The 57,671-nt window shown below is 32.9% G+C and carries 51 protein-coding genes, 1 pseudogene and 1 CRISPR repeat array (2 of these 53 cut by a window edge); of the genes and pseudogenes, 10 read left to right on the plus strand and 42 right to left on the minus strand.

Annotated features, from left to right (window positions below):
- From dinB to EHV10_RS01380, 5 genes are all read right to left on the minus strand, one after another.
- Positions 1-568, minus strand: the 5' portion of a protein-coding gene (gene dinB, locus EHV10_RS01360) for a DNA polymerase IV (RefSeq protein ID WP_128673079.1). It extends 677 nt beyond the left edge of the window; 568 of the gene's 1,245 nt are visible here — the first part of the coding sequence; it begins with the start codon at positions 566-568; the stop codon falls past the left edge of the window.
- A gap of 4 nt (positions 569-572) precedes the next feature.
- Positions 573-2,018 carry a hypothetical protein gene (locus EHV10_RS01365; RefSeq protein WP_128673080.1) on the minus strand — a complete coding sequence of 482 codons (1,446 nt, stop codon included), beginning with the start codon at positions 2,016-2,018 and terminating at the stop codon, positions 573-575.
- Positions 2,019-2,123: 105 nt separating this feature from the next.
- The gene (locus EHV10_RS01370; RefSeq protein ID WP_128673081.1) at positions 2,124-2,513 is read right to left on the minus strand and encodes a thioesterase family protein; all 390 of its coding nucleotides are present in this window, start codon (positions 2,511-2,513) and stop codon (positions 2,124-2,126) included.
- A 55-nt stretch (positions 2,514-2,568) separates the two neighbouring features.
- On the minus strand, positions 2,569-3,573 hold the full coding sequence (locus EHV10_RS01375) for a gamma-glutamylcyclotransferase family protein (protein ID WP_128673082.1): 1,005 nt from the start codon (positions 3,571-3,573) through the stop codon (positions 2,569-2,571).
- Between the two features lie 127 nt (positions 3,574-3,700).
- Positions 3,701-4,060: a DUF2493 domain-containing protein gene (locus EHV10_RS01380; RefSeq protein WP_207667111.1), complete on the minus strand. Its 360-nt coding sequence runs from the start codon at positions 4,058-4,060 to the stop codon at positions 3,701-3,703.
- Positions 4,061-4,605: 545 nt separating this feature from the next.
- Here EHV10_RS01380 and tnpA point away from each other — a divergent pair.
- The 3 genes from tnpA to EHV10_RS01395 all read left to right on the plus strand — a co-directional run bounded on the left by tnpA (position 4,606) and on the right by EHV10_RS01395 (position 6,398).
- Entirely contained in the window at positions 4,606-4,908 is a 303-nt protein-coding gene (gene tnpA / locus EHV10_RS01385) for an IS66 family insertion sequence element accessory protein TnpA (RefSeq protein ID WP_128673084.1), read from the plus strand.
- 486 nt (positions 4,909-5,394) lie between these two features.
- On the plus strand, positions 5,395-5,631 hold the full coding sequence (locus EHV10_RS01390) for an IS66 family transposase (protein ID WP_128673085.1): 237 nt from the start codon (positions 5,395-5,397) through the stop codon (positions 5,629-5,631).
- 416 nt (positions 5,632-6,047) lie between these two features.
- Entirely contained in the window at positions 6,048-6,398 is a 351-nt protein-coding gene (locus EHV10_RS01395) for an IS66 family transposase (RefSeq protein WP_128673086.1), read from the plus strand.
- A gap of 204 nt (positions 6,399-6,602) precedes the next feature.
- Here EHV10_RS01395 and EHV10_RS01400 read toward each other — a convergent pair whose 3' ends face one another.
- The 15 genes from EHV10_RS01400 to cas6 form a co-directional block, all read right to left on the minus strand.
- Positions 6,603-7,499 (minus strand): hypothetical protein, encoded by an 897-nt coding sequence (locus tag EHV10_RS01400; protein ID WP_128673087.1) that lies wholly within the window; start codon positions 7,497-7,499, stop codon positions 6,603-6,605.
- A complete protein-coding gene (locus EHV10_RS01405; protein WP_128673088.1) occupies positions 7,499-8,728 on the minus strand; it encodes a coiled-coil domain-containing protein in 1,230 nt (409 codons plus the stop codon). Before EHV10_RS01405 ends, EHV10_RS01400 begins: the two co-directional genes overlap by 1 nt.
- On the minus strand, positions 8,715-9,461 hold the full coding sequence (locus tag EHV10_RS01410) for an RAMP superfamily CRISPR-associated protein (protein ID WP_128673089.1): 747 nt from the start codon (positions 9,459-9,461) through the stop codon (positions 8,715-8,717). Before EHV10_RS01410 ends, EHV10_RS01405 begins: the two co-directional genes overlap by 14 nt.
- A 92-nt stretch (positions 9,462-9,553) precedes the next feature.
- Positions 9,554-11,521, minus strand: coding sequence for a Cas10/Cmr2 second palm domain-containing protein (locus EHV10_RS01415; RefSeq protein WP_128673090.1), 1,968 nt, complete (start codon positions 11,519-11,521; stop codon positions 9,554-9,556).
- Between the two features lie 3 nt (positions 11,522-11,524).
- The gene (locus EHV10_RS01420; protein ID WP_128673091.1) at positions 11,525-12,439 is read right to left on the minus strand and encodes a DUF6602 domain-containing protein; all 915 of its coding nucleotides are present in this window, start codon (positions 12,437-12,439) and stop codon (positions 11,525-11,527) included.
- Between the two features lie 244 nt (positions 12,440-12,683).
- Entirely contained in the window at positions 12,684-14,090 is a 1,407-nt protein-coding gene (locus tag EHV10_RS01425; RefSeq protein WP_128673092.1) for a macrolide family glycosyltransferase, read from the minus strand.
- A 243-nt stretch (positions 14,091-14,333) separates the two neighbouring features.
- Positions 14,334-23,346: a CRISPR direct-repeat array (repeat unit 30 nt; unit sequence CTTTACATTCCATTCTGGTTATATTCCAAT).
- A gap of 208 nt (positions 23,347-23,554) precedes the next feature.
- Positions 23,555-23,830 (minus strand): CRISPR-associated endonuclease Cas2, encoded by a 276-nt coding sequence (cas2, locus tag EHV10_RS01430; protein WP_009220017.1) that lies wholly within the window; start codon positions 23,828-23,830, stop codon positions 23,555-23,557.
- A 2-nt stretch (positions 23,831-23,832) separates the two neighbouring features.
- Positions 23,833-24,825, minus strand: a complete 993-nt coding sequence (gene cas1b / locus EHV10_RS01435) for a type I-B CRISPR-associated endonuclease Cas1b (protein WP_128673093.1) — start codon at positions 24,823-24,825, stop codon at positions 23,833-23,835.
- 14 nt (positions 24,826-24,839) lie between these two features.
- Entirely contained in the window at positions 24,840-25,337 is a 498-nt protein-coding gene (locus EHV10_RS01440; protein ID WP_128673094.1) for a CRISPR-associated protein Cas4, read from the minus strand.
- Positions 25,334-27,691 (minus strand): CRISPR-associated helicase Cas3', encoded by a 2,358-nt coding sequence (gene cas3, locus EHV10_RS01445; RefSeq protein WP_128673095.1) that lies wholly within the window; start codon positions 27,689-27,691, stop codon positions 25,334-25,336. Before cas3 ends, EHV10_RS01440 begins: the two co-directional genes overlap by 4 nt.
- Positions 27,692-27,786: 95 nt before the next feature.
- Positions 27,787-27,978 carry a hypothetical protein gene (locus tag EHV10_RS01450; RefSeq protein ID WP_128673096.1) on the minus strand — a complete coding sequence of 64 codons (192 nt, stop codon included), beginning with the start codon at positions 27,976-27,978 and terminating at the stop codon, positions 27,787-27,789.
- 30 nt (positions 27,979-28,008) lie between these two features.
- The gene (gene cas5, locus EHV10_RS01455; protein ID WP_128673097.1) at positions 28,009-29,106 is read right to left on the minus strand and encodes a CRISPR-associated protein Cas5; all 1,098 of its coding nucleotides are present in this window, start codon (positions 29,104-29,106) and stop codon (positions 28,009-28,011) included.
- The gene (gene cas7i, locus EHV10_RS01460; protein ID WP_128673098.1) at positions 29,087-29,980 is read right to left on the minus strand and encodes a type I-B CRISPR-associated protein Cas7/Cst2/DevR; all 894 of its coding nucleotides are present in this window, start codon (positions 29,978-29,980) and stop codon (positions 29,087-29,089) included. Before cas7i ends, cas5 begins: the two co-directional genes overlap by 20 nt.
- Positions 29,970-31,430 carry a type I CRISPR-associated protein Cas8a1/Csx8 gene (gene cas8a1 / locus EHV10_RS01465; protein ID WP_128673099.1) on the minus strand — a complete coding sequence of 487 codons (1,461 nt, stop codon included), beginning with the start codon at positions 31,428-31,430 and terminating at the stop codon, positions 29,970-29,972. The genes cas7i and cas8a1 overlap by 11 nt, the downstream gene beginning before the upstream one ends.
- Positions 31,431-31,439: 9 nt before the next feature.
- Positions 31,440-32,156, minus strand: a complete 717-nt coding sequence (gene cas6, locus EHV10_RS01470; protein WP_128673100.1) for a CRISPR-associated endoribonuclease Cas6 — start codon at positions 32,154-32,156, stop codon at positions 31,440-31,442.
- A 258-nt stretch (positions 32,157-32,414) separates the two neighbouring features.
- Between cas6 and EHV10_RS01475 the strand changes: the two genes are divergently transcribed.
- Complete coding sequence (locus tag EHV10_RS01475) at positions 32,415-33,455, plus strand: YeiH family protein (protein WP_128673101.1); 1,041 nt, start codon at positions 32,415-32,417, stop codon at positions 33,453-33,455.
- Positions 33,456-33,489: 34 nt separating this feature from the next.
- Here the strand turns inward: EHV10_RS01475 and EHV10_RS01480 are convergent, their stop codons facing one another.
- The 9 genes from EHV10_RS01480 to pfkB all read right to left on the minus strand — a co-directional run bounded on the left by EHV10_RS01480 (position 33,490) and on the right by pfkB (position 42,464).
- Entirely contained in the window at positions 33,490-35,694 is a 2,205-nt protein-coding gene (locus tag EHV10_RS01480; protein ID WP_128673102.1) for a beta-carotene 15,15'-monooxygenase, read from the minus strand.
- A gap of 107 nt (positions 35,695-35,801) precedes the next feature.
- Positions 35,802-37,316 carry a type IV secretory system conjugative DNA transfer family protein gene (locus EHV10_RS01485; RefSeq protein ID WP_128673103.1) on the minus strand — a complete coding sequence of 505 codons (1,515 nt, stop codon included), beginning with the start codon at positions 37,314-37,316 and terminating at the stop codon, positions 35,802-35,804.
- Positions 37,316-37,921, minus strand: a complete 606-nt coding sequence (locus EHV10_RS01490; RefSeq protein ID WP_128673104.1) for a ClpP family protease — start codon at positions 37,919-37,921, stop codon at positions 37,316-37,318. The genes EHV10_RS01485 and EHV10_RS01490 overlap by 1 nt, the downstream gene beginning before the upstream one ends.
- A 53-nt stretch (positions 37,922-37,974) precedes the next feature.
- The gene (locus tag EHV10_RS01495) at positions 37,975-38,460 is read right to left on the minus strand and encodes a rhodanese-like domain-containing protein (RefSeq protein WP_128673105.1); all 486 of its coding nucleotides are present in this window, start codon (positions 38,458-38,460) and stop codon (positions 37,975-37,977) included.
- Positions 38,461-38,541: 81 nt separating this feature from the next.
- Entirely contained in the window at positions 38,542-39,135 is a 594-nt protein-coding gene (locus tag EHV10_RS01500; RefSeq protein ID WP_128673106.1) for a zeta toxin family protein, read from the minus strand.
- 22 nt (positions 39,136-39,157) lie between these two features.
- The gene (locus tag EHV10_RS01505) at positions 39,158-39,829 is read right to left on the minus strand and encodes a vWA domain-containing protein (RefSeq protein WP_128673107.1); all 672 of its coding nucleotides are present in this window, start codon (positions 39,827-39,829) and stop codon (positions 39,158-39,160) included.
- Positions 39,830-39,915: 86 nt separating this feature from the next.
- The gene (locus tag EHV10_RS01510) at positions 39,916-41,031 is read right to left on the minus strand and encodes a macro domain-containing protein (RefSeq protein ID WP_128673108.1); all 1,116 of its coding nucleotides are present in this window, start codon (positions 41,029-41,031) and stop codon (positions 39,916-39,918) included.
- 12 nt (positions 41,032-41,043) lie between these two features.
- A complete protein-coding gene (locus EHV10_RS01515) occupies positions 41,044-41,523 on the minus strand; it encodes a pyridoxamine 5'-phosphate oxidase family protein (protein WP_128673109.1) in 480 nt (159 codons plus the stop codon).
- Between the two features lie 23 nt (positions 41,524-41,546).
- Positions 41,547-42,464: a 1-phosphofructokinase gene (gene pfkB, locus EHV10_RS01520; protein WP_128673110.1), complete on the minus strand. Its 918-nt coding sequence runs from the start codon at positions 42,462-42,464 to the stop codon at positions 41,547-41,549.
- Positions 42,465-42,656: 192 nt separating this feature from the next.
- Between pfkB and EHV10_RS01525 the strand changes: the two genes are divergently transcribed.
- From EHV10_RS01525 to EHV10_RS15315, 5 genes are all read left to right on the plus strand, one after another.
- The gene (locus tag EHV10_RS01525) at positions 42,657-43,343 is read left to right on the plus strand and encodes a response regulator transcription factor (RefSeq protein ID WP_128673111.1); all 687 of its coding nucleotides are present in this window, start codon (positions 42,657-42,659) and stop codon (positions 43,341-43,343) included.
- A complete protein-coding gene (locus EHV10_RS01530) occupies positions 43,333-44,322 on the plus strand; it encodes a sensor histidine kinase (protein WP_128673112.1) in 990 nt (329 codons plus the stop codon). The genes EHV10_RS01525 and EHV10_RS01530 overlap by 11 nt, the downstream gene beginning before the upstream one ends.
- Before the next feature lie 175 nt (positions 44,323-44,497).
- Complete coding sequence (locus EHV10_RS01535; protein WP_128673113.1) at positions 44,498-45,253, plus strand: ABC transporter ATP-binding protein; 756 nt, start codon at positions 44,498-44,500, stop codon at positions 45,251-45,253.
- Positions 45,234-47,114: an FtsX-like permease family protein gene (locus EHV10_RS01540; protein ID WP_243116036.1), complete on the plus strand. Its 1,881-nt coding sequence runs from the start codon at positions 45,234-45,236 to the stop codon at positions 47,112-47,114. Before EHV10_RS01535 ends, EHV10_RS01540 begins: the two co-directional genes overlap by 20 nt.
- Positions 47,115-47,200: 86 nt before the next feature.
- Positions 47,201-47,314 (plus strand): nitrous oxide-stimulated promoter family protein, encoded by a 114-nt coding sequence (locus EHV10_RS15315; RefSeq protein ID WP_128673114.1) that lies wholly within the window; start codon positions 47,201-47,203, stop codon positions 47,312-47,314.
- Positions 47,315-47,325: 11 nt separating this feature from the next.
- Here EHV10_RS15315 and EHV10_RS01550 read toward each other — a convergent pair whose 3' ends face one another.
- Both EHV10_RS01550 and EHV10_RS01555 read right to left on the minus strand, forming a co-directional pair.
- Positions 47,326-47,700 carry a DUF2500 domain-containing protein gene (locus EHV10_RS01550; protein ID WP_128673115.1) on the minus strand — a complete coding sequence of 125 codons (375 nt, stop codon included), beginning with the start codon at positions 47,698-47,700 and terminating at the stop codon, positions 47,326-47,328.
- Positions 47,701-47,710: 10 nt separating this feature from the next.
- Positions 47,711-48,487 (minus strand): suppressor of fused domain protein, encoded by a 777-nt coding sequence (locus EHV10_RS01555; protein WP_207667112.1) that lies wholly within the window; start codon positions 48,485-48,487, stop codon positions 47,711-47,713.
- A 329-nt stretch (positions 48,488-48,816) separates the two neighbouring features.
- Here EHV10_RS01555 and EHV10_RS15485 point away from each other — a divergent pair.
- A pseudogene (locus tag EHV10_RS15485) lies at positions 48,817-49,005 on the plus strand (ABC transporter ATP-binding protein); the annotation flags it as partial.
- Positions 49,006-49,063: 58 nt separating this feature from the next.
- Here the strand turns inward: EHV10_RS15485 and EHV10_RS01565 are convergent.
- The 11 genes from EHV10_RS01565 to EHV10_RS01615 form a co-directional block, all read right to left on the minus strand.
- Positions 49,064-49,423: a hypothetical protein gene (locus EHV10_RS01565; RefSeq protein ID WP_128673116.1), complete on the minus strand. Its 360-nt coding sequence runs from the start codon at positions 49,421-49,423 to the stop codon at positions 49,064-49,066.
- Between the two features lie 73 nt (positions 49,424-49,496).
- Positions 49,497-51,101 carry a hypothetical protein gene (locus EHV10_RS14830; protein WP_243116037.1) on the minus strand — a complete coding sequence of 535 codons (1,605 nt, stop codon included), beginning with the start codon at positions 51,099-51,101 and terminating at the stop codon, positions 49,497-49,499.
- A 399-nt stretch (positions 51,102-51,500) separates the two neighbouring features.
- Entirely contained in the window at positions 51,501-52,241 is a 741-nt protein-coding gene (locus EHV10_RS01575; RefSeq protein WP_128673117.1) for a DNA alkylation repair protein, read from the minus strand.
- A 48-nt stretch (positions 52,242-52,289) separates the two neighbouring features.
- Positions 52,290-52,808, minus strand: a complete 519-nt coding sequence (locus tag EHV10_RS01580) for a P-loop NTPase family protein (protein WP_128673118.1) — start codon at positions 52,806-52,808, stop codon at positions 52,290-52,292.
- 235 nt (positions 52,809-53,043) lie between these two features.
- The gene (locus EHV10_RS01585; RefSeq protein ID WP_128673119.1) at positions 53,044-53,259 is read right to left on the minus strand and encodes a hypothetical protein; all 216 of its coding nucleotides are present in this window, start codon (positions 53,257-53,259) and stop codon (positions 53,044-53,046) included.
- 2 nt (positions 53,260-53,261) lie between these two features.
- Positions 53,262-53,969, minus strand: coding sequence for an ABC transporter permease (locus EHV10_RS01590; protein WP_128673120.1), 708 nt, complete (start codon positions 53,967-53,969; stop codon positions 53,262-53,264).
- Entirely contained in the window at positions 53,953-54,618 is a 666-nt protein-coding gene (locus EHV10_RS01595; protein WP_330508373.1) for an ABC transporter ATP-binding protein, read from the minus strand. Before EHV10_RS01595 ends, EHV10_RS01590 begins: the two co-directional genes overlap by 17 nt.
- A 194-nt stretch (positions 54,619-54,812) precedes the next feature.
- Positions 54,813-55,229, minus strand: a complete 417-nt coding sequence (locus tag EHV10_RS01600; protein ID WP_128673575.1) for a DUF523 domain-containing protein — start codon at positions 55,227-55,229, stop codon at positions 54,813-54,815.
- Positions 55,230-55,331: 102 nt separating this feature from the next.
- Positions 55,332-55,718 (minus strand): PfkB family carbohydrate kinase, encoded by a 387-nt coding sequence (locus tag EHV10_RS01605; RefSeq protein WP_243116038.1) that lies wholly within the window; start codon positions 55,716-55,718, stop codon positions 55,332-55,334.
- A 29-nt stretch (positions 55,719-55,747) separates the two neighbouring features.
- Entirely contained in the window at positions 55,748-56,986 is a 1,239-nt protein-coding gene (locus EHV10_RS01610; protein WP_128673121.1) for a VWA domain-containing protein, read from the minus strand.
- 14 nt (positions 56,987-57,000) lie between these two features.
- On the minus strand, positions 57,001-57,671 hold the 3' portion of the coding sequence (locus tag EHV10_RS01615; protein ID WP_128673122.1) for a TraX family protein. Its footprint extends 82 nt past the window's final position; only the last 671 of its 753 coding nucleotides appear in the window; its start codon lies off the right edge, out of view; it ends in the stop codon at positions 57,001-57,003.

A 57,671-nucleotide genomic window follows, 5' to 3' on the forward strand; every position in this document is an offset into this window, starting at 1 on the left:
CTCCTACTGTATACAGTGATTTTACATTTCTATCAAGTACCAATGTTACAAAATCTTCTCTACTTGGTATTTCAAAATATCCATCCGGCTTTTTCTCTTCACTTGCAGTCTTTGCCGCAGTCTTTGAATATGCCAAACCGACAGAACAAGTAAGAGAGAGCTCCTCCCTTACCCTCTTTTTGATTTCATGTCCTATTTTTCTTGCTTGCTCCCATGAATTCACCTTTCCGGTCAGGTCAATATAGCCCTCATCTAAAGCTATATATTCTGCTCTATCAGTATAACTTTCCAATATCTCATGTAGCTGATTTGATACCTTGATATATTTATCAAAGTTTGGGTGCATAAATACTCCCTTAGGACAACGCTTAAACGCCTCCTTGATATTCATACCCGAACGTATACCATATTTTCTCGCTTCATAATTACAAGTTGATACAACTCCCCTTTCATTTGGCATAGAACCTATGATAAGCGGCTTATCTATAAGAGTTTTATCATCTCTCATTTCTACAGAAGCATAAAAAGCATCCATATCTACATGAATGATTATTTGACCTCCCAACATATCACTATCCTGCAAAGATTGTACCGTCAAATACATCTTCTACATTCCGGCCCTCTATCATAAAGCCATATTCTTCGGCTCCTCGCATAGGTATGCGAACAATTACTCCGTCCGAAGTGGTATAATCTGTAAAAGTTTTATTATCAGTACCCATGGGAACAAGTAAAGTTCCGGTAGGAATATCATAGTCCCCAAGTTCTTTTCCGTTTATACCGTCCATCTTTTTGCCCTTTATATCAATTTTAGTAGTTAGCCTGATAGGTGTTGTAATATTATAATAATTTTCCAAAAGCTTTGGCATTCCTTTATTATCCAGAGTATATCTTCCCTCTATACCCAAAGTACTTATAGTATAAATTCTGTTTCCAAGATAAAATTCATCCGGATTTAAAAGAGAAGTATCTGCAAAACTCTCCTGTATCTCCATCTTTTCAGATTTATTATTCAAATCAATAATTGATATACTGTTATAATCATTGTCATACTGCAATTCAATGTAAAGATAGGCATTATCTCCTTTTTTCACCACACTTGCCTTAGAAATTCCATAGCTTGCACCTTCCTCATATGTGCTTTTTTCACCGTCAATTGTTACATCTATTTCCTTTAACATAAAATACTCATCAATATCTTGTTCTATTTTCACAGATCTGATTTTACCGTCAAGATTTATCTTTATCTCTTTGTCTGTAGGTATTTCAAAAGCATAGTCCTTTGGCAATCTTAGTATGTCTTCATTGAAAAACTCACCATATATTGCATACTCCAAAGGTATGGAAACTATCCTTTCTCCGTATTCACCCTTTGTGGTCATATAAATCATCATACCACCGCTACTTAGTGTCCACGCCAGATCGGCCTTATCATTCGCTCCCAAATTGAAAGCATCAGGGTTTGTCAAAACAGTCTTTAGCTTATCACTAAGTCCCTCTATGTCTTCTCCATATTCATCTGCAAGGTAATTATCCTTTTCAATCCTATCATATAGCCCGACGGGATCCTTTAATACATCATCTATCTTAAGCTCCTTACCTGTATTTGAGTCTATATTTACCCCTCTAAGCAGTTCTTTTGTATCAGTACTTCCATTCATTACAGTGGTAGCCAGCAATGCACTGAAAACACTTGTATCGGTACGAGTCAGATTTATCCTTGGATAATATCCGCCTACCCAATCATTATTTATTTTATTTACAATATCATTAAACTTTTCATTTCCCTCTACACTAAGTTGAGGTATTGTATTTCCGTCATCTGCTATTTTGTAATAAACATGTGCCTTTAAACTATCCACATCCTTTTGTACTTTTACTTCAGTTTCCTGAATGCTTTCTTTTGCAGAACTCTCAGCCACTGTACTTTCATTTGAATTAATCGTTATTGAAATTTTCTTTCCACATCCTGCCAATAAAAAGATTGCAGGAATCAAATATATAAAACTCTTTTTCATATACTCCTCCTTTTAGCCTATACTACCATAAAACGATTATACCTCCAATAAAGATAGTCTTAAAATGAAAAAAGTGCAGCAGGTTTTGCCCTTCTGCACCTTAACTTATTTATCTGACTTACTGTCAGTCTTTGCCTGAAACTTTTCATTATTTACAATGAATCTTTCATGAATTCCTTCACCTATAAGTCCCTTTTCATCATATGCCTCAACCTTAAATGTAAGAGCTCTTCCATCCACTTTTATAAGCTCAGACTTTATCTCGACCTTCATTCCAAGCGGTGTGGCTGATAAATGCTTTACATTTACCGAAATGCCTACTGTAGTAAACCCCTCATCCAGCTTATCATCAACACTCATAAAGCAGCACTCTTCCATCAAAAGTATCATAATCGGTGTGGAAAACACCTCCAGACTTCCACTTCCTATACCTGCTGCAGTATTTTGCTTTGTTACAATAGTTTCTCTTTGTCCCTTTATTCCTACTTCCAACATAGTGTACTCCTTATTTATAGATATAGGCTATTTTAACATATTTTTATATATAAAGTTATACAGATAAAGTCTGTATAAGAGATTTTAATCTATCGATATAGCAGACCTCGAAGTTATTCGGTATTTCTATTTTTACATTCTCTGATTCATAGATTTTCATATCTTTGTTTTTTGATATATCTGTATTTGCCGCTTTACCAATATCAAACTCTATATTAGCGGCCTTTTCGACTGAGAAAACTTCAAGTCTTTTTGACTCATTAATTTCACCGGATGAAAATATGATAATCTTCGGTTCATCTAATACTTTAATATTATATTTTGAATCTAAATATTCTGCAAAGCCTCTACCCTCTACCTCCAGTTTCTCGGTAGAAGACTTCTCCCAAAGTTTTGTCGGATTACATGTTGAAACCGGCAGCATAACGCTCAATATAGCATTTTTATCGTCACTTATGCAATAAAGCGATACCCTTACATTTATCTGTTTTTCCGCACTTTGATAGGTCAAGTACTCATATCCCAGAAATGAAAACTCTTTATCCTTAATTATGTCTTTAACTTTTTCAGTGAATATATCCTGCTTTTTTTCAATCTTACTGAAATCACATGCTTTAATATCTATCAGATAATTTAGATAAATATCACATACCGGAAACTCCATATCTCTGGCACCCTCAAACTCATCAATAGTACCTTCCAGATCCTCATTATTGCACATATTCTCAACATTATCCTGTAAGTTTATCTTTTCTTCCTTGTCCTTCTTTATATAAATATAGACTCTCTCATAACCAAACTTAGAATGTACCTCTACTTCCGCTTTTATATACATCGGAATAACTTCCCATTGGTCTATATATAACATATCTTTTTTGTCTACAAGTAAAACTCTTCCCTTAACACATCCCCCTGCATTAGGAACCACATTGAAATACTTCTCACCTGTATTTGTAGAATATCCCTCAAGCCTTGCTTCATATGATTCTAAAGTATGCCCTAAGAGTTTATTTTGTAGGTATTCAGATTTCAAAGTTCCGTATACAAATATCTTGTACATAAATATCTCCCATATACCCTGTATTTGAATTTTCATACGAGTATACTTATTCTTTATAAAATTTATTTTCTGATATATTAGCACAATAATAGATGCAAAACAAAGGGGATATGAATGTAAAATAATTTTAAATCTCTACCACATGAACTTTTGCACCGTCTTTTGATGCAATATCTATCATACTTTTTGTACCCTTACTCTCACCATCCCAAAATGCGATAATCATCGGCTCATCTTCTAAGGCGTACTTATACATCTCCTTATTTCTTACCGGTCCTGCACCTCTGCCATATTTCTTCCAATCAGGTTTAAACACAGACACCTTCAGCGAGTTTTTCAAGGCATACTCTTCACCTAATGTGTCTGCTCCTTTTGCATGACCGGATACGATTTCAACATTATCTAATTGTCCAATAATCTCATCAAGCTTTTCAAAGCAAAATTCCCTGTCCTGAAAATTTCTGCCTCCACAAACAATTACTCTCAAAATTATACCTCTTTGATTAATTTATTAAATTTTTAGTTTAGCTTTACCATATATCAGCCAATCACAATGTCTCTCTGATGCCAATGTACATTTTAATAAAATATAACCATATTTGTCTTATCATCTATTATATACATTGAATAATCTGTATTTATACTATTACAAACAGGGCAATTGCCCGGAGTATTTTTGTCAATAATTGATTTCAAGTTTTTTGCCCACTTAAATATTTGCCCTCCTATAATCAAGTCAAATAGTATATTTACTATTCCAAATACTGTGTTAAGTTTTATATTTCAATTCCAAATATATTCAGATTGTATCGAACATTTATTCGATTGTCAATGTGATAGTTTTATATTCTGATCCGGTATATTAAATTATAAACTTTCATGGTCACAAAATGCGACCATGAACACATTATTTTCCAATCTGGTTATATTCAAATATTATTTGAAAAATGTGTAAGCGTCAATTCAAGTACACCTCCCAATAAATACACCTACACTATAAAATAAGCTTATACTAAATATGTGGAGGTGCCTATGGCTAAATATCCTAAAGAAGAAAAAGAGCAATTGATTGAGAAGTTTAAAAATAGTGGATTAAGTATCGCAAGCTGGGCTAGGAAGAATGGATTACCTATTTCAACAGTCACAAGATGGGTGAGTAAACATGATAAGAAATCAAAGTACTCTAAGGATGTTAAATTTATTGAAATCAAGACAACACAAGCTGGCAAGACCCTAAAGATGGAGATAGGTGCTGTCAACATCTTAGTGGATAGATATACTGATCTTGAACTACTTGCAAAGGTGATCAATGTGGTGAATAAAATAAATGTTTAACTATGACAACTATCGTGTAATTCTTTCTTGTGGTGCTACTGATATGAGGAAAAATATAAATGGACTAGCTGAGCGAGAGATAGGATAAAAAAGGACATGTGGTTTGGCCGTCACAAAGTGATACAGAAATCACTATGGATTTATTAATAGATGACTTGAAAAATATAATCATGGCACCGGGAATAAAACAAAAAATAAAGCGTAGTGAAGTCTTCAAAAAGTGTTGATTTTAATGGATTTACCATAGATTTTATAGTATAATCTTTACATAAATATTTGAGATTTGGATGTCCAGTAAAATGAAAACTATAGATGAATTGCAAGCAGAAATTGCCGGACTTAAGGCTATATTACAGGATAAAGACAAAGAGATTAAGACTTTAGAAAAAGTAAAAAGAAAATGACAAAGAGATTGAGACTTTAGAAAAAGTAAAAAAAGAAAAGAGAGAACAGATTGCTAAGTTAAATAAATTAAATAATTGGTATATGGAGCAATTGAAATTAAAAGCAAAAGAGAAATTTGGCAAATCAAGCGAAAAAGCTATTGATGGACAACTTTCTCTTTTTGATATCTTCAATGAGGCTGAAACATTTAGAGAGCTAATTCAAAGTGAGCCACCACAGGAGAGTATTATACCTGAGCGTAAAAGAAGAAAAGCTAAAAAGGGAAGTAAGTTTAATGACATTCCTGCTGAGATAGTTGAATATAAATTAGATAATTGAGCAAGAGTTTAAAAGATTAGGCTTTGAGATATAAAGACAAAATTTATCTAATTGGATCATAAAATGAGCTAATCTTCTAAAGCCTATATATGAGCAAATAAAGCTTAGTCTACTAAATGAGACACTACTCCACGCAGATAAAACCGTCCTGGAGGTATTACATGAACCCGGAAAGTAAGCAGGAAGCAAGTCATATGTATGTGTGTATAGAACAAGCAAATACAATACACATCCTGCAGTATTGTATAAATATACACTTGGCCAAAGGGGAGACTTATCTAAGGAAACTATTCCGCTTGGAAGATAAGGCAGATGAATCCGCTCTTACATTGGAAAAGCGACTGGAAATGAGAAAAATCAAGTCCAAACAAGTACTTGATGAGTTCTATAGTTGAATTTCACAAATATAATCAAAAATCCTTCCTAAGAGTTTAATTGGGAAGGCTATTACTTATGCAATAAATCAAAAAGAGTACTTAGAGAACTTTCTAAAGGATGCAAGAATACAATTAAGTAATAATCTTGCTGAACAAAGTGTGAGGCCATTTGTTATAGGTAGGTCTAATTGTCTATTTGCGAATACACCTAACGGAGCTAATGCATCTACATTGATATATAGTGTAATTCAAAGTGCAATACTTAATAACCTGATACCACAAAAATATCTTACATTTGTTTTTGATACCATACAGTCAGGTGAAGATGCTTCACTCTTATTACCTTGGTCAGATGATATTCCTGAGAGTTGTAAAAATAAAAAGTCGTAGGATTAGAATGATAAGTTCTAGTTCTATGACTTTTTTGCTCTATGCGTACTTATAATGTAAAGCTATAAAAAGCTACTGTCAGTATGCTTTCCATGACTATAATACAAGATTCTTTTGCCAAGTGGTTTTATTTTTTCCACACTTTTTTTACCTCGTTAAAATTATTGTAGATATATGCAATTGTCCATCCTATTTAATCCATCCCTACTTTCTAAATCTTTTTACTTCTACTAAACCGTATGGCAACATAGATTCTTCATCAATGTAAAAGCCGTTTTTAACTTTTTGATTTTCATCCACTTTATTTGTTAGGCTCCCTAAAATCCCTTTATAGCCTCCTAAAAAAAGTATTTTTTTCCCATCTTTAATCAACGAATCAATATTATGCTCTATACACTTAAGCAAATTTATACAGTCTTCTTCTTTTTCCTCAGCTTTTTCCAGTTTTCCATCTTTTATCCACGAATTAATATTTTTTATCCTTTGTTTAATTTCATCAATATAATTATCCAGTTTTCTTTTAGTTATGGAATAGTTTTCCTCCAGCTTATTATCTAATAATTCTTCTGATATATCTGCTTTAAGTAAAATTTCGCCTTCAAATTTTTTCCTTATTCCTATCATTTCTATTGCTACACCCGAGAAAAACGGCTCAAACTTAGGAGTTTTATATGTCAAATTTTGTTTTTCATTAGGCTGAGCTTGTCCCTTATCATTTTCTCCTTCGGCTTCTTGATATAAATATTGAAACTTATATAAATTTTTTAATTCCACATCTTCTTTGCCGATATTTATATCTTTAAATAAGATTTTACTCCTAAATATATCTTCATTTTCGCCTCTTTTGCCGACTAATAATGCTCCTTTTAGTGAAGATGCAGGAATATGGTACTCCTTTGCATAGGAAAAACTTTTTTCTGATAATAAGTCTCTATCTTCATAGCTATAAAGAGGATAGATAATATTAATATTATCCGATTTTTCTACTTTTAGATTCTTGGTGTTCTTATCAATTCCTTTAAAGTCAACACCTTTATACAGAGCCTTTTGCATTCTTGGTGACAAGATTACAGGAGAGATAGTTGTAAATTCAAGTTTCATCAATTCACCTCCAATTTCACAAGATAAGAGTTACCGAAAATAATTGCATTTTTCTTATACATAGGGTTGTATCTACTGTTATCAATACTTTTTCCCACCTCATATAAATCTGTTTTATCTTGTTTTAGTTTGATAACACTTCCTGTGGTTATGAAACTTATTACCTTAGGTATTTCATATTCAATCTCAAAAGGTTTCCTGTCAGATGTATATATATCCAATACAGACATTTGTGCATCAATCTTATCAAAATTCGGTAATAACATTCCTATATTGAGATATCTGTCATCAGCAAATACCTGTCGCAAACCTTCAGCTTCTTTTGACTTTTCAATGCTGTAAATTCTATATTCATTGTAGCCTGAGCTTGCTTTCCCACCCAGAAAACATGGAATTCCATACTCAAATATATCCTTTCCTTTCTTAGCAGAATCAAGTCTTTCGTTCATAGCTTCCAATGCACTTGAGATACAAGTTCCTTCCCTAACTTCTACAAAAAAACTGAACTGTCTTTGAATATCCCCTTTTTGATTCTCAAAGGAAAGAATAGGTAGTGAATACGCCACATTCGGTATTCCCGGAAGTTGCTTAATCTGATTCTCCAATCGAAACTTTTGGATAAAAGTCCGGTTTTTCTTTATATAATTGAACTTTAATAAATCATCAACTCTGATTTTATCTTTGCTTTCTCCAAGTTTTAACAGCGCCTTTAACTGATTTTGTTCAATAAAGTCCATTCTTTTAACAGTTTCATATATGTTTTTCGAAGATAAACTGTTTATAAGTTTAGAGTTACTGCTAAAGTCCGCTTTTATTTTTTCCAATTGTGATTTGCAACTCTGTATTTCTTTATATAATTCATCCTTATGCACTTTATTTAACTTTTTTGCTTTATTTTTTTCTCTTAATTTCTGTACAACCTCTTCACTTTCCCCCCTCAATTTCATTTGCATTTCTTCAAGCTTTTTAATCTCTTCCTGATTTTTGTTCAATCTGCCCTGCATCTTTTGCATAATAAACTCTTTAGGTATGGGATAATATCCGCTTGGAAGCAAATTTGATATCATACATTTTTGCTCTTGCTGTCTTACACCTCGCACAAAGGAACTTATATCCTCTTCACAACAATACTTTTTGGAATTGTTAATTAGGAAACCGAAAAGCCTTTGAGAATCGGGCAAAGTGGTCATCTCACCTATTTTATTAAGTTTTACTTCATACCTTATCATCACATTTCCCCTCTTTTTGGTCATTGTCAAAAGCTACCCTTATCTGTCCATATCCTCTTGACTTGGAGTTACCTATTCCATAAATTCCCTCATTAAACATTCTCAATGCATCTTTAAGCTCTTTTTCTATATGAACTTCTATTTTCTTAATCTCATCTTCATTTGTTATACAAAAGGGATTATAGAATCTGATAATACCTTCAAATTCCACACCCGGTTTTATAACTTTATAAGTCCTTGGATTACTAATTATGTTTCCATTTACCTCTTCTATACAGGTTTTTGTATCTATCAAAAAATAATCATCAATCTTCTTATCTTTAGATTCTATAACACGAAAATCTGAGCAGAATATCCTTGGTAAGCCGTTAACCCCTTCAATTCCGAAGATATACTCTGCCTTTAGCTCATTGCTACCAAGTTTTTTCTCAAGATTTAAAATCATTTTTTTGATTTTCTCCGTCTTAACAATATCTTCGCTCTTATAGTTTTCTAATATTTTCTCTATGAGCCGTTTTACATATTTTTTGGTTTCTTCCATATTTCCTTCTTTTTTTTCCAGTTCTCTTACTATATTTCGTAAGGCACCCTTGAAGGCTGAACCGTGTATAATAGGTCTTCCGTTTTCATCTATAGTAGTAGACTGATCTACTCCACCGACAGAAAAGCTTTCAGTTTGGTTGCCAATTAAACAACAAGATTCAGTAGTTAATTTTATCTTTATTTCTAACATAATTACTCCTCTTATATTAGCTTGCTTTACATAAAACAATACCACAAACTACTTTTTCTGATATTTTAAATATTTTTACCATTTTATTTTCCTTAAATATTTTTCTCTGCTGTTTTTAGAATGATCCTTTGTTCATTGTATTTATATATAAGAATAAGTCTATCAATCCACTTTGTATCTTTTATTTTGCTAAAATATTTCTCGAATTTTTTTTCATTAAATTTAATTCTATGAATGTTTTCAATTTCTTCCTGACTATTCTCATTAAAACTACGATTATAGTTTATAATCATCCTTAATGCTTGGCTGCTTTTTTTAGTCTCCATCAACATTTTTGCCCTATAAAATATTGTCGGTTCAAAATGTGCTGATATATATAGTTGCTTTTTATCTTTAGAAATCTTTTTAATAAATAGTTTTTCTATCGAATCATATTCGCATACTTTATCCAGTAAGTAGTTTATAGGTTTATGGAACATAACAGAACGTATTCTTCTTTTTTGATCAGTGGCAGCACCTTTATCTGATGAAATAATATATTTTTTCACTTTAGTCTTCCCAAATTTATCTGAATATTGTTCTTTTAAAAACAATAATATCAGCTTTAACTTCGGAATTAAAATATCATTAATTTTCTCAGGCACAAAGTATCTTTCTTTTTTATTCTTCTCATCTCTTTTTTCTTCTACCAGATGAGATAATAAATAATATTTAAAATACAGTTCTTTATTTTCTTGAGCGTTCCCGATATCTCCTGTACAAAGATTTGGCTTTAAATAATATAAGGCATAAAGCATCTGCTTGTCCTTATCCTTTTCTGTTTCCAAATTTATCAGTAAATTATGTAATGATGTTCTTGTAAATATTTTTTCTTCCATCATTTCTTTGAGTTCTACAACTTCATTACAAAAACGAAAGAAACCGTCATTTTCACCATGACCTAAACCCTCTTTATAAATATAAAAGAAATTCCCCGCCATACTGATTCCAACTACTGAGTTTAAAGATTTTTGTTCTTTCATATTTTTCTTGGCAACAGATAATTCCTTTTCCACCATCTGACTATAGTATCTAACAGGTTGGTGATTATTAACAAAAACCACTCCTATAGCTATGGACAGTTCTATTTTCCCGGATTCACCCTGTATCTCCTTCAGTTCTTGGTTAATATCTCTAATCATATTATGCAATAATTTTATAGACTCAAATAAAGCATTAATACGCACTGCGTAAAAAATATCATCACCTGCAACAAAAAATGGAAGTATTGACTTTTTCAGTATTTCTCCGGACTCTGCTTTTTCACTCTCTTTCTCTATTGAATACTTTCCGATTTTTTTACTCTTTATAATCATTTTACTAAGGTTATCTATTGAAATTTTCCCCGACAACAACTTACTTACTTGTAAATATTTATTATAATCATCATTGATTTCTTTCATAATACTTCCAAGATTGTTGATATCTGCCTTTACAATAGCAATCTTCCCATCACTACTATCCATCTCATGATTTTCGTCCAGTACAACCAAATCATCCATATTAGTCAAGAATACATTTTCCTCTCTTTTATTTTCAAACAGATGATTTGGGCATTTGCTATCCAACTCTCTAAAGCTAAATAACACTTCGCTATTATCTTTTATAACCTGCGATTTGATTGCACTTTCTTTAAGTAAACGTTCAGCTTTCCTTAAAATTTCCATATTATCCTTTTTATCATCATGAATGGAAAAATCTACATAATTCATAAAAATATTACCTTGAGAATCCGCATAAATCTTTTGATACAGTCTTTTCAACTTAATTTTAATTTCTTCTTTGGGTTGTTTACTTAGAAAAACAACTTTTCCGGAAATCCAAAGAATCTTATTTTTATCTTCCGCTTGTTGATCATTAAGATTAAATTCAATCTCTATTTCTTTTAAAATACTACTTGAAACATCATTTGAAGCCGAAATAATATTTCTAAGCGTTTTTTCATCTGCTTGATTTTTATCAATCATCTGAAAAATATATCTTTGAACTTTTTCAACAACTATCGCTATAGCAGTATCCATAACCTATTCCTCCTGTATATCATTATTAAACATATCTACATAAGCCTTATGTGGGAAAAACATAGGATTATTTATCATCATTAATATTTGGTTGAATTGAAAAATAAATGAAAGTAGCGTATACTTCTTTGTTTTATGACCCACCTTATAATCACCTATTTTTCTTTCTTTTAATTTTTCAAAATTTTTACCATTTGTTTCTAAACTATCGTCCTTATCTGCTTGATTATATTTTTGTAGTACTGTAAATAAATCATTATCTGCAAAAGTGATTTTCAGATTCCCGCCGTATGACGTTTCTTCAGAAGCATCTTTATTTTGTTTTTCATTCGATTTACTATTTTGATGTGCTTCAATAACAATATCAAATTTATTTCGCCCTTTAGAATCATCCGTATTTGTTTCATCAACAGGTATATGACATAATATCTTAATAGGTCTTGTCGCTGTTTGAATAGCATTATTTTTACTACCGTCTTCTTTTAGTTTCCCTATATGAATATATGTAGCCAATCTAACGATTGAATCATTTGAAGTTTTTAGAACATCAATAGAATCTGCCCATTCTTCCAGATCTTCAGGATTTAAATTTCTACTTTTACATTGTACTACTGCTGCCACTGCTTCTACAGGTATGAACTTTATTAGCCCGTAATTAAATATATATGGTGTGTATTGCTCATCATATATAGCTATATCTACTTCCTTCGAAACATTTTGATTTGAATCTATTATGAACACCGAGCGGGCAATATTGAATTTTTTAGGAACTATCCTTCCGAAAAAATTTACCCAAATTTCTTCACGATATGAACCGGCAGTTAATTGATGATTGGTCACATCATAATTTAATTGAGTTACCAACTCTCTTTCCATTTTTAAATAATTTTCCTTAATATCCCTAATAATGTTACTCATATCCTTACACCTCTCTGTAAAAAAATTAAAACTTTGATTCCAAAATTTATCTATTTCTATAGCTCTCTCAATGTTTTATATCTTTCGTTAATAAATATTACATATTAAAAATTTGCAATACATTGCGATTATATATTCTTTTTAAGATTATACAGACAGAACATTTTTAATTTCAGCATTTTACATTCACATATAATCTGTATTTATTTTTAAAAATATATGTACTACCCTACTCATAGTCTTTTTAGCAATAATTTTTCTTTCCATTAATTTTTTTGATAATAGCATCGTACCGTTTTTTCTGTACGCTCCTACCTATCGGTAAAGACAGCATAACACCAACAATACTAACAATCCACATATATTTCCAGCTTATGAACATTCCAAAAAAGGCAATCAGTATTATAATACTTAGCCAATATATAAGTTGAAACTTTCCATTTTCTTTATTTAATTCACTCAATACATCAACACCATCAGATGGATGGGGAGCGTTTTCTATAAATTCCGCAGCTCCTGTTGTTCCAATACAGGAACGAAAATCTGTACTGCAATTTTTTGCCGCTATACTATAACCTCTATTATTCAGCACTTCCTGTACGGCAAAACGAATACCCTGCACAGAATAATTATTAAGCATAACACCTGCTCCTATTTCTGCAGTTCTTCTTGCCACAGCCCTTTGTTCGCTTGTCTGTGGATAAAGAACCAGCGGAGTAGCCATATACAGACTCTCAGAAACACTGTTCATACCGCAGTGAGTGATAAATACATCTGCCTTTGAAAGAATACCGAGCTGGTCAACATATGGGTATACTTTAACATTTTCAGGCAGTATTCCCAATGACTCTCGATCCATAACATTACCACATGATATGACTATGTCTATATCCTGACCTTTTAGAGCCTCAATACATCTACTATAAAAATCCGGTCTGTTATTGATAACTGTTCCCAGAGAAATGTAAACAAGTGGTCTTGGCTTTTCCTTCTCAGGCTCATCTTTTGAAAAAACTGACGGACCAACAAAAGCATAATGCTTGGAGAAGCTCTCTGCATAAGGTTGGAAATGTCTTGAAGTATAAACAATTGAATCTGTATTATTATCACTTTTAACCAAAGATAAAGCACTTTGTACATTATATCCATAAGGCTTGAGTTTACTTAGTTCTTTAGATATTTTAGGCAGTCCAAAAATCATATCCACCAGTTCTTTTAGCGAATTTTTCATATACTGCGAAGACATTTGATTAAAAGCAAATGTACTTGTGGATACAACCATAGGCACACTATACTTCCATGCATTAAGTTTTCCCCAAAAGCAGATAGAGTCCGTATATATAACCTCAGGCTTAAATGACAAAAATTCATTATGCAAAAACTCATCCATTGCAAGCGTAGTACGAATACCCTGTATTGTCATTTCAGTGATAGAGACATTTTTAAGCTCTACCTCTTCTCTTTTTGTAAGCTTTGCAAGATAAGAATCACAGGATATAAACTCGGCTCCTGTTGCCTCTATCTTACTTTTAAATTCATTAAATGAATAAAACCTGACTGTATTTCCTCGATTAACAAGCTTTGCTGCAACAGGAAGCATCGGATTTGTGTGACCATGTGCAGGAATACAGAAAAAAGCTATTCTTTTCAATCAACATCACCTTCCTTTTCATAATAATTTATACATCTATCTTCCACATATAATACATACTTCTACAAGATTCCGGTTCTAAATCAGGAAAATCTTTTACTAAGACTCCCAAGATTACATTCCCTTCTAAAATCACTTATAATCTCCTTTCAAAATATTTTTATAGATATTTAAAACTATTAATAATTTTATATTTCATAGCACCATTAACAGACATCTATAAACTTGCTACATATCATTGTACTTTACATTCCATTCTGGATATATTCCAATGTTTAACAGGGTAAAGGCGATACAGTCCAACTTAACTTTACATTCCATTCTGGATATATTCCAATTTGAATACGCTACAGCAATATCTTACTAACCTTGTCTTTACATTCCATTCTGGATATATTCCAATTTTAAAGCAAGTACTTTTTCATAAAATCCTCCTTTCTTTACATTCCATTCTGGATATATTCCAATGCATTGGCTCAAAATCTTGATAACTATGATAGAATGACTTTACATTCCATTCTGGATATATTCCAATTGTTAAAATCAAATTCAAAATTACTTTTAGAAAGTTCTTTACATTCCATTCTGGATATATTCCAATGAAAGTGCCTCTATGCCACTAACAGCAGAAGACGAATCTTTACATTCCATTCTGGATATATTCCAATGACTTAACCTTTATCGCTCCCAGTTCAAGAAACTCCCTTTACATTCCATTCTGGATATATTCCAATATTAAAGACCAGTATTTTCAATCACTTGGACGCAACTTTACATTCCATTCTGGATATATTCCAATTGTCATCAATGATAATTTCAAAGTCGGACGGGGGTCTTTACATTCCATTCTGGATATATTCCAATTAGCTTAGGCACAATCAATCAAAATGGCAGTACAACTTTACATTCCATTCTGGATATATTCCAATGTTAAGTTCTACATAGCTATCATAGTTAGCGTACTGCTTTACATTCCATTCTGGATATATTCCAATAAGATATCCGTGTTCGCCGGCAAGCATGTTTGGAACCTTTACATTCCATTCTGGATATATTCCAATGTAGGTGCAATAGGAGGATTTGTAGCAATGGCATTCTTTACATTCCATTCTGGATATATTCCAATGCAAAAACTCAAAAGGAAAAAGGGGAAGAAACTTATACTTTACATTCCATTCTGGATATATTCCAATTGATACCAAAACGACAGGTTGGTATTGTCCTACTTGCCTTTACATTCCATTCTGGATATATTCCAATAGAAGTAGCCTTTTTATAAAATTCAATGTTGATATTCTTTACATTCCATTCTGGATATATTCCAATGCGGCTATCTAGTGAGAATTTTTCATAGATTTCTTCCTTTACATTCCATTCTGGATATATTCCAATGGTAATACTTCTGCTGATAACAGCTTTAATCGTAACTTTACATTCCATTCTGGATATATTCCAATCGGCATCCCAATCCGAACAATACAAGACTGGGAATACTTTACATTCCATTCTGGATATATTCCAATAAGTGTTGCCAAGGCTGCAAGTGATATCAACGATACTTTACATTCCATTCTGGATATATTCCAATGCAAAGTTTGCTTCAGAAACTTGATTCGGAGTCATCCTTTACATTCCATTCTGGTTATATTCCAATTCATCTTCATGATAAGCTACTATTTCTTTACTATCTTTACATTCCATTCTGGTTATATTCTAATTTTCCAAATATTCCGGTTATCATATTCCATGCCTCTCTTTACATTCCATTCTGGTTATATTCTAATTATACTTGCAAATGCTTTATTTACAATATTTCTAACTTTACATTCCATTCTGGTTATATTCTAATATGGATAAATACAGATGGCAGATGGTTTGTAGTTGACTTTACATTCCATTCTGGTTATATTCTAATTCAGTGAAACTGAAATAAAGAGATTATGGGAACTACTTTACATTCCATTCTGGTTATATTCTAATGTTTTTAGGCAAGAAGATGTGCTGCATATAAAAAACCTTTACATTCCATTCTGGTTATATTCTAATAGCTCAAGATTAAAGATTGCAGCAGAAAAGGCCAACTTTACATTCCATTCTGGTTATATTCTAATGCGTTTGTCCCGTATATCTGGGATTTGGGTAACAGACTTTACATTCCATTCTGGTTATATTCTAATAATTTCCCGGCTATAAGCTAAAATTGCCGATACAATCTTTACATTCCATTCTGGTTATATTCTAATGCTTTTACAGATGTAAATCTGGGAACAATCAATCAGAACTTTACATTCCATTCTGGTTATATTCTAATTGGTAATAACTTTTTTGCAACAGGTAGATCATCAAGCTTTACATTCCATTCTGGTTATATTCTAATTACAAGTGCCATGGGTGATGATTTAAACATAGATATCTTTACATTCCATTCTGGTTATATTCTAATTACACCTCCGATAGCATTTATAGCATTAACTATTACCTTTACATTCCATTCTGGTTATATTCTAATAATCATGAAGCATATGATAGATAAGGATAAAGTAACTTTACATTCCATTCTGGTTATATTCTAATGAGTAAAAAAAGGAATAATTTACGGAATGATTTTCTTTACATTCCATTCTGGTTATATTCTAATCTTTCATTTTTGTTCCCCTTTGTTTTTTATTTATATCCTTTACATTCCATTCTGGTTATATTCTAATTGCAGCGCAAAATACTATTACGTCTAATAATCTAACCTTTACATTCCATTCTGGTTATATTCTAATTCGGACATGTTCAGTCGGGAATGTTGTCCGATTTATCTTTACATTCCATTCTGGTTATATTCTAATTGGAAAGCCATCAACGATGAAATTATCTTGTTCATCCTTTACATTCCATTCTGGTTATATTCTAATACCAAAGATATACAAGCCAATTACATTATCATGACCTTTACATTCCATTCTGGTTATATTCTAATTATTCCGACTTATTCCAATGTTAGAGCCTCTGTCCACTTTACATTCCATTCTGGTTATATTCTAATTTGAAGACTGGGCTTTTCTTGATGATATAAGAGCATCTTTACATTCCATTCTGGTTATATTCTAATATTCTTAACTTTTAAACTCAACTTAGAAGGCGTGATCTTTACATTCCATTCTGGTTATATTCTAATGATGAAGCAATTAATCATATAAATACTTACGGTTCACCTTTACATTCCATTCTGGTTATATTCTAATGATTGTTCGGTCTCTATTTTTTCTACATAGCCCTTTACTTTACATTCCATTCTGGTTATATTCTAATCCGACCTGGATTTAAAATATATGACCGTTTCTGATCTTTACATTCCATTCTGGTTATATTCTAATGACTGTACAAAGTAGCCTTTTCCGGTTGGCGTGTACCTTTACATTCCATTCTGGTTATATTCTAATTTAAAAGACAGAGTAGATGTGATTGTAAAAATTGTCTTTACATTCCATTCTGGTTATATTCTAATAATTCTAAAGATAATAAAACAATTTCTGTTACAGTCTTTACATTCCATTCTGGTTATATTCTAATTGCATGTGCTTCATCTTTTGACTTGTTCTCTGCCTGACTTTACATTCCATTCTGGTTATATTCTAATAAAAAACAATTTTGTTAAATTCTTTGTAAAAACACCTTTACATTCCATTCTGGTTATATTCTAATCTGTACAGGCCTAATTCAGTTATGACTCCGTCAACTTTTCTTTACATTCCATTCTGGTTATATTCTAATAATATTCGATTTGCCCAATTTGGCAATCTTACATTCTTTACATTCCATTCTGGTTATATTCTAATGCATACTGATTTGAAACTACAGGAACTTGATTTAGCTTTACATTCCATTCTGGTTATATTCTAATGATAATAGAGGTTCACAATTTTTATCCGGGTAACTACTTTACATTCCATTCTGGTTATATTCTAATGATCGTCAAGAAAAAGGATTCTTGCTCAGATACTTTCTTTACATTCCATTCTGGTTATATTCTAATTGAGAGCAAAGGAGGAGATAAATGACAACTTATAATCACTTTACATTCCATTCTGGTTATATTCTAATGGCAGACTGGCAACAAATCACATTTTAAGTATTGATACTTTACATTCCATTCTGGTTATATTCTAATGTAAAGATACAAAAGAGAACTTTGTTGAACCTCTACCCCCTTTACATTCCATTCTGGTTATATTCTAATGATAATTATAACCCGTTTGGAGTATCGCTTAGATTCCTTTACATTCCATTCTGGTTATATTCTAATTTTGAGTACCGTCCTGCTTAGTAATAAGGTTATATCCTTTACATTCCATTCTGGTTATATTCTAATTTTGCATAACCATCATAGGACTTAATCCCATACGGTCTTTACATTCCATTCTGGTTATATTCTAATCTTGATCAGCGCTTCTGAGTTGATTCAGCAACAGCCTTTACATTCCATTCTGGTTATATTCTAATGTAATGAGCATAAACAATTCTTGATTGCTACAAACATCTTTACATTCCATTCTGGTTATATTCTAATCAACACAATAGCAAATAAAGCCGTATCGCTTAAACACTTTACATTCCATTCTGGTTATATTCTAATCGAATTGAATTACATTGCAGAGCAGGGCGAATATCCCTTACATTCCATTCTGGTTATATTCTAATATTACTACAGAAGGATTTAAGCAAAAGACAGATAGCTTTACATTCCATTCTGGTTATATTCTAATGAAGAGGGTTGAAGCTATATTGGCAGCACTGGAAACTTTACATTCCATTCTGGTTATATTCTAATCTGTATAACTCCTGACAGAGTAGAAAAACATCAAAACTTTACATTCCATTCTGGTTATATTCTAATTTATTCTTGCGCACCGTAGCGAACTTTTACAGCAAGCTTTACATTCCATTCTGGTTATATTCTAATTAAGCTCAGGCTCTACAATATTATCTATATCTGAAAACTTTACATTCCATTCTGGTTATATTCTTTACATTCCATTCTGGTTATATTCCAATTGTTCCTGTCACAATGCAGATAAGAAGTGGATGTGACTTTACATTCCATTCTGGTTATATTCCAATGACAGTAACTTTTCTTTTTTTATACGCATATAATTGCTTTACATTCCATTCTGGTTATATTCCAATTAGATTGTAGGAGAGATTAGAGGGAAAGTAAATAGGCTTTACATTCCATTCTGGTTATATTCCAATAAAGACCGGAAAGGGAAATAAGACCACAGGGTGGACTTTACATTCCATTCTGGTTATATTCCAATGATATGGCAAAGTTTAATTATATCAGTATTGACTACTTTACATTCCATTCTGGTTATATTCCAATCATATTCAGATACTGCAGCATTAAATGTATCAGCACTTTACATTCCATTCTGGTTATATTCCAATCTTTACCCCCATCTTTTGCAACTCTGCTGCAATCTCCTTTACATTCCATTCTGGTTATATTCCAATAAAACTTGACAGCTCATCTATAACCACCGTATCAAACTTTACATTCCATTCTGGTTATATTCCAATCGTCCAAATCGGCTCCCTCAAAGCTTGCCTCAGTACTTTACATTCCATTCTGGTTATATTCCAATATAGATGGTACTGAATATAACATTACTAAACTTGACTTTACATTCCATTCTGGTTATATTCCAATTGCTTTATTGTTAAGCCTTTTAGCCGTAATTCCTTCCTTTACATTCCATTCTGGTTATATTCCAATCACAGGTGAGTTGTTAAATCTTCCTACCCCTGATCACTTTACATTCCATTCTGGTTATATTCCAATAATAAGTACCGCTTTTAACGTCTACTGTTTTGCCTTCTTTACATTCCATTCTGGTTATATTCCAATCAGGGGAAGAGCATAGAAGAAGGGTGGATACAGCACTTTACATTCCATTCTGGTTATATTCTAATGACCGCAAAGACATAGCAAAAAGCCTTGACGAAATGAACTTTACATTCCATTCTGGTTATATTCTAATTCTTTCAATCAGTGGCAAAATTTCCTTTGACTTACTTTACATTCCATTCTGGTTATATTCTAATGCTAAGAAGGTAATTTCATCTATCAGGCTATACATACTTTACATTCCATTCTGGTTATATTCTAATTAAACCCCTCAGCCCCTCCTACTCTTTATTAATTGAACTTTACATTCCATTCTGGTTATATTCTAATCGATGTATATGATGTAAATTCTTTGTATCCTTATATAACTTTACATTCCATTCTGGTTATATTCTAATTGACTTAGTAAAATTACTAGATGAATATTTTACGCTCTTTACATTCCATTCTGGTTGTATTCTAATGAATTCAGAATATGGGCCAGTATTTTTTAATAGATCACTTTACATTCCATTCTGGTTATATTCTAATTCGTTCGTCCATTAAAATCTCCTTTCTTTAACCTCCTTTACATTCCATTCTGGTTATATTCTAATAATATTCGATTTGCCCAATTGGGCAATTTTATATTCTTTACATTCCATTCTGGTTATATTCTAATGAAAAGGAAAAACAAACGGATTTGGGCGAAAGTACTTTACATTCCATTCTGGTTATATTCTAATCTATTCATACAAGATTTGAAGAGGGGTATTATCCCCTTTACATTCCATTCTGGTTATATTCTAATAGGAACTTAATTGCGAAAAGTTCGCGGCAAGGGAACTTTACATTCCATTCTGGTTATATTCCAATGATACTTTTATTGATATTTGCTTTATCAAAGTATTCTTTACATTCCATTCTGGTTATATTCCAATGTCGTCATCATAACATTTCAGTTTAATGCTTTCCGGCTTTACATTCCATTCTGGTTATATTCCAATTGTGTTAAGCGTTGTCATAAACTCAATGTTATTTAAACTTTACATTCCATTCTGGTTATATTCCAATAAGTACTTGCAAAGACTTTAAACTGGTTTACACGACTTTACATTCCATTCTGGTTATATTCCAATAATGCAGCGCAAAATACAATCACCTCCAACAATTTGACTTTACATTCCATTCTGGTTATATTCCAATACGGGGTATAAAATTTTTATCATTGTTCACTTTTTCCTTTACATTCCATTCTGGTTATATTCCAATTTATTAAAAAATGCTACGGGATTATAGGCGATTATCTTTACATTCCATTCTGGTTATATTCCAATGTATTTGGTGCAGTAGGTCCGATAATGACAACACTCTTTACATTCCATTCTGGTTATATTCCAATTATATGGAAAAATCGAGGAAGAGATGAGGGTATCAAACTTTACATTCCATTCTGGTTATATTCCAATGCGAATATAGTATAATTATTTTTGCCGTTACTCTTAACTTTACATTCCATTCTGGTTATATTCCAATACATAGCCATATAGCAGGCAGATGGGCATTTATCGACTTTACATTCCATTCTGGTTATATTCCAATATTCTTGAATGCGTAAAAAGGAGGGTGCATGGTAGCTTTACATTCCATTCTGGTTATATTCCAATTACAATTGGATATTATGCAATGTTTGAGTACACGAACTTTACATTCCATTCTGGTTATATTCCAATGTCCAAGGGTTAGTAGGTAATGTCTCTCCGGTATCCTTTACATTCCATTCTGGTTATATTCCAATGCTTACAAAGGCCGAGCAGGACACAGCTGTAGGCGACTTTACATTCCATTCTGGTTATATTCCAATTTATGCATCATGTTCTGACTCTCTCTATCAGTACCGAACTTTACATTCCATTCTGGTTATATTCCAATTTATCATGTATAATTGCGTGAACATTGCTTACTGCCTTTACATTCCATTCTGGTTATATTCCAATTCAGTTGGACAAGTTGGGGGATAAAGCTAAGAAGACTTTACATTCCATTCTGGTTATATTCCAATAAGATGTGAGCAGCTCTTTACCTGATTGGAGAAAGTAACTTTACATTCCATTCTGGTTATATTCCAATAGAAGTTTATCAAAACTTATGTTAAACAGCTTAACCTTTACATTCCATTCTGGTTATATTCCAATGAAGAAAATGCCTTTATTTTCAGACAAAACTTAATCTTTACATTCCATTCTGGTTATATTCCAATTATACCAGAGTTTAGGGGCGCAAGCCCCTTAAACTCCTTTACATTCCATTCTGGTTATATTCCAATCTTACCGATACATCGTGTATCATAAGCATTCCGATCTTTACATTCCATTCTGGTTATATTCCAATGAATGACAAACGCTGATTTTCAATCACTGGATGTATCTTTACATTCCATTCTGGTTATATTCCAATGGGCAATGCTCCCGATTATAGTTTTGTCTATGCTCCCTTTACATTCCATTCTGGTTATATTCCAATGACGACTGTATCGCTTATAGTCGATAAGAAGTTGAAACTTTACATTCCATTCTGGTTATATTCCAATAGATACATAACCGGACTGAAATTCGGGGAGATATCTTTACATTCCATTCTGGTTATATTCCAATGTTCTTACATTTTGCACCCAAACAATTTACAAGATCTTTACATTCCATTCTGGTTATATTCCAATAAATACATGGAGAAGAATAAGGATTACACAGTTAGACTTTACATTCCATTCTGGTTATATTCCAATGAAGAGTCGGAAATGACTTCAGAGCAAGAACAGGCATCTTTACATTCCATTCTGGTTATATTCCAATTATAGTGTTTAGTGCTTACCCTCATATGGATATAACCTTTACATTCCATTCTGGTTATATTCCAATGAAGTCGATAAGACGCTAAGGCTTGTAAGTGAAACCACTTTACATTCCATTCTGGTTATATTCCAATTCAAGTCCTCTAATAACATTAAACACTTTACTTAACTTTACATTCCATTCTGGTTATATTCCAATTGATTACAGAACCGCAAGGGGAATTAAGTAGCTATCCTTTACATTCCATTCTGGTTATATTCCAATAACACCCCTTCTTTCCATTCCTTTTGTTTAGCTTCCTTTACATTCCATTCTGGTTATATTCCAATAGATGGGAAAAAATATTAAAGATATCAAGCAAGGATACTTTACATTCCATTCTGGTTATATTCCAATTATATTCTTTTAAAAAGTCAAAAAGATATCCAGGCATCTTTACATTCCATTCTGGTTATATTCCAATAGTAAAGTTTGCAGGCACGATGCCCGATTATTCTACCTTTACATTCCATTCTGGTTATATTCCAATCCGTCTCCTATCATACCACCTATTTGCGCCATTTAAAACCCTCTTTTTTGTCTACCTCGATTTTTTCTGCCGGCAAAGTATGATTTTCTTGTAATTATACTGTCTATGTACTGCTCTAAACCTTTGTTTTATAACATTTGTCGATTCCCCTATATTTTTGGGCTATTATAGGTCGACAATTGTATTGATATGATAAGCAGCATTGATATCAAATCATAAACGGATCATCCTGCTGCAATCCTATTACATTTTTATCAAGCCACCTCTCATTTCTGCTCTTAAATATTATTACCGAGTCGGTACTTTTATCTATCTCCTTTTCGATTGATCCTTCAAGCTTAAACAAGTCTGAGTCTGAGATTTCTCCTTCAAATACAGATTTTTGAATATGCACAAGGTTTTGCTTACACAGTTTAAACACCCTATTCCATCTTTTTTGTCCATTACCCTCTTTACATATATCGTATACAAGTATCACATACATAATTACCACCACATCACGAAAGCATCGTATTTTTTCTCTTCATACAGATGTTTTATCATCTTATAACATTCCAGTCTTATTAAGTATCTGTAGCTGACTTCTCTGCCAAGTTCCTTATGCATTATGGTCTGTTTTAATCTCTTATCATACTCTGCCAATATTATTTTAGAACCCTGTTCTGATAAATGCAGATAATCCAGCCCTTTCGAGAAATGTTTTTCTTTTATTTGATTTTTGTTTAATAAAGAAAAAATCAGTCTGTCTGCAATAAGAGGTTTAAATATTTCTGCAATATCAAGGCTTAGTGAAAATCTGCTGACTCCCGGCTCATGTAAATAGCTTATTGTAGGATTTAATTGTGTTTTATATATTTCGCCAAGCACTGTTGTATATACCAAGCTGTTTATATATGAAATCAAAGTATTTACCATATTATCAGGCGGTCTCTTCACTCTTGTTGTAAAATCTGTTTCCTGATCTATTATTACATTCCATTGACTGTAATAAATCTTATGAATATTTCCTTCAACTCCCATCAGTTGCTGTATATTATCGCATTTTTCCACTTCATTCAGCAAATATGTTATTTCATTCATTGCATCTTTTACATCCTTGCCACGACCATTGTAATAGCGAAGATTTCTATAGATATTATTTCCTGCGGATTTTACAAACTCTTTTGCTAGTTCAATCCTTTTTTCTTTATCCGTATAATGTTCCACCTGTTTAACCAACAGCTTCCCGGAAACTTTCATTTCCCTTGGCACAAGACTTGATACATAAAAATCATAATAATTAAAGAAATGTACCATTATATTATTCTGTGCCAAAAAAGTAATAAGCTTGGTATTGACAGTATCTTCACCGAAAAAATAGATCTCTGAAATACTGTTAACAGGTATATCCTTTTTACCGCCTTCCTCTCCGGTAAACCTCAATGTATTATCTTTTCTGCTCAATTCTCCGTTTTGATAAATATATAAGCTGTTTTTCATCTATCCCCCTTTCCCTATATCATGCACAAATCAAAATATGCACATTTCTTGCAGATATTATTGTTTAAACATTCCGGTATATCTTCTGATTGAATTATCTCTTTAATATTATCAAGTATTTCCGTCATCTTTTTTTCATCCTGCTCTGCCAAACTCACATCTACAGTCTTTTTTAGCAATGGATAATCAAGCTTTGCCTCAATATTTTCCACACCGTATTGCTTTAAATAATACAAATAATATTTAAGCTGCCAAACAGAAGCATCTTCAATTTTTCTGCTCTTCTTGATTTCATGAATTACGCCTCGACTCTCGGCAAAATCTATATTTATCTCCTCATTTATCATTATATGTTTTCTTTCGGATGAATATGAGTCATTATCTATAAATTTCCCTATCTGTACAAGCTCATTCTCATCTTCCATAGATATATCATTATTGAACAGCCAGAGTTTCCTCCTGCATACAAAATAATAATATATCATTACCCCCGTCACCTTTTCATGCATCATAAAAATATGCTCCCACTACCCTCTTTTTCTTTTATTATTCCATACTCTTTATTATAAACTCGTGTAGAAATAATAATTTTCTCATTATCCACCACACAATAGTCTTTATCCTTATCCAGTTCTCTTAGACTTATATTTAAAGTGAACTTTCTAAACTCATTTTTTAAGCGAAGTATATCTACTCTTAGTTTCTGTTTTTCTGCTGTACTTTTTGTCCTTCCTATAAGTTTTCTTTTTTCTTCAATTTCATCAATTATTTCAATAATATTCTCCTGTTTATCTTCATATATTGACTGTGGAATAACTCTTCTACTGATTATATTTCTAAATTCCTTTATTACTTCTTTAGCATTCTTTGAATCAGGTATTATATCCACAAGATGCTTATACATCCTTTTGTATTCGCTAAGATATTCGGTAAAAATGCTGCTATACATCTTGTCGTATTCCTCTATCTTTTTCTTAGTAAAATAATTCTCAATCAGCCTGTTTTTATCCGCCTCGGAAAATAGCCCTGTATTATTTTCACTCTCCCATTCAAGCAATGCCGCCTTACTGAGTTCATACAAAGATTTATATATAATCCCACTTGATGCATAGGCATTCTTATCACTGTGCTTTATAAGTAAATTTTCATCTATATCAAGATATACATAGGAGTTAAATTCATCTACAGACTTTAATCCTTTTCTGTTGCATCTTCCAAGTCTTTGTAACAGAGAACTTAAATCCGATAATTCTGTAAATAAATAGTCAAAGTCTATATCAAGACTTGCCTCAACTACCTGTGTGGAAATCCAAATAACTCTTTTTTTACATTTGCTTTCGCCATCTTTTAATATAGCATCCTCTTTCTCACTGCGATGCTGTACTGTAAATTTTGAATGTAGCAAGTTCATCTCTATCTCAATATCATTTTCATCAAGCCATGACTTAATTTCTCTGTAAATACTTTGTGCTTTTGTTACTGTGTTTACCACAACCAAAAGTTTCATACTTTCCTGATGATATTTATCCTCTATAAAATCTTTAATATCATCTATATTGATAGCACTGTGTCTTAGGCTTACTCTATGTCTTATCTTATTATTCAAAAAAATATCTTCTTTATACTCTATTTTTTTATCTATATCCTCTTGTAATAAATCTTTTATAAAAGGCGGCAATGTCGCTGTAGTAATTGCAAACTTACCTCCCACCATATCTATAAGTTGCAAAGAATATATAAGGGTAGCCAATATATCAGGTGAATATGCCTGTATCTCATCTATAACCATTTTTGAATAGCTGTAAGTGGCAAGTTGTAATTCATATGAGCAATATTTAAAAGCAAATCTGAATACCTGATCCGGAGTAGTTATTGTTACCGGCAGTGACATAGCACGGGTAAGTCCATAATACTCCCAAAATTTCATGCTTTCCTCAGTTTCACTGCTTAATGTTCCCTGACTTTCATCTTCTAAATATATATTTTCAAGTTCACCATGAAGCAACCCAAGATTTTCAGTATAGTCATCTTTATATAAAGTATTCCTAATTCTTCTATACATTGCATTGATTGCAGTTTTTAAAGGAAGCACATAAAAACCCTTATTATTTCCTATCCACAAAAGAGAAGCCTCTGTTTTTCCAAGTCCGGTAGAACCTATCAAGATTATATTACTATCTTTATTATCCCTTGCAAATCTCTGCATTTTATTCCAACCGTCTGATACACCCTTACTGACAAAATCTTCTTTCAGCTTTTCAAGTCTGCTTTCCAAATGTATATTTGGCATATCTATTTTACTATGTGCACTTGCCGCATAATCACATTTATGTAAAAAGCCTTTTACAAGTATGGACCTTTTGGACGGATTCATTCTTAGCTTTCTAATTACCGCCAATTCTCTTAAACCTATATTTTTAAAAAAATTTATCTCATCATCTTTAAATACTTCAGTAGATATGGATTTTAAATTAGCACTTATCAAATCCTGTTTTTTATCTACAGTCTCAAAATTATCAACATAATTATGATGATTTAATATCGCATATAAGATTATATTCCTATCTTCTTTGCTGTATTGTTCAAGGTAGTTCTTTGCCATATAAAAAGAAAGAATATTATGCCCTATCTCTTCGTTTTCATCCAGTTTTTTCCCTGCTTCAAGTCTTCTTTGAAATAACGGATTTACTTTTGCAAAGTCATGGAATATACAAGCCTCCGCAATCAAATCAATATCTTCTATAGCAACTATTTCTTTTAATTCTTCAAGTTTAGAGAGCAGATTTTTTGTATGCTCATAAATTGTTTCATTTTCTTTTGCTTTATATTTTTTATAAATTTCTGCCAATTCATCCTTTATTTCCATCTCATTCCTCCCTTTTTATGCCTAAAAATGGACCTAAGCTTATTATATTCATTTAAGCTTAAGTCCAAATATCAGAATAAATGAATCAAATCCACTTATAATAATTTATTATCTTCATTACAAAACCCAAAAGTTTCTTTAACTAATATCCCATCAGATTTACATTCTCGAATAATACACTTTGACGCATTTTCTTCATCAACATTATTCAAATTAGAATCAAAATAATATATTTCCGAGTAAACTCCTCCTACCGGAGTATTATATATAACTTTTTTATAATTCATAGTTTTACCCTTAATACTGATATAAATATTTTAATTTAAATTTACTATATACTTTCCGTCAGAATCAAATATATAATTTTTTGTATCTCCCCCTATTCCTATAATTGAAGAAAACAGACAGGGTATTTTATTAAACACTCGTTTTTTCCCTTCTATTTTATAGTCCTTTGACACATAGTATATAGTACCCTTTGCAGGCTTTTTTGTGCCTTCTCTTGCAAGAAAGTAATCCCCTTCTTCAGGATTTTCTATGTTTATACAATCAATATTTACATACATGGAATATCCGTCAGATAATTCATACTCATCATCTATACCTTGGCTAAGTTCAACTTCCTTTATCTCTAAAAGTTCTATAAAATCCTCACTCCTGCCAAGTGAAACCAAATTGTTTTGATTTTCCACTATATCCTTTAACACCTCTTCTTCGGCACTTATATGAATAACCAGTTCAACATCATATAGCACTTCCTGAGTCTGTACACTTTTAGTCAAAGTCTTAAAATGGCTTAAAGGTTCATCCACTTTTTGAAAAAGTTCTTTCTTATAATCAGCTTTCAGCCCTTTTATTTCCAAATCTTTTTCATCAATAGTTTTTTTTAGTTCCAAAGCTTCATCAGATTTTGCCTCTAATTTACTCAGTCTATACTTTATAAGCTTTTTTTCTTCCTTCCATGCCTTTTCTTTATCATCAATTTGCTTTTTTTTCTCAGTTCTTAATTCGACGGCAATATTTTTTATATTAATATATTCTTCCAGCTTATCTTCATCGAATATCTGTATAGTCTTTTTATCTTTAAAACTGTTTCCCTGAGATTTTAGTGCCTCTGCAACTTTAATAAAACCTGTATTTAATGCGTCAGGATTTTGACTATATATCAGTATACTTCTATCATCTTCCAGGTTATTAAGAAGTGCATGATTTACATAAAGCTCCCTTTGCATATTTCTGTACTTACCCTGCACGCTTACTTTCATATCATGGTAGGAAGTATAACCGCAGGCATTGTGCAAGGCACCTATAATTGTTGAAAACGAAGGAAGCGGATAGGTCATACGATTGTTGACTGTTTCCTCTCTCGTATATGAAGCTTGATTTTGTCTAAGTTTAATTCTCAATGCTTTCATAATATTCGTCCACCTCTTTGCTCAAGTTTGCAAAGAATTCATCTACAGAACCTGCATTAAGTTCGGCTTCTATTTCATTCTCATTTTCGAAGTTGTAGCCTTTTAACAAAGCAGCTCTGTATCCCTCTTTAAGCTTAGCTTTTAAATCTTCTTCTATCTTCAGTTTGTTTGCTTCTATATGAACCACATTTTCAAAATAGTGAGTCTTTTTATCTCCTATACCACCTACTACAAATATAGGCTCCGCATTGTCCATATTTCCTCTAACAACCATAGACAGATTTTTTATTGCATTAAGAAGAGCCTTTACTCTATATGCCCTTTCTCCCTTTTCAGCCTTTGTATCATAGTTTTCATCAATTCCGACCTTATCCAAATCAATGGTTATACTATATCTTTTTAAGGACTTATCATATTCATATTGATAGGGCATAAGTCCGGCATTTGCAGCTTTTTCCTGAATATTTATCCCGTTTTCCTTAGCAAATGTCTGTGCAAGATAGAGATTGTTGTGAAATCTTGTTTCATTTACAAATGGATAAAATGAAATGGCATCTGTAAGATAAAATGAACTTCTTCTGATCTTTCTGTCACCTATAGTACTCATATAGCCGCCCTCTAAGGCTCTGTTATTTGCTACATTGATATCCTTTGATACAGCCTTTTGATCAACTTTCCCATCCTGCTCCACTTTTAAATCATCATAAAGACCACTCTGTACCATGATGGCATTTTTCATACTTTCTCTTGAACGTATAGCATAGGCCTTGCCGTTCTTATATACCTTCTGAACACTTCCTACATTTCCAAGTCCCTCTCCATAGTTTGAAGTCATACTTGCTACCACTGTTAAAGTTAAAGCCTTATTTTTCATTACTCTTTCCTCCCTCTTGAGTATCATCTTTTCTTTTACTGCTTACAATAAGCGAATTTATAAAATTATATGCCAAATTTTTGTTTGCCTCAAAGTCCTGTATCAGCTTATGCATAAATACGAAAGGTACCTCTGTATATGATGACAACTGTAACATTATCTCAATAAAGCGACCATAATCTTTTGAAATCAATGTGTTTGCAAGTCTCTGCTGATAGCCTTTGATTTTATTTTCCTGCCTGTTTGTAATAAAATATTGTACTACCTGTGATGCGGCTGCACTTGAGCCCTTAAACTCCGGTGTTTTTTCCATATTTCCCTCCCTTGTTTCGTATATAATTTTATTAATGTAAATGAGACGGCTTAGACAGTAAGTATCAGGAGTATTTGAATCCGTGTTATACTCCACTTTCATCAGTCTTTCTATCAAATCATCCAGACTGAGCTCATTTAGTATACTGTTCGTAACCTCCCCCATTACATTGATATAATAATTTTCATTTACCTTCACATATCTTTTAAAAACATTCTTCAAAGATTCTGAAAACTCACTGTCCTTTGATATTGTTTCAAAAATTGTGATTGCATTCTGTCTTACAAACATACTCTCGTAATAATCTGTTTCAGTATTTTTTATTATTACTTCAACATCGTAATCTATAAAACCGGCACCTTCAGAATAGCTGTAAAATACAGAATTCCATGTTTTTTGTTCTTCAAATTTCTCTGAAAGAAAATACTCCATCTCATCATTGGCTTTTAAAAGATAGTCTATGGATGTATTATTATTTATAAATACGGAACTTCCGCTTCTTGAGAAAGCAAAAGGTATAAAATCGAATTCCACTTCATCGTTAAAAGTTCTTGAATCCTTATCAAAACAAAAACCTATTGATTTAGTTTTTCTTCCTGTATCTACACAAAACCCAAGTAGACGACATACATCCGCACTTTCACTCCTGTATTTTGAAGTATTGATAAACTTCCTATATCCACTTGTAGAATTACAAAATGTATTACTTATAAGTTCAAGTCTATTGTCATCAACCAAGTGTTTAATAATTTCAGCATTTGTACCGTCAAATTTAATACCTTTAAAAACTTTCTTCATCACAGTATTGGCTGAGAGTTTCTCATTTACTTCTTTTATTGTCTCTTCTGTAAACTGATCCCGACACAATCTTTTATAAACCACATTATGATGCATCTTATCAGAGAACCATTTTTCAGCAAATAAAAGATATTCCCTGTCCCCCTCGAAATCTTTTCCATCATTACATACATCCTCAAAATTGTAATAAAGGTACCTACCCTTTATAATATATGGTATATTTCTGTCTTTAAAAAATCTTACCATACCGACAATAGCAGCAGAGTATCTCCAGTCCGAAGGTTCAATTCTACGGTTGTAGTTGACAGAATTTTCTTCAAATTCTAGTTTACTAATCATAATCCCCCCTTAGACAACCTGTTCCACCAGCCCGAATCCGGAATTTCGCTTTGATCCCAGTCCGATTTTAAGTATATGATTAAGAATTCTTTTATCCCCTGAAACTATAAAGCTTCCTATGGTTACAGGTATTTTAATCCCGTATACAGGTACTATAATTTTTTTTAGACTGCTTAAGTCAAACTTCAGATTATCAATTTCTTCATCCATATACTGAATATCTTCTTTTAATTTTCTTTCCAATTCTACTGCAAAATCACAGTCTTCAACTGTTAGATATCTGTCCTTATTATTTTCTCTGCTATGGCATTTCAAACATATAGGAGACAAAACTTTAAATACGGCATAGTCCTCTGCTATATCCTTTTCACTTACCATCTTAATGCTTTTAAGGCTCATCTCATTATTATCTCCTATCGGAAAAGCCTTATTTTTCATCATAAGCAAGCTTGAATAATAAATCAGTGCTGTCTGTTGTTCTTCAAACTTCAAGGTCATATTTACTTCATTACCCTCAAGTTCCATTTTTTCACCTTTGAATACCGGCTTATTAAAAGCTATTGACCACACAAAAGACTTCTTCTTTGCACCGCTTTGATACAGCTCTTCATAGAAGTATCCGTCCATATATGATGATATTGCCTTTTTAAAAAAGCTGATGATTATCCTCCTGTAATCACTTTTTATTACAGGGTTTTTCAGTTCCAATTTTACAATATATTTCATACTCCTCCTTTTTGCAAAATAATTTCCAGTCTGGAACGATTCTATGTTAATTATGTAAAGATACAATAAACTTGAAAACTTTACATTACTCCATATAACAATAAACTTGAAAATGGGAGTTAATTTATTTTGATTATAGCCTACTATTTTTAAAATGTAAATATCTAACTAAAAAGATTTTTTTATTTCTTCTCTCCATTAGATTTTCTCCCCTCATTGTACTATAATCATACTATAAAATTCAGAAAGGACATTAATATGAATTCAATAAAATCTTTCTTATCAAAAAACTTTTTCGGTATGCTTATATGCTTTATTATTGCCTTGCCGGCGTGGTTTCTGGGGAAGAGATTTCCTATAATTGGCGGGCCGGTGATTGCGATTATTTCCGGTATGATTATTACACTTTTTTGGAATGATAAGGGTAGGGCAGGTACCGGAATAAAGTTCACTTCAAAATATGTTTTGCAGGCGGCTGTGGTTTTTCTTGGGTTCGGCCTTAATCTAAGCGTTGTACTTCAAACCGGCAGACAGTCACTCCCTATAATCATATGCACGATATCCACCGCACTGATCATTGCCTTTATCTTACATAAGCTGATGAATATACCCGGAAATATCTCAACTCTTGTGGGAGTAGGTTCTTCCATATGCGGAGGTTCCGCCATAGCGGCAACAGCACCTGTAATAAATGCCGATGATGATGAGGTGGCACAGGCAATATCCGTTATTTTCTTTTTCAATGTATTGGCTGCCCTACTCTTTCCTGTTTTTGGCAAGATGATCGGCTTTGATACTCTAAGCGGAGAGGCTTTCGGAATATTCTCCGGAACTGCGATAAATGACACTTCATCCGTTACCGCTGCCGCCTCCACTTGGGACAGTATGTGGAGTCTCGGCACTCAAACTCTTGATAAGGCTGTTACGGTAAAGCTTACCAGAACTCTCGCAATCATTCCCATTACTTTGGTACTTGCAATAATCAATGCAAAAAAGTCAAATGATAATCAGAACGGTTTCAGCCTTAAAAGATCATTTCCGATGTTTATAATATTTTTTATTATTGCATCCGTTATCACTACTGTTGCTCTAAGTGCAGGTGTGCCTTCACATTCATTCGCTCCTTTAAAGGATTTCAGTAAATTCTGTATCATTATGGCAATGGCTGCAATCGGGCTGAACAGTAATCTTATTAAGCTTATCAAATCAGGTGGCAAGCCTATTATACTTGGCGGTATATGCTGGGTAGGTATTACCACAGTAAGTCTTATAATGCAGCATATACTTGGTATATGGTAAAAAAAGTGTGCAAGCCCTAAAACTTGCACATTTTTTAATTTATCATCACTTTATAAAGTATTACATCTCCATAATCTTTATAAACCTCGGTACTTCCATCCTCCAACAAGTATCTTACAACATCTGCAGCTCTTTCTCTGCCTTCCAGATACTCATCTTCAACACAGATATATTTTATATCCGCATAATGCAGATAATCCTTAAAATTATCAAGTGTTTTTACAACCGCTGAATTACCTCCGCTTCCTGTAATATCTGTATAAGTCCTTATATCCGCACTTAATATTTTAAGTAAATTGTCCTCTGACAATAATAGTGTTCTTGGATTGCCCAATTTCATCAAATCCATATATACATCTACAAAGTTGCTGTCTGTGTTTCCCAACACTTCTTTGTCGATATATCTGTCATGGTGATTATAGACTCCAAGTTCTCTCATATTCTTCGGATTTTCTGTCAGTCCTCTGATACCTGCCCAGTTTGTAACACCCGTTATAAGAAGTGAAAATACTATGCATGGTGTCAATGAATAAAATAAATTCTTAACACCTGTTTCTTCAACCAAAAAGCAAACCGTAATGATAACCAAAGCAAACAACAATATGAAATAATTGCCGTCTACCTGATTTAATATAAATAAGCTGATCAGACTGACCGCAGTATCTACTCCGAGAATAATCATTATATATGTAAATATATCTTTATTACTCTTATTCTTAATGCAGTATCTTACAGTAAATACAAACAGAATTATAAATAATACAGTTATTAATACAGTAGGTGAGGCTATATAAATATGTGTCTCATTTGTAGGTGATATGAAAAGCTGGAATAATCTGTAAAATATATCTACACTCTCACCTGATGACATATTCATACCGGCACTTCTATAATCTCCGATAGTATAAGGATATTTTGTCTCTATTCCAAGCTTATACCATATAGAAGAATATACCGAAGTAATAATATGTCCGGTAAGTATATATGTTCTTGCATATACAAGTACTATTGCAGCTATAGGAAGAACTGACAGGTAGGCAAATTTGAATAAATTTTTGATTTTATTTTTATTCTTTATAAAATCTGTAACAAGGTAAATAATATTTGCAATGCCTATTCCTAAGCTGAACAAAAGACTTGTAGGCTTATATATAATGCTTGCAAGCAAGGCTATCAATGCAAATGTAATGTAGTAACTATGTCTTTTTTTTACATACAGGCACATATTCAGTATTGATATAAGCTGCATTAATAATGTGATCATATCAGTCTTTGCCGACAGCCCCATATTCATAATTGCAGGTGTCACTGATACCAGTACTACTGCAAGCCATGACTTATCAGTCCTTTTTTCGCTGCAGACTTTTACTATCTCAAATACCGTAAAAAGTACCATTATTGCACATATATAAGAAAAACTCAGTACAAATCCGAAGCTTTTCTTTGTATTAAGTGCAAGTGTAAGTATCTCAAGTCCTTTCGGATAGACATATACATCGTTTACAGTTCCCAGATTGTCATATATTCCGGTATTTCCTACAAGTACCGACAAGCTTCTAAGTCCGTACCTTAAAGAATCATAATCCAATGTAATATTGATTCTTCCAATCTGCAACAGTATTGCTGAAAGTGATATTGCAGAACCAATACAGAAAAAATTTTTATTTTCAAATTTTGATGTTTTTTCTGTATTATTCTTTACTAATGGTACTATTATTTTGAAAAATCTCATCAAAACATATGTGATTACAACAACCATTACAAGTCCAAGAGTGAAAAATCTTACTCCTTTTTTTGAAGCAAGATGAAGTGCTGAAAGAACACATATAAAAATAATATACGCAAGGCTTCCTGCGCTAAAGCTGTTTAAATAGCGAACTATAATGCTATCCTCCACACAGCTTTTTCTTGATGTTACAAGTATTATTTCACCAATCCAAATGAGCACCAAAAGGAAAATACAATCTACAATAAAAGCTGTGGCAGCCTGATGTAAAATCATATATATCAGGCTAAAAAACCCTATGCCTATAAGTCTTATATAATTGTTTTTCACCAATCTTAATATCAGATAAAATATAACAAATAGCAGTATATGTTCAAAATAAAGCATTTTTGTTTCCATCTCACCGATATCAAATAATATATAAGTCTTTTCAGCCAATAAAGAAAAACTGTATATACTAAGAATGGCGGCACATATAAAAATAAGCAAATATCCGGTTTTCTTAATCTTCATATATAAACTCCCAGTCTCTTGTAAAACAAATCTTCCTCATCAAATTACCAGCTATTTTCATCAATACTCTCCCTGCTCACACTATATTTTTATTTTATCTTTAACACTTAGAAAAAATCCGGAAAGTCATCGTTGTCTTCAGAAAAGTCATCACTGTCTTCAAAAAAGCCGTCGAAATTTTCATCATTTCCATTTTCCTTTCCCCCATATAGTTTCACCATCTCAGCTCTTGGCTTTATTTTATATGTCTTCGGTTTAAACGGCTCTGTTTCATATGGCTTTATACTGTTTTTAAGCTCTTCTATAAATAAGCTTCTTTCTTGTGTAAATCCTTCAAATGACTTCGGCTCTTTCATATTATTTGTAAGCTTCTTATACAGTTCATTTTCCATGATATTATATCTTTTTGAAAACTTAGGTTTTGAGCCTCTTCTGAATATGATCTGATTTCCTAGTTTCATATTCAGGCAATCCTCTGTCATTATTCCGGCTCTCATTCCGATATTTCTTGCAGTATCCAAATCATTCGAACCCATATAGACATATGTATCACAGTTATTAATAATAGTTGTAGCACTGTCATTTCCATAAAGTGAGGACAATTGTGACTCCGACTGTATCAAAAGTGTCACTGAGATACCCTTTTCCCTGAATATTGAAATATATTGGTCAAATAAAGGTACCGGACATCCGGTTGCAAAGTCATCCGCCAGAAAATGAATAGGTCTTGTCAATATACCTTCGGCCTGTCTTTCTCCAATTTCAAACAGTTCTTTAAATATATGTGCATAAAACATATTTATAAAACTGTTTAAGCTTGGATTTACCGGACTGGTAGTCACAAACAATGCTCTCTTCTCCGTTGCCAGCTTTTCAAAGCTTATCTTATTTTCCATCTTGAACATTCTTCTAAGCTCCGGTGTAAAGACATATCCGATGGCCGTATTCAATGTACCGAAAACACAACTTGCGGTTTTTATAGGCAATCTCCTAAAAGATTTCCAGTTAACCGTGGCGAAGTTGAAAGGATTTGCCATTTCTAGCGATAAAAAATCGTAATCATAATTAGTCTTTATCTCGCTTGTATCATCCTCAAAGCTAAGCTTATCGATCATCTCAAGAACATCTATAAAGCTCGGATTATCTTTTTTCATCAGTATATAGGATATAAATGCCGCAAAAAGTGATGTAGCCGCCTCATCCCAGAACGGATCAGCATTGCTGCTTTCTTTTTTCTTATTTGCCGTAACAATGCTCTTGGCTACAAAGACTATATCCTGATAACTCTTGATAAAATCAAGCGGATCATAAGCTATATTTCCGTTTTCCGGATGTACAAAGTCAAGATCCCAGACCTTATAATCTCTTTCTTCCAATAATGAAAAATATTTATTTACAATTCTTCTCTTTGTTACAGAAGTAATGATATTTCTGTTATATGATTCCAGAAGAAATGCCTCCGTTATGGAAAGGGTTTTACCTGAACCTGAACCCCCGACTACCAGGATATTATTGTTGATACCGGTTATATTACTGTCTGTAGAAAATATACAATCTTCGCCTTCGCCTAAAATCACCCTGTCAATTTGCGATTGTATCTGCTTGCCTTTTTTATCTCTCATTACCACTCCGCTTCTTTTACAAATTCAATGACCTTTGAGAACTCTATTATTTCATCACATAGATTAAATGCAATTGCTTCATCAGGTGAGAAATAATGATCAAAATCAGTAGCTTTGTCAATCTCTTCTTCAGTCTTGCCCGTATGTTTTGCCAGTAGACTGTTAATTTTCTTCTTCGTTTCAAGCATGCTGTCGGAAATACTCTTGATACTTGAAGCATTTCCTGATACTCTTCCGCCAAGCATCGGTTGATGCAGCATAAGTTCGCTGTTTGGAAGCATATATCTCTTGCCTGCACATGCCAAAAGCACCGCACCCATGCTGTAGGCTTTTCCCCTACATATCATCCTTACAGGTGCTTTGGAGCCTACTATTGCATCATACATCAAAAGACCGCTGTTTATTTCTCCTCCCGGACTGTTTATAAGCACTGTAATAGGCTCGTTTGACTCCAGATTGAGTTCCAATATCTTGTCGGTAAAATCAACAGCCAGCTCATCTGTTATTTCTCCATTGATATTTATACATCTTTTACTGAAAAACTTTGCTTCCAGTGATACCTGTGTAATACCGCTGTTTGTCTTTATCAATGTACTTGTACTCATAATCTCTCCTCTAACCAGTGCCTTTTAAAGTTCTATATACACAGTTTCACACACTAATTACCGGCTACTGTTTCTCCTGTCCAGTCCTTAATACCGCCAAATTCATATACATTTGTATATCCCATATCTGCAAGTTTCTGTGATGCCTGTCTGCTTCTGTTTCCGCTTCTGCAATACACAAGTATCACCTGATCAAGGTCAGGAAGCTCTGCAGGCTGAGTATTTGTTATACTCTCATTTGGTATACATATAGCTCCCGGAATATGTCCTGCTGCATACTCATCCTTACTTCTTACATCGACAATGATATGTCCGTCTTCACTTGCCATCATCTGTTTTGCAGTTTCCTGATCTATATGTGTATAGCTGTCTTTTTTAGCTTCCTCACTTTCCTTCATAGTTTCCCCCGCTTTTTCACTTGTAGCTACACTGCTTGTCACTGTTTCCTTTGCTGTAGTCTCCTGCATACTTGCATTGTTTGAACATCCTACAACTGTGAGTAAAACTCCTGTTAAAATAACTCCTGCTATTTTCTTCATATGATATATACCTCTCTTAAATTTATTTTTATTCTGTGCTATACCTTCACATATCTATGTTACCGTACCGCACAGCTTCCATTATAACATGAATTCATTTGTGTATCTATCAAATAAGTGCGAAGAATTCAACCACAAGCAGTCAGTATCAAGCAATGTACAGTATCCTGCAATCGTCTTAGCCACCAAATTCATATGCTTTGAATTATCATAAATATATAATACATCTATAAGCGACATTAATTCCTTAAGTTTTGACAATGAAACATAATATCTTCTTTTTATATCCTCCTCCGGAATACCATGTCCGCCCATACTGACTCTATGAGCAACTCTTTGAATTGCTAATTCCGGACTACTAAGTCCTACATAGTTCATAATTATCTTATAACCAAGCCTCTTTGCCTTCAGTATATTATTTATCATACTTTTTCCCGTCAATGTGGTTTCCTGATTGAATGAAATACCTTTATTCATGCAGTCTTTTATAAGCTTTACGGCCATCTTCATTGCCTTAGCCTGATCGGATTTATTTCTCCAATCTCCACCATTTGATATTACGATTTCATCTGAATTTACTCGTACACCGAAATCATGATTTTCCTGTATTAATGTACTATACAAAGTTGACTTTCCTGCACCGTTTACTCCGGCAAATACCGTATATATTGGCATAATTTTAATCCTCCACTATATTTTATTTCTTGCGTTTCAGATAATCAAAAACTATTTCTTTTTTCCATCTATTATTAGATAAACTCTCTTCCATAACCATTGGGGAATCTGCTTTCATTGCAGCACACATAGCCTGTGATACTCCTTCATATATCAGCTTTGTGCCTATATCATCATGTATATAGTTCACAGCTCTTTCTTTTCGTATCCCAAATCTCTCGGCTTCTGCACATGCATCTATATTTGCGCCTATGAAGATAAATTCCCAGCCATACTCTTTCTGCTCTTTTTCAATCATCTTCTTAACCTGCTTGTAGTTATAATTTATGCTTGCATTTTCCATTCCGTCTGTTGTAATAACAAATATAGTCTTATCAGGTCTGTCTTCTTCCCTTGCATATTTATGAATATTGATGATATGTTTGATTGCGCCGCCTACTGCATCCAAAAGTGCTGTAGATCCTCTTACAAAGTACTCTTTATTTGTTATCTTATCCACTTTCTCAATCGGCACTCTGTCATGAATAACCTCGGTTCTATCATCAAACAATACTGTTGATACATATGCTCTTTCTCCTGTCTGTCTTTGCTTTTCAATCATTGAATTGAAGCCTCCGATAGTATCGGCCTCAAGACCGCTCATTGATCCGCTTCTGTCCAAAATATAAACTATTTCTGTTAATGTCTTTTTCATAAGGTTTCTCCTTTAAAATTATTTTGTAAGCTTATGATACATTAACTGAAGCAAAAAAAGGTCAACCCAAAGGCGACCTTTTATATTTAACTTGAAAGCGGTTCCAATCCAAAATCAAAAAGTACGATATCTATTTTTATTACATTGTAATCTTTGTTTTTTATAAAGTATTCCACCACCTTGTCGGTCTGTGAAATAGGTGAAAGTGCATATCCTGCAATTCTTAAAAAGTCCACAGTCTCATCAATATTTAACCTAAGTCCGACTGCAAGTGCCAGTACTTTCTCCTTTGAAGGCTTTACCTTTCCCTTTAAAAGCTTTGAAAAATACTGCTTTGAAATATTTGAAGTTGCGTAAACCTCAGAGTTTTTTAATCCCTTCTTGTTTATAAGCTGCTGTAAATGTTTTTCAAAAGATTCAGTATATATCTTCTTTAACGCATCCTCCAGCGATTCAGTGACATCCCGGGGCTTCCTCTTTCTCAAGAAATCCGGTATGTTTAAAGAAGAATGACCATACTCAGGTTGAGTTTCGCCCACTTCATGTTCTCTTAAATTCAGGTTCCTGCATGGCAGCTCTTTGTAACCAAGATATTCTTCTTCATCATAATAATCTTCTTCATATGTGTCATAATCTTCATCCACAGGCAGATACTCTGTAGCATTGGCCGCTGCTACATAATCATCATCTATAAACTCTGTAACTTTATCCACAAGAGTACCCGAAACCCGTACCGCATCACTTCCGAAAACTACAAGAAATATTTCTATTTCAAACTCTTTTAAAAATTCTGTGAATGCTTCTACAGCTATAGCTACACCGATTTCTTCCGGAAATCTGTATGCACCTGTTGCAAGTAAAGGAAATGCTATGGATTTACAATTATTTTTAACCGCCATATGCAACGCTTTATCATAGCACTGCCTAAGTAAAGCGAGTTCATTACTTCTTCCGTCCTTCCAAACAGAGCCGCTTACATGAATAATGTATTTGGCATCAAGATTGAATGCAGGTGTAATACCCACATCCCCGGGATATAAAATTCCAATCTTTCTTCTTTCCTCTAAAAGCGCTTCGCTTCCTGCCGCATTATATATAGCGGCCTCAACTCCACGTCCGATATAACCGTAAGGATTTACCGTATTTACAATAGCATCCGCTTTTACCTTTGTTATATCATTTCTTATAATCTTAAAAGGCACTATACTACCTCTTTACTTTTCATGAACCAGTTTACCGGTCATATGATCAATACTTATTACATACATTTTCACTCTGCTGCCTGCGCTTTCAATTTCCTTTTCAATGGATTCCGGGCTTGGATAAAATCCCTTAGCAAGTCTTCTCAACTGATCATATAACTTTTCCTTATCATTCAATTCCTCTACACGCCCAAGACACACAACACTTTTGAATGTATTTGCCCAGTCTCCCTCTTCTATATGCCCCTCATCTGTAGTTGTAAAACATACCTTGTTATCTTTTCCCAAAAGATCTACCTTAAGACCCTGCAATGCACCGTGAAAATATATTCTGCCGTCGGTTTCATCAAAATATTGGTTTATCGTAACGGCATAAGGATATCCGTTCTCACCGTTCATAGCTATAACCCCTCTTGGTGCATTCTTAAGTATTTCAAAGCACTCCTCTTTTGACAGCTGCTGCTTAAATCTTCTCATTGCTCTAAATTCCATCTTATCTCCATTCTATTTAAAAATTACAGTACATCTTCAACCTTTATTTGTACTAAAAGTTCTTCTATAAGTTCTTTTTTACCTACTCCTGCAGAAAATGACGTTGCGCCGCCTGCCGCTGATGCGTACTGTAAACTGAGTTTAAAATCTTTGGTCTCATCATACTTTGCCACAAACATTGCAAGCATACTGTCACCTGCCGCTATGGTTGAAACCACCTTACCCTTTGCGATATTTGCACCAAGAATCTCACCTGTAGATGTGAAAAGTATTGCACCCTTACTTCCTCTTGAAACAAGTACATTTTGTGCACCCATTTCCTGAAGCTTTCTTGCATACTTTTTTATATCTTCGATGGAATTTAGCTTGGCTCCAAACATTTCTCCCAGTTCAAATTCATTGGGCTTAACGATAAAAGGCTTGCATTTTAAAGTATTAATGACCATATCCTTATTGCTGTCAACAACCAGCTTTGCACCCTTTTGCCTTACCTTCTCGGCTATCTTTACAAAATCATCACTATCCATACCCGGTATAATATTGCCTGATAAAAAAACGGTATCTTCACTGTTTAATGTATCAAGCGTATTAAAAAACTCTTTTATATTTTCTGCACTTACCTTACTGCTTTGAGAGTTGATTTCAGTCTCGGTATCTGTAGTCAATTTTATATTGATTCTTGTAAATCCCTTTGTCTCAACAAAATAAGATTCTATTCCATGTTTCTTTAATTCATTTTTTATAAAATATCCTGTAAATCCTGCAATAAATCCCAATGCCTTACTTTCTTTTCCTATATTTTTAAGTAAAAGAGAAATGTTTATTCCCTTTCCTCCTACAATGTAATCAGATTCTCCGGTTCTGTTTAACTTACCAAGTCCAAAGTTTTCAACCTTTGTAAGCATATCTATAGCCGGATTTAATGTAATCGTATAATACATACACACCTCCCCATTTGTATAAAAAATGTCTTTTTATTTGATATATTATAACATATTTAAAACTACTTTCATTTGCGTATATTATTTAATTTGAAGCCTTTATAAAATCTTCAACATATATCTATTAACTTGACAGGTAGATAAATGTTATACTATAAAATATTTTACAGAATAAATTTAAAGGATAAAAATATGACATTTAAAATATGTATGATTGAAGATGATTCAGATCTTGCAAATATTGTAAGGGAACATCTTATAAGATATGATTTTGAAGTTTTTATTTGTGAAGATTTTAAAAATATTGATAAATTTATTGAAAAACACAGCCCTAATTTAATCCTGCTTGATATCAATATCCCATACTATGACGGTTTTTACTGGTGTAGTCAAATAAGAAAAGCGACTAAGGTTCCAATCATATTTATGTCTGCAAGAACCGAGGATTATGATCAGGTCAGGGCAATTATGAGCGGAGGTGATGACTATGTCACAAAACCGTTCTCCTATGAACTTTTACTTGCAAAAATCAATTCTCAACTTAGAAGAGCCTATGGTGAATACTCCGGAGGAGAATCTGCTCTTGAGCTTGGAGACTGCTCCTTTAATAAGCTGCGCTTTACACTAAAATGCAGAGATAATCAGATTGATCTTGCAAAAAACGAGGCGATATTAATAGGTATCTTGTTTGAGAGCTATCCAAATGTGGTAAGCCGTGAAAAAATACTTTCTGAAATCTGGGACAGTGATATGTTTGTAGAAGAAAACACCTTGAATGTAACTGTCAGCAGGGTAAGAAAGAAGCTTAAGGATCTGGAATCCGGACTACAGGTAATAACAGTAAGGGGTATGGGCTATAAGGTGGAATATGAAAAATAAAGATAGTTTAAAATTATTTTTTTCAGACAATATTTTACTTTATTTGATTGTATTCCTGACACAATTATTTTTCTTTGGTATCTTATTTTTTATTAAGGGGATATGGTTTGATGAGATTTTCTATTTCGGATTCTTAGTATTTTTTATTCTGAGCTTATTTATTTTAACCAGGCTTTATAAAACAGGGAGGATATACGAAAAGTTCTTACTAAAAAGTCCTCTTTTAAATGATTATTTGATTGAAGAGCCAAGAAGTGAACTCGAAAAAAATTATAATCTGATGATTGAAGAAATAATAAAAATTAACAGCGATAAGGAAATAGCACAAAAGCAGGATAAAAGAATGCAAAAGGTTATGATATACAGATTTGTGCATCAGATGAAAACACCACTGTCAGTGCTTAAGCTTATTTGTGAAAATCACAATGATGAGGATGATTATAAAAAGATAGGCAGAAATATAAATACTTTGGAATACAATCTGAATCAAATACTTGATATTTACCGTTTGGATGAATTTAAAAATGATTTTGTATCCGAAAAAGTAGCTCTTAAGAGTATTTGCAAGGAATGTATCAATAGCTTAAAGGATTATTTTATAACATCTCAGATATATCCGAGGCTTGATATAAATGATGATATCTATGTGTATTCAGACTCCAAATGGTTAAAATTAGTTATTCACCAGCTCCTCACCAATGCGGTAAAATACAGTAATATCGGTCAAACAGTAAATGTGATTGCAGGGAAAAATGAAGATAAAGTTTACCTCTCTATTATTGACCATGGTATAGGAATAGAGCCGGCTGATTTAAAAAACATTTTTGAACTGTTCTATATAGGAAAAAACGGAAGAAATAATGCCGATTCCAGCGGAATAGGACTTTATATAGTCAAAAAGGTCAGTGAATATCTGGGACATAAAATAGAGGTGAACTCGAATATAAATGCCGGCACAACAATGACCATTATTTTTTAATAAAATCCATACACCGGTAATATTACAAAAATGTAAGCTTTTGTAATATTACCGGATTTTTATTTTATATTGCATCTGCTAAAATTATGGCATACATTTAAGTATATAAAATGCTTAATCTGATAAACCTTGGAGAGGGTTATTAAAACTACTACTAAAATTTTTGGAGTAAAATATGATATTAAAAGTTTCAAATCTTGAAAAAATATATAAGGGAAAGATATCATTCAAAGCCCTGGAGAATATAAATATGGAAGTTTGTGAGGGTGAGTTTGTTGCTATAATGGGCCCCAGCGGAAGCGGAAAAAGTACCTTTTTAAATACTATATCCACTATTGATAAGCCCACCTCAGGTTCGGTTTTAATTGCGGGTAAAAATCCCTATGAAATGAATTCCAAACAGCTTTCAACATTCAGGAGAAAAGAACTGGGATTTGTATTTCAGCAATTTAATTTAGTAAATACCTTGACAGTCGGAGAAAATATAATACTTCCTCTTACACTTGATAAGGCTGATATTAAAACAATGAAAACAAAGCTTGAAGAAATCAGTGAACTTCTCGGTATCTCCCATTTACTTCATAAAAGAACCTATGAAATATCAGGAGGACAGGCTCAAAGAGTAGCTATAGCAAGGGCTGTAATAAATGAACCTTCAATACTGCTTGCAGACGAACCGACCGGTAATTTGGACTCAAAGGCGGCAAAGGATGTGATGAAGCTTTTTAAAAAACTGAATGAATCCATGAATGTAACCATTATTATGGTAACCCATGATCCCAATATCGCATCATATTCAGATAAAACCTATATCATAAAAGACGGCAATATTTATCAGGAAATCATTAACAGAAATGATGATAAAAACTATAAAAGAGAAATACTCAACACTATGAGTTTACTTGGAGGTGATGAAATTGACATTATTTAATTTTGCATACAATAATATAAAAAGAGATTTTAAGACTTATTTATATCATTTTTTAAGCTGTGTATTCTCTGTTTTTATCTTCTTTCTCTTTTCAAACCTTGCCATGCATCCGGCATTAAAAATAGTGGATTCGGGAAGCACTATAGGCATTATATTATTTATGGCAAGTATAATATCCATGCTCTTTTCCTTTGTACTGATTTTATATTCCGTGGGCAATTTTTTGAAAAACAGAAGTAAACAATTTGCCATACTGAATATTATAGGTGCAAGTAACGGGCAGTTTAATACACTGATTTTTTTTGAAAATATAATAATTTCAATATTTGCACTGCTTATCGGAATAATAATGGGGTTGGTTTTTTCAAAAGTATTTTTAATGATTGCACAATCACTGATAGACGGATTAAATTTATACTTTTATTTCCCACTTACACCGCTGATACTCACTGTTTTTTTAATGGGCGGATTATTTTTACTTATATCATTGATTGCTCCTGTGATTTTAAAAAAGAAAAAAATAATTGACCTCTTAAAAAAAGAAGAACTGGCTGAAAAAAATCATTTTCTGCTTTCACTGATAGCGGTTATTATTATATTGCCCATTACAATTTATTTACATATACAAAAGAATTTTTCCGGCTTTATCTATATATTTGAAATACTTGCCGGTATAAGTTTTTCATACTTTATTTATAATCTGATTTTTAATATCTATAATTTTTTTATGGAAAAAAGCGGGCGTATTTATATAAAAAATAATTTGATAAAGTTAAGTAATTTTAAGTATAAAATAAATACAAATATAAAGACCATGGCAGCCTCTATGATATTATTTTCTATAATACTGACATCCTTTGTATATATAGTGGGTGCACCGCTTAGTATATCAAAAGATACGCAAAAGATAATGCCCTATTCATATATGTATGCAAACTGGGAAGATGAGGTAAAGGGTGCAAAGAAAGCTGAACTGATATCAGAAGAACTTAAATCTATAGGCGGCTTTAAGGAACTTACAATATCCTATTCCAAGCTTAAAAACAAGGCAAGAACAGTAAGACATATTATTTTATCCAATACTATGTATAATGAAGTGGCTGATTTCTTAAACAGAGAAAAGATAAATCTCTCGGATAATGAATATTTTCTTATAGGAGTGGATGGCAAAAAAAATCCTGTTTTATCCGATACGATAAAAGATTTGATTTCGGGCTATGGCATCACTAAGGAAGCAGGATTCGATAAAAAAATAATTTCAATATCCGGTTATTTTACAAGTGTTACCGTTGTTTCCGATAAAAACTATGAGTCATTATCACAGGTTTTGGTAAAAGACAGAATATATGCTTTTACACAGAGCGATTTAACAAATGGAAGTATTAAAGATTTGGAGGCTCTAAAAAATCTTATAGGATTTGAAGACGGGAAAGAAAGTCTGATGTCTTACAGTCTTTATTATGATATTGAAAACCTTACAAGAAGGCTGGTTTCCTATGTAGGAAGTATACTATGTATATCTTTTTTAATAGGAATAGCAAGTATTATCTACTCAAGACTTTACTCATTTGTGGATGAAGAAAGTAAAAAATACAGTATTATGATAAAAATAGGACTTAGCAAAGCCGAGTTAAAGGATATACTTGCAAGTACATTGAGATGGCTTTTCGTTCTTCCCTTTATGACGGCACTTGTTATATCATGGATAATTATAGGTATTATAAATCAATTGACATTAACCTCCTATACAGGTCTGGCTGTAATTTGCAGTTTTGTGTATCTGCTTACAGAATTGATTTTATATATAATTATAAAAAGAAAATATCAAAAGAAAATTTTTGATAATATTTATGAAGCATAATTAAAACCGGGTTATTATATACTACCCTGCCTTTATCAAGGTAAAATTTTTGCAATACCTGTAAAGTACATTGCTATGCAGCTAAAATGAGACAGAAGATAAAAGAAGTTATGCGATACTCAGGTCCTCGTATGATATTTTCCTATCCTATTGTATGTATCCGCCATGCTTTTTCTACTCTGTCTCAAAAACACAAATAATTAAATTATATTTAAAAATATCTGTTAAAACTCAAAAATCTACTTCCCTGAAATGAAAGCTTCCCTCTATCTTTTATTGCTAATTGTCCGTATTCAGTGCCGCTTATTTTAAATTCCATACAATCACCGCTTTCCACTTGAAACGCAGCATAATAGATAGTAGGTCCCGGTAAAACCATTGAGGCGTTTCCACCCATATGATTATTAAAAGAAACATCAGTTCTTTTTGAAACAACCTCCGCTTCAACATCAAGCCTTGGAGAATGATTATTTTGATTCCATGTCTTAATATTTTTTATAATTATAAAGGCAAACATGCCAATTGTTATAAAGAACATCATATTGAACATTAGCCTAAAAATATTATAATCAAATGCAAAGTCCATATGTTCTCCTTTATACATATTCCTTACTTCTTTTCAGGTCTGTAATCAGCAGTGGGTTATCCTCTCTGATCTTGTCCACCAACTCTTTACCTCTTTTTGTAGTAGGGTTTTCAAAAAGCCAGTCAAGCTCTCTTTGAGTAATGCCAATCATTTGTAAAAACTCAACTATGCCATGCTCTGTTTCTATGCTTCCAAGCTGTGGATCCGGAGCAAAGATAATCCCTACAAGCTTTGTATCGGTTTCAATTCTAATCGGTGAATTGGCAGGCATAAAATGATATGCTTCAAAATATTCTCCTGTTTCATATACATATCTTGCAATATTTTGCATAAGATTCATTGCCCAATAAGGCTCATGTTTTGCAATACTTCTATCCGGATTCTCCGCATCTTTATCACCCTCAAATGGCACAAGTCTCATAGTAAATTCACATCCCCAGCGACTGAAATCATTACCTACACTTTCCGGTGCATAATAAAGCTCAGACATTCCAAAGCTGACTACATGGCGATGAAACTCTTGTGACGGGTTATCATAAATACTTATTCCGTCCAAAGGATCCTTACCACCCAAAAAATATTTTATAATCGTACCGTAATGCCTTTCTACTGTATCAGTATATACTTTTTTTAATGCCACATCAATAGCATCCCATCCCGGAGCAGCTCCATCTTCGGAGCCGTATTTTTCTATATAGGCTTTTCTTTCAGGAGTCATTTCCAACTCTTCACCCTTATCATCGGAATTTAACTCACTTATATTGTTTTCATCATTTTTTAAACTCATATCTTCACCTTTATCTTTCTTATTAAAATACAATTTACTGACAGTATAGCACTAAAATCCTGTATATTCGACAAATTTATTTTAAATATATTATGAGCATAATATTATCACTCTATTTGATGTACTTGTGGATATATGATCTGTCACAGCAGCAAAGGAGGTATTATAATCACTTTCACTTCTTGAAGAAGAGCCTGCCGTTAATGTGGTATCCGGAGGAGAGAGCATACAGTTTAAGTGTGCAAAGTTGAAAGATATGAAATTCTCCTATTACAGTGAAATTATACTTGATAATGTGTCACTTGATATAAAAAGGTAAAGTACTTGGAATGCATGATGGTGATTTCCTGCTTTTAGATGAACCTACAAGCAATCCGAATGTTTTAAATGGGGGCATTATCTTAAAATCGCTTTCACAAGAAAGTATCGGAAAAACGATTGTATTGGTTTCACATAGAAAATCCACCATGTCTTTGGCAGATGAGGTCTATAAAATGTCCAGTGGAAGATTTTCATAATAGTAAAACAGAGCTACCACATTCTAATGTGGTAGCTCTGTAAAATCATGCCATTTTATCATTCCAATTCTAAAACGCTTTTGCCATTTTCTTCCAGAATCTTTGCGCAGCTCTTACACATATCAACTTCATCACATATAAGAAAGCAATTATCGCATACCATTCTTTTACAAATTGGGCAAATATTGAACTGCTCATTTAATCTATTTATCGCATCATCCCTTAATTTTTCCCATTCTCTTTTATATAAAATATAATAAAACATTATTTTTTCTTTTTTTTCGGGAGTAATGCCTGCCTTGGAAAATCTTTTCCTGATTTCAAGCTGTGTTTTATTGCATTCTTCACAGCATACCTTAAAAACTATTTCATTATCAGTTGAACAGTCAATCAAGCCATCCTGCAATTTTCTATCCACTACCCCTCCCTCCTGTATGTCTAAACCGCTTCTTAAATGGGAATATTAAGTCACTTTAACAAATAAACTTCATTTAATGAACATAGTAACCGTTTCCATCCACATTGTATCCGTCAGGTGTTTTCTCATTTGAATACATTGAGCCAAGAGGTCTTGAGTTTTCAAGATTCTTATAATACCATTCACCGTCATTTCTAAGTTCCCAGGTCCATTTAGGTGTATATGGATTAAAATAATACCAATTATTATTTATCAACTGCCAATTCATAAGCATTGCTCCGGTATTTAGATCCAGATAATACCAACGACCATCCTGAGAATCATGATGCCATCCCTTTTTCAATGTACTTCTTGAAGTTCCTGAATAGTAATACCATGTATCATTCTCTAAAATCCAACCCTGTTTTACCTTTGTAGATGTAGAGCTGTCATTCGGATTCTTTCTGATTTCGGAAGTACTGTTACCACCGCCTGAATTTCCACCTCTTCCTGAACTGCCGCCTGAGTCATCATCACCATCTGCACCTCTGCTATTCGGTCTGATAGTGACTATATCACTTGGTGTCGCCAAAGGCTTTTTCTCGGCTTCAATTACATCACTAATTTTATTCGGTATTTTAGTAGAGTCTTCCTTTACACAAACAATTGTATAATTATTATGAATTGTTCCGGGGGTAGGTGTTGTTCCCGGTGTCGGTGTCGTTCCCGGTGAAACTTTCCTTTCACAAACTATTCTGAAATCATCATAGATACTACCTGTGCCTGTATCCCTTCCTACAAACACCTTAGCATCAGAAGCTGAAATATAGTTGTATATTGATGCCGGATATGCTTGTGTTTGTTTTATCTTATACACATTTCCTGCATCATATACTGTTGCGCTAAACTCAGTATTTAAAGGTATCCATGTCATAATATCCTGATTAGGAATACTTCCTGCTATATCCGGTATCAAAGTATTACCCGATTCATCCACATAATGTATGGTATAGTTTAACGGTACAGGTTTTTTTACACATTTTATAAGATAATATGTTTGCACAGGTGCATCCGGACCTACCATTACCTTAGCATCAGTAGCTGAATTATATACATAATTTGCAGGAGGATATGCCTGCTGCTGCTTTACTACATACACCGTTCCCGGATCATACAGAGTCGCACTAAATTCCATAGTCAGATCCATCCATTCATTAGTGTAAACCACTCCGTAACTTGATGGTATAAGCTCATTACCAGCTTCATCCATATATCTGATACTATAAGAAAATCCTTGTGTGGTGCATCTCACTGTATATGGAGGTGCAATAGTCACATCAGGTCCGAAAATCGGCCAATGCGGTCCGTCATTAGCTCTGAATTTGTTATCTGTAGGATTATAAGTGCCTCTTGAAGGATCAATATCACTTTGAACTATATCTGTTCTATACACTTTTCCATTTACTCTAAATTCATCATCAAGCAATACTTCATACTCAGTTATACCACCTACATTGTTCATACTTTTTTGATCAGTCTTTATCAAAGTATTATTCTCATCCTTATATTCAAAAACACCTATTACACCCCCTATCATGGCATATGATGTTTTTGTGAATACACTCAGAAAGGCTAATACTAAAGATATAAAAAATATTGCCTTGAGAATATTTATATAAGTTTTATTTATCTGTTCCATACATTTGATCCTTTCCTTTCCATTTTTAGATTCCGTAAAATAAATTTATACGATATCTAAATTCTCTTTTATACTTTTATTACATAGCTTTATCTCTTTTAGTACCACCTCCATAACTGATATGAGCTGTAATCTCTAATAAGTCCATTGAGATATTAAATCCACTGCATATCGCTCTCTCAAATCCCCTTACTTAACTTGTAAAGCAGGATCTCCAATAAACTCTTAGTGTATTCATAACATCTTTTTTATATTAAGTATATTATCCGGCGGATAGTTTACAGGCAAATACTCAAATAATATCTGATGAATACCAACAAATGCAACAAAAAAGCATTTATTATTTATGCATTACACACAAATAATAAATGCCTTATAAATATTAGCGATTTTATTTATCTATCCTTCTTTTACATTCCTTGAACCATGTTTTATAACCCACTCACACTCTTTACTGATATTATCACTTTTCCATTTGTTTATTATAAAGTAAAATTTATCCGGATCTTCCTTATACAAATCATTTAAATTGTTTGCCACACTTTTTTGTATATATTTGTCCCTATCATCCTTTAAATTACTTAAAATCTCAAAATACTCATCAAAATATTCCAAAGCTGTAAAGAGCTTTTTTGCCCATGGAAGTCTTATCCTTAAACATTCGCTTGAGAGTCTTCTAACTCTTTCATGGCTGTCCTTACTCCAATCCCTTAATATCTTCAATGCTTTATCAGGATTTTTGTTAATCAAAGGTCTCATACAATATTCCGAGGTGAATCTTTTTGTAAGTTCCTTGCTGAAAGCTATACTCACATCTAAATACTCATCTCCATAAAGTTCAACATATTTACCGATTGGCCACAACCACCAGCCCTCTGTAAATGCACCACTATTACCCCTTAACTCATCTCCCAAAATCTTAGTAAAAATATCAATTATATCCTTATATTCCACATCAAATGCTTTATACAATGCCTTAGCTACAAGTTCCTGTCTTTGATTAAATTCAAGATCCTCTATACTGCTCTTAGTTAATTCAAAAAATTTCTCTTTATTGAAATCCTTAGTTACTGCCGAAATCTTATCGGCAAGTTCTTCCAAATAAGGAACATTATAATAATCCTTTACTTTTATACCCATTATTTATAAATCTTTCTATTTGTAATATACTTTTGCAAATCATAACCTTTAAACAAAAAATCTATCTGAAGATTTTATTATATTAGCAATCTCTTTAATGTCTAAATTATCTGTATAAAGTAATTTATCACTACTGATATTTTTAGATAAAAACTCCTCTCTTGATCTAATCGATAAATCACCGGTTCTTTCTATTTCTTTTCTTGATAAATCTCTTTCTTTAAGTGTCTGTTCTTCTGCCAACAAAACACAGTATTTTAATTTTATTTGCCTTGCTTTTAAAAAACTTTCAATTTTTTTAATTTGCTCCTTAAATATTACATATTCTATTATTACTGTAATATCTCTTTTAATTAAATTATCGGTAATACTTATTATATTATCCCAAAGCAAATCCATATAGTATCCCTTATCTTCCCAAGGTGCCACCAAACCGCTTCTAATCATCAGATAAATCATATCCCCTTCTATAACGGCACTTTTATCATAAGTATAAGCCAACTCATTACTGACACTGCTTTTCCCAACAGCAGGCGGTCCTGAAATAATATAAACACAATTACCCAACTAAACACCTCATAAATACTAAATTTATCTTTATACATAATTATCATTTTAATTGCAAAGAAAGTTATAAGTATCCTTCATTCAATTAAAATCTAAAAGATCTATAGAAATTTTTATTTACAGCTTAATATACACTAAAAATCCAAACAATAAAACTATAAAGCTTTATTTACCCTTATAAAATTTTAAGCCACATACTGCCAAATTAATGTAATTCAAATCGTATTTCATTATATCACATCTGTACAATTCCGCTTATAATAGCAATAAAGCCTAACGCAATGCTGACAAAGCCGCTATAGAAAACAAATTTATTATCTCTTCTTTTTTTGAATAAAATAATCACTCCAAAAATTATAAGTAAAATACCGCAGAATATACTGTATAAATACAATCCCGATGCTATTTTTTCAAGCCAATTATCTACCGTTCTCTCAATTTTTTGTTCCATTTTTAAACCTCCATAATATTTATTTTTTTAATCAGAAAACCTGAACATACTATACCGATAATTACCATTATCACTGTTAATACATATATCGCTACCTTGTTTATACTTGCATTTACAACTATATTACACATTAATGAAGCCAACAGCACCGCAGAAACAATTGTTGTCGGTACGGATTTTTTAATAAAACCTGCTCCCACTGCTATAATTCCTATATTTGCAGCTATAATTGACATAATTATGGTATTTTCAGCGATTTGCAAGATGATATGAAATGTAAAATTTTTGCCCACAAGATGTATGAAATTTTCAGTTATACCAAATATCAAGAAAATAATAAAATTATTGATAAACATTGAGATGACAGTAAATCCACAAACTATAAAAAGTTTTGATAAAACAACCTTTTTTCTACTTACCGGATATGAAAAAAGTAAAATAGGACGCTTACCCGAATAATCTTCAATAACAAATTTTGAATACATAACTGATGACATCACACAAAATACCGCCATATTAAATACATCAAACAGCGGAATAAGATTATTATATCCTGAAAAAATCGCCATATCCTTATCGCCCGGCTCTATCAAAGGAGCATATGCAAAAAGAAAAAGAAAACCAAGCATTGTAATAGCTATAATAATATCCGCTATTATATAAGTACTGATTTTATTCTTTTTTAATTCCAATCTAATAATCGTTTTCATTTTCTTTCCTCCCTGTCATTATATCCATAAAATAATCTTCCAGACCTGACGGATATTCTGCCCTTACCTTATCCATTGAAACCTCTCTCACTATATTACCCTTTACAATTGCACCTATAGTATCTGCAATATGCTCAATTTCCGTCAAAATATGACTTGAAATAAGCAAGGTCATGCCATAAGCTTTTGCAAGATTAAAGAACAGATCCCTCATTTCTCTTATTCCCATAGGATCAAGACCGTTAATAGGCTCATCCAAAATCAGCAGTTTCGGCTTATGCACAATTGCCCTTGCGATAGCCAAACGCTGACGCATTCCCAGTGAAAATGTAGACACCGGCTGAATACCTGTATTCTCTAATCCTACTTTAGATAAAATATCCTCTATATCTCCATCTTCCTTGCCCATATATGCAAGATGGATTTTTAAATTTTCCTCTGCTGACAAATGCTCATAAAAAATAGGAGTTTCAATCAAAGTACCGATTTGTGATAAAATATCAGGTCGCCTTGAAACAATATCCATCCCAAGTACTCTCACCTTACCCATAGTAGGTATACGAAGTCCTGATAGGAGTTTAAATACTGTCGTTTTCCCTGCCCCATTTGCACCTAAAAATCCATAAATCATACCTTTTTCAACATGCATATTACAGCTCCTTACCGTAAAAAGTTTTGGTAAGGTTATTTGTTTCTATTATTAAATTATTATTCACCGCACTTATCCTTTACAATTAGTCTTTCCGTAATATTTGATGCATTACAATGCTTAGTATATACATAACTAAACGGTTCAGTGCTTCCAAAACAAAATATTGAAATTACAATTCCAAACCACAGTATCTATAAATCTGATACATCAATCACCTTTATCCCATTCTTTTGCAGTAAATCTGCAAATACTCCTTTACCGGAAATCAGCTTGCCTGAAAAAGAACCGTCATATATTGCATTAACTCCACATGATGGACTCCTTGATTGCAATATAACCAGATCTATCTTTTGTTCTTTTACTGTTTCCAACGCTTTTTTTGCACCTTTTCTAAATTCTTTATCCACTGAGGTACCGTCCTTATGGCTGACTATACCGTTTACAATTTCTGCCGATTCCCTTGGCACCGGTAATCCTCCCAGAACCTCCGGACAAACAGGCAACACCTCATTACCTTTAATATAGTCGATTACTTTTTCACTATAATTATTCCCACCGCTATATTTGCAATTCTCACCAATTAAACAAGCACTGACTGCTATTCTCATCACAAAACCTTTCATATCAGCTTTCACTGTAAAATAAATCTATTACTTATAGCTTTAGTATAGTTATCATATTACAATTGCCACATCACCAAAAATTCCACTTTAGGTATACTCACTGTTTAATTCTTCAAGCGTATTAAAAAACTCTTTTATATTTTCTGCACTTACCTTACTGCTTTGAGAATTGATTTCAGTCTCGGTATCTGTAGTCAACTTGATATTGATTCTTATAAAACCTTTTGTCTCAACAAAGTTTGATTCTATTCCCTGCTTTTTTAATTCATCTTTTATAAAATATCCTGTAAAATCTGCTATAAAGTCCAATGCCTTATTTTCTTTACCAATATTTTTAAGTAGAAGTGAAATGTTTATACCCTTTCCACCTACAACGTAATCAGATTCTCCGGTTCTGTTTAACTTACCAAGTCCAAAGTTTTCAACCTTTGTAAGCATATCTATAGCCGGATTTAATGTAATCGTATAGTACATCCACTATCTCCTTAAATACATGCAAATACTTATATCATCCCTTTTTCCCTTATTTTCTCAAGCCATGAAGGAAACTCTTCCAATAATCTGGCATAGAGCTCTTCATTTGATACCTTTTTAAAATCATCCAATGCAAAAAATCCTGCATTATCCACATATCTTCCACTCATGGTATCCAGCTTTTCAAGTATACCGTAATTCTTGCCGCCTACACCCACAAACTGCCAAAAAATCGGCAGATGTGAGGCCTCTGTGATGATATTTTGTATTTCCCTTTTTTGGTTTACTCCTCCGTCTGTAATAAAAAGTACATAGGCAGGTATCTTGGTATCCTTATATTCATCCACTACCATTCTCATTACAATAGGCTCATTATTTCTTCCTCCAAGATCCAACATCAGATGTTTCCAATCTTCAGGGACAGCCGTCGTGTAGTTTTTTAAATTCACGCTGTTCATCTTCCTGGCTGTAGTTCCGTAAAACCAAAAATCAAGTTCTCCGTCATCATCAAACTGTACCGCCAGAGGCAATGTCTTATTTACAATCGACTGTACCGTGCCGTTTTTAAACCTCGGTACCATAGATCCTGAAATATCAAGAACAAGACCTACCCTTGCCACTGTAGTCTCAAGATTCTTTTTCTTTAGCTCAAATACCAAAGGTTTTACAAGACTTATAAGCTCAGGTGCTTTCTCCATCTTCTTTTCAAGGGATACTTTTACAGGTTCCGCCACAACAGACTCCTGTACCGGTTCACTTACTACTTCTTCTCCACCGAAGTATTTTAAAAGTGCAGACAGTCCACCGTCAAATCCGCTTGCCACGAAGCCTATTCTCCAAACATCCTTACGGTATATTTCCATAGCAATAACCGCCTTTTCATTGGAAAAATCATTGCCTCCAAGTGTCATTTCTATATCCTTGGCTCCGGATTGATATACTTTAGTCTCAAGGCTATTCATCTCTCCCATAGTCTTGTTACCGTCAATACTTACAGTAAATACCAGTCTGTTGATAAAGTCGGGAATTGTTGAAAGATTTAGAGTATATCTTACTCCATCAGCTATATCTTCCTCACTTACCTCAGCTTTAGGGCTAGTCTTTTGATTGTAAAAAATCATATATCTGTCATCTGAGAGTTTTCCGTTTCCATCCACTCCAAAGCAACAAAAGTCATACTCTGCATTTCCTTTTGCCTTCATATCAACAAAAATTTTCTCATTTAGATTTACATGATTTTCAAGCTTATCTTTCCAACCTTTTACCATATTTCCCCCTTATATTAAAATAAAATATTTACATTTCCATATAATAATATTCTGATAAAACCTATTAAAAACAAATGTGCCGGATAGTAAATATAAAACAACCATTTCATACTCTTATTGCTTCCGACTTCACCATTATACATTTTTAAAAGCGGTAGGCACAAACATATAAACAGCTGTAGCACTGCGTAAACTCTGTCTATAAATATAAAATAAACTGCGGCATATACCATGGCAAAAATAATATAATCAATTGCCTGCTTTTTAAAATCTCCTCTGTGCATATATAGGAAAAAAGGAACCATAACCGCAATACATGACCAATCCGCAGGGAATGAAAGCAGATTTGCAAGTATTATAAGAAATACCGTTACAATACCTGACAATTTATGTTTTTGCACTGCAAATATCAGCGTCGCACCTATGGCAAGTGACCATATAACACTTGTCTGATTGAATATTCCGCTTTTAAAAGGCACTGCACTAAGTCCAAAAGCAAAACTGTATGCAAAATGTGATATTACGGCAAATAAAAACAATCTCTTTATATACTTAACGGAATCTCTTGTATAATATGAGCCTTCCGCTATAAAAAACCACATGATAGGAGCGGTAAGTCGTCCTATTATATGGAGTGCAAATACAAACCAGACTCTTTGAAGCCCCGGAAAAAGCAGCCATGTCA

Origin of the sequence: Lachnoanaerobaculum gingivalis (genome assembly GCF_003862475.1) — a bacterium.
Lineage (GTDB): Bacteria > Bacillota > Clostridia > Lachnospirales > Lachnospiraceae > Lachnoanaerobaculum > Lachnoanaerobaculum gingivalis.

Coding starts and splice junctions, on each gene's coding strand:
- EHV10_RS01365 (WP_128673080.1), bottom strand. CDS start 2,018: ATGAAAAAGAGTTTTATATATTTGATTCCTGCAATCTTTTTATTGGCA.
- EHV10_RS01370 (WP_128673081.1), bottom strand. CDS start 2,513: ATGTTGGAAGTAGGAATAAAGGGACAAAGAGAAACTATTGTAACAAAG.
- EHV10_RS01375 (WP_128673082.1), bottom strand. CDS start 3,573: ATGTACAAGATATTTGTATACGGAACTTTGAAATCTGAATACCTACAA.
- tnpA (WP_128673084.1), top strand. CDS start 4,606: ATGGCTAAATATCCTAAAGAAGAAAAAGAGCAATTGATTGAGAAGTTT.
- EHV10_RS01390 (WP_128673085.1), top strand. CDS start 5,395: ATGGAGCAATTGAAATTAAAAGCAAAAGAGAAATTTGGCAAATCAAGC.
- EHV10_RS01400 (WP_128673087.1), bottom strand. CDS start 7,499: ATGAAACTTGAATTTACAACTATCTCTCCTGTAATCTTGTCACCAAGA.
- EHV10_RS01405 (WP_128673088.1), bottom strand. CDS start 8,728: ATGATAAGGTATGAAGTAAAACTTAATAAAATAGGTGAGATGACCACT.
- EHV10_RS01410 (WP_128673089.1), bottom strand. CDS start 9,461: ATGTTAGAAATAAAGATAAAATTAACTACTGAATCTTGTTGTTTAATT.
- EHV10_RS01415 (WP_128673090.1), bottom strand. CDS start 11,521: ATGGATACTGCTATAGCGATAGTTGTTGAAAAAGTTCAAAGATATATT.
- EHV10_RS01420 (WP_128673091.1), bottom strand. CDS start 12,439: ATGAGTAACATTATTAGGGATATTAAGGAAAATTATTTAAAAATGGAA.
- cas2 (WP_009220017.1), bottom strand. CDS start 23,830: ATGTATGTGATACTTGTATACGATATATGTAAAGAGGGTAATGGACAA.
- cas1b (WP_128673093.1), bottom strand. CDS start 24,825: ATGAAAAACAGCTTATATATTTATCAAAACGGAGAATTGAGCAGAAAA.
- EHV10_RS01440 (WP_128673094.1), bottom strand. CDS start 25,337: ATGATGCATGAAAAGGTGACGGGGGTAATGATATATTATTATTTTGTA.
- cas3 (WP_128673095.1), bottom strand. CDS start 27,691: ATGGAAATAAAGGATGAATTGGCAGAAATTTATAAAAAATATAAAGCA.
- EHV10_RS01450 (WP_128673096.1), bottom strand. CDS start 27,978: ATGAATTATAAAAAAGTTATATATAATACTCCGGTAGGAGGAGTTTAC.
- cas5 (WP_128673097.1), bottom strand. CDS start 29,106: ATGAAAGCATTGAGAATTAAACTTAGACAAAATCAAGCTTCATATACG.
- cas7i (WP_128673098.1), bottom strand. CDS start 29,980: ATGAAAAATAAGGCTTTAACTTTAACAGTGGTAGCAAGTATGACTTCA.
- cas8a1 (WP_128673099.1), bottom strand. CDS start 31,430: ATGATTAGTAAACTAGAATTTGAAGAAAATTCTGTCAACTACAACCGT.
- cas6 (WP_128673100.1), bottom strand. CDS start 32,156: ATGAAATATATTGTAAAATTGGAACTGAAAAACCCTGTAATAAAAAGT.
- EHV10_RS01475 (WP_128673101.1), top strand. CDS start 32,415: ATGAATTCAATAAAATCTTTCTTATCAAAAAACTTTTTCGGTATGCTT.
- EHV10_RS01480 (WP_128673102.1), bottom strand. CDS start 35,694: ATGAAGATTAAGAAAACCGGATATTTGCTTATTTTTATATGTGCCGCC.
- EHV10_RS01485 (WP_128673103.1), bottom strand. CDS start 37,316: ATGAGAGATAAAAAAGGCAAGCAGATACAATCGCAAATTGACAGGGTG.
- EHV10_RS01490 (WP_128673104.1), bottom strand. CDS start 37,921: ATGAGTACAAGTACATTGATAAAGACAAACAGCGGTATTACACAGGTA.
- EHV10_RS01495 (WP_128673105.1), bottom strand. CDS start 38,460: ATGAAGAAAATAGCAGGAGTTATTTTAACAGGAGTTTTACTCACAGTT.
- EHV10_RS01500 (WP_128673106.1), bottom strand. CDS start 39,135: ATGCCAATATATACGGTATTTGCCGGAGTAAACGGTGCAGGAAAGTCA.
- EHV10_RS01505 (WP_128673107.1), bottom strand. CDS start 39,829: ATGAAAAAGACATTAACAGAAATAGTTTATATTTTGGACAGAAGCGGA.
- EHV10_RS01515 (WP_128673109.1), bottom strand. CDS start 41,523: ATGGAATTTAGAGCAATGAGAAGATTTAAGCAGCAGCTGTCAAAAGAG.
- pfkB (WP_128673110.1), bottom strand. CDS start 42,464: ATGTATTATACGATTACATTAAATCCGGCTATAGATATGCTTACAAAG.
- EHV10_RS01525 (WP_128673111.1), top strand. CDS start 42,657: ATGACATTTAAAATATGTATGATTGAAGATGATTCAGATCTTGCAAAT.
- EHV10_RS01530 (WP_128673112.1), top strand. CDS start 43,333: ATGAAAAATAAAGATAGTTTAAAATTATTTTTTTCAGACAATATTTTA.
- EHV10_RS01535 (WP_128673113.1), top strand. CDS start 44,498: ATGATATTAAAAGTTTCAAATCTTGAAAAAATATATAAGGGAAAGATA.
- EHV10_RS01540 (WP_243116036.1), top strand. CDS start 45,234: ATGAAATTGACATTATTTAATTTTGCATACAATAATATAAAAAGAGAT.
- EHV10_RS15315 (WP_128673114.1), top strand. CDS start 47,201: ATGAGACAGAAGATAAAAGAAGTTATGCGATACTCAGGTCCTCGTATG.
- EHV10_RS01550 (WP_128673115.1), bottom strand. CDS start 47,700: ATGGACTTTGCATTTGATTATAATATTTTTAGGCTAATGTTCAATATG.
- EHV10_RS01555 (WP_207667112.1), bottom strand. CDS start 48,487: ATGAGTTTAAAAAATGATGAAAACAATATAAGTGAGTTAAATTCCGAT.
- EHV10_RS14830 (WP_243116037.1), bottom strand. CDS start 51,101: ATGGAACAGATAAATAAAACTTATATAAATATTCTCAAGGCAATATTT.
- EHV10_RS01575 (WP_128673117.1), bottom strand. CDS start 52,241: ATGGGTATAAAAGTAAAGGATTATTATAATGTTCCTTATTTGGAAGAA.
- EHV10_RS01585 (WP_128673119.1), bottom strand. CDS start 53,259: ATGGAACAAAAAATTGAGAGAACGGTAGATAATTGGCTTGAAAAAATA.
- EHV10_RS01590 (WP_128673120.1), bottom strand. CDS start 53,969: ATGAAAACGATTATTAGATTGGAATTAAAAAAGAATAAAATCAGTACT.
- EHV10_RS01595 (WP_330508373.1), bottom strand. CDS start 54,618: ATGCATGTTGAAAAAGGTATGATTTATGGATTTTTAGGTGCAAATGGG.
- EHV10_RS01600 (WP_128673575.1), bottom strand. CDS start 55,229: ATGAGAATAGCAGTCAGTGCTTGTTTAATTGGTGAGAATTGCAAATAT.
- EHV10_RS01605 (WP_243116038.1), bottom strand. CDS start 55,718: ATGTACTATACGATTACATTAAATCCGGCTATAGATATGCTTACAAAG.
- EHV10_RS01610 (WP_128673121.1), bottom strand. CDS start 56,986: ATGGTAAAAGGTTGGAAAGATAAGCTTGAAAATCATGTAAATCTAAAT.